Raw genomic sequence first — 43656 nt, 5'->3', positions numbered from 1 at the left:
ATGAATTCCGCCCACGCCGTGAAGATGGTTTCCGGCCACGCCGTGAGGACGGGTTCCGGAACCGCGAGGACCGCCCCCGTTCCGCAGGGAGCGAACGCCCGGCACGGGATGAATTCCGCCCACGCCGCGAGGAAGGTTTCCGGCCACGCCGTGAGGACGGGTTCCGGAACCGCGAGGACCGCCCCCGTTCCGCAGGGAGCGAACGCCCGGCACGGGATGAATTCCGCCCACGTCGTGAAGACGGGTTCCGGAACCGCGAGGACCGCCCCCGTTCCGCAGGGAGCGAACGCCCGGCACGGGATGAATTCCGCCCACGCCGTGAAGATGGTTTCCGGCCACGCCGTGAGGACGGGTTCCGGAACCGCGAGGACCGCCCCCGTTCCGCCGCTGGTGCTCCGCGCAAACGCTACGACGCATCCTGAACGTACGACAGGATAGCATGCAAATCATTGGCGGTCGCTTTCGTGGCAAGAAGCTCGTAGCTCCTGAAGGGACGGACGTTGTCCGTCCCACCGCCGCCCGTGCCCGTGAAGCTGTTTTCAACATCCTTCTCCATGGTCTGCACAGAGAAGGGTTTACGCTGGCTGGTGCCACCGTCGCCGATCTGTTTTGTGGAACAGGTGCCTTGGGACTGGAGGCACTCTCACGCGGTGCACAAAGTGCAACATTCGTTGACAGGGCACCGACCGCTCTTGCTGCGCTGAAACGTAATATACGGGCCCTGCCCCTTGATCAGCAAACACAGGTCATTGCTGGCGATGTTCTGAACCTGCCAAGGGCTATGGCGCCTTTTTCCTTGATTTTTATGGACCCGCCTTATGCAGAAGCCGTTGCTGGAACAGTCCTGCAAAATCTGGCAACAAACGGGTGGGTCAAGACCGGAAGCATCGTCGTCGTAGAAACCGCAACAAGCGCACACCATGCGTATGTGCCGGATTTCCAGATCCTTAAAGAGCGCCGTTACGGCAAGGCCATGACCCGATTTCTCCTGTACAGACCAGACTGAATAAAGTCATCTCACGCGATAATAGCGGAACCATGCACACTGGAACGGAGCAAATCAAGGAGCGTATCCGCAAGGCCGCCATAAAGGAAGGCTTTGACTGTATTGGTTTTGCGCGCGCTGAGCTGGATGAGAAAACACGCCGCAGACTGTCTTCATGGCTGGCCCAAGGGTGCCACGGCACAATGGGCTGGATGGCTGAAACGCAGTCACGCCGTGCGGATCCACGGACCATGTGGCCAGAAGCCGCAACGGTTATCTCCCTTGGAACCAACTATGCACCGGGCCACGATCCTCTTCGCGGCCTTATGCATTCCCGTCGGGGGTATATCAGTGTCTATGCCCGCAATCGCGACTATCACGATCTGATCAAGGGACGCCTGAAGCAGCTCGGAGCACGGATACAGCACATATGCGGCCAGGACATAAAGGTTTTTGTAGATACGGCACCCTTGATGGAAAAGCCATTGGCAGCCGCTGCGGGTCTAGGGTGGCAAGGCAAGCACACCAATATTGTATCACGTCGCTTTGGATCTTGGATGTTCCTGGGGGAAATCCTGACGACTCTGGATCTGCCGCCTGATCCCCCTGCATCGGAACACTGTGGGCGATGTACGCGGTGCCTGGATATTTGCCCGACATCTGCTTTTGATTCAGCAGGAAAAATTGATGCCCGCAAGTGCATATCGTATCTGACAATCGAACACAAAGGCCCCATTCCCTATGCCTTGAGGTCGCGCTTTGGCAATCGCATCTATGGCTGTGATGACTGTACGGCGGTATGCCCTTGGAACCGCTTCGCCCCGCCAACACCCCATGATGCCTTCAAGCCGCGCGTCGAACTGACAGCTCCCCGCCTGGCTGACCTGCTTGAACTGGATGACGCTGCTTTCCGCACGTTATTCTCGGCATCCCCCGTCAAACGAATCAGCCGATCACGCTTCATACGCAACGTCCTGATAGCAGCTGGAAACAGCGGTGATGCTTCTATAACAAAGAAAATCACGCCGCACCTGAATGATCCGAACCCTGTTATTCGCGGCGCAGCCATTTGGGCACTGTCACGCCTTCTGGACACGCGGGATTTTCACGACCTGGCAAAAACATACGGGAAGGATGAAAGCAATCCTTGCGTCAGGGAAGAATGGATGCTGGGGGAAAAACCATCCAGCATCCAGCCCTGAAAACAAAAACCGGGAAGGTCCTGTTATGACCGCCCCGGCTTTTGTCGTTATATGTGTAAATCAAGCCCCGGAAGCCAAAGCACGTGCCAGATTGCACAGAGCTTCCTGATGACGCTCATTGTTTATAAGAGCGAAATTGCGAGCCAGCTCCAGACACATACGCTGACGCGGGTGGACTTCCTTGGACGTGGCCTGCCCCAGTTCCTCGTAGAAGTAACCCACTTCCACATCCAGAACCAAAGCAATCTCACGCAGGCGACCAGCCGATATACGGTTGATGCCGCGTTCATACTTGTGAGCCTGCTGATAGGTCACACCAATCATGTCAGCCATCTGTTGCTGGGAAAGTCCTAACTTGATCCTGCGGTCGCGAATACGGGCACCAACGTGCCGGTCCGTATCTGTGGCACGGTTCGCAGGCTGATCACCACGGTCAGGAGAAGCGCTATAGTTCATTATTCCAGTTCCTTTCCACTCAACATGCGCTGCCGCCCGGGTTGTGGCCCCTCCAGACAGGGAAACCGGGCAGACCGGAGCAAGAACAGGTCGTCTCATGCGACCATTGCCTCTTTGCTCATCAACTTCAGGGATACGCGGTTTCCCCAATAGTCGCAAGCAATACTAGGGGATCCCCGATACCAAAACGTATAATTGCACCCACCCGATCAACGGGACGGCGAAATATCATTAGTACACATATGTACAGAATCGTCAACCTACAGGAAAGAAACGGCCTGTTTGCATGAAAAGATGCAGAACAATGCCCGGGCGCATACGGCAACAGAAAAACGATCGCCCATTACGGTCCAACGGTGGTTGTCTCGACAGACACAGTTCATGGTAGCGGCGAGCGGAAAGAGAGAGGGGGAGGAAGAGAGTTTCATCCCCCCCCCCACAGCACATACAATCTATTTCTTTAAGAAGGAATCAAGCTGGCTCTGCATCGCATTAAGCTTGGCTTTCAGGTCCTCAATTGCCGTATCGGGACCACTGCCTTCTCCCGATTGATTCCGGTTTGCTTCTTCACCATAGAAGCGTCCGAACATTTTCAAGGCATTCTCAAACAAGGTCATATTCTGTTTGTTCAGCTCCTCGAACTGCTCCATCGGGAACATGCCACCGAACGTATTCTTCATAATATCCCGCATGTTTTCACCATTACGGGTAAAGGACTGCATGCTCTGCTCCAGATAACGCGGCAGAATGCCTCCCAGACTGTCCCCATAGAAGCCGATGAGCTGACGCAGAAAACTGATCGGCAACAAGCTTTGTCCGCTCTTGCTTTCTTCTTCCACGATGATCTGGGTCAGAACAGAGCGGGTAATATCGTCACCACTTTTCGCATCATAGACGACGAAATCGGTTCCTTCCTTGACCATACGCGACAGGTAATCCAGCGTAACGTAACTTGACGTCGCCGTATTATAGAGCCTTCTGTTGGCATATTTCTTGATCGTTACGGGATCTTTCTGAGGTTCGGCCATCATACTTTCCTTGCTTGCACAGTCCTGTCATTCTGATCATCCAGACTGCCCCCCGGACTGCTTTGCAGCAAGTAAAATGCTGCGCAGCATAATCTGGAATGATGTGCAGCAAACCAGATAGTGTGGTGGCACAAAACAGCGTACATGTTATGGTTGTCGCCATGAAAAAAGAACCGCCTCCAAACAACTCCGCACCAAGCTTGGCTGAATTGGCCAGCCAGACTCTTGACCTATGGCAGGAGCAAATTTTCAGAACCAGCATGGATCCCGAAATGCTCGTCCTGACAGAACGTTTCCTCTCCGTTCTGGCTGGCCTGACGCCCGAAAGACCGGACCCGGACAAACATGCCCCCACACCGCAGCATCCCGAACCAACAACCGGACCAAACGCTGCCGCGTCCACCAGAACCCCGCCAGGGACCACGCCCCCTGCTGCTGCATCTGATGACAGAAGCCATGATCCTGGGTGGATGTTGCAGCGTATCGCAAGTCTTGAGGAACGGGTCTCCCTATTGGAACGATCGGCTGCCCCCCGCAGCAAGACTGGATCAAAACGGATTCGCCCTGGCTCTTGAAGAAGAAGCCAGACAGCGTTACGCCACATTTCTGCAAGGTATCACACGCTACCGTCAGTATCGTCTACCCAGACGACTGGCTCCTCCACCCCTGTTCTGGCAGGCCGGAACATCACGCCTGCACCAATTCTCGGAACATGGTATTCCGGTCCTCCTGATTCCCTCGCTTGTCAACCGGGCTGTCATTCTTGATCTGACAGGCAGTCGCAGCTTGGTTCGCTATATGGCGCGCCGCGGTATCAGACCATTCCTGATGGACTGGGATACCCCTGGACCGGAAGAAATCCATTTCAGTCTTGCCGATTATATTCAGCGCCGTCTGATACCCGCCGCTCAGGCAATCCACACAGAAAGCGGACAACCTCCCATCATTCTGGGCTATTGCATGGGGGGCCTGCTGGCACTGGCACTGGCACTGTGCAGGCCGGATCTTTGTGCCGGCTACATCGGTCTGGCTACGCCATGGGACTTTCATGCCGGACTTGACAATGGAAGAGCTGCGTTGCGCACGGTAGCTCCCCATCTTTCTACCTTGATTCACAAGACTGGTTTTATGGCAACAGACCTGATCCAGGCGCTGTTCTCCATGCTGGACCCCAGTACGGTTGGCAAGAAGTTCCGGGCATTTGCGAACATGCAACCACGATCCACACGGGCCAACATGTTTGTTGCTGTCGAAGACTGGCTCAACGATGGCGTACCCTTGGCAGGCCCGGTTGCACAGGAATGTCTGATCGACTGGTACGTTCACAACAAACCGGCACGGAAACAATGGACCGTAGGGGGCACCCGTATTGCACCTGATATGTTGAAAGCTCCTTCGCTGCTCGTCATTCCGACGCAGGACCAAATTGTCCCACCAGACTGCGCCCACGCACTGGCCAAAGCCCTTCCAAACCCACAAACCCAGGAAGTGCACTTGGGACATATCGGTATGGTAACTGGTCACACGGCACCTTATGCCATGTATCGCCCCCTTGTGCAGTGGATTCATGACGCAGCATCGCAAGACAGACGATAGACAGGAAATGCCCCTTAAAATAGAATAACGCCATCAATAACGCCTAAAGATGGCATACATAGTTCCTGCGAGACGATAAACACATACACAAGGAAGCGTTCAATGCCCGATGTTGTGATTGTCAGCGCCACGCGTACGGCCATTGGTGCCTTTAACGGCAGCTTGTCCCCTCTGCAAGCACCAGAACTTGGCTCTCTTGTTATTCGTGAAACGCTGAAGCGGGCCAATCTTGGAGCCGACACGGTATCAGAAGTCATCATGGGACAGGTGCTGACAGGAGGATCCGGGCAGAACCCGGCCCGGCAAGCATCCATAAAAGCCGGCATACCCGAACATGTTCCATCTTGGACACTGAACATGGTGTGCGGGTCTGGACTGAGAGCAATTATACAGGGTGCCATGGCGATTATGGCAGATACTGCCGATATTGTGGTCGCCGGCGGTCAGGAAAGCATGAGCAACGCCCCTCATTGCGCATGGCTGAGATCGGGCATCAAGATGGGATCCACCGAGCTGGTGGACACCATGATTCGTGACGGCTTGTGGTGCGCTTTCAATAACTACCATATGGGTAATACAGCGGAGAATATTGCCAGCCGCTGGGGCTTTACGCGTCAGGAGCAAGATGCGTTTGCCGTACATTCCCAACAAAAGGCCGAAGCCGCCCTGCGCAACGGGCGCTTCAAGGATGAAATTGTCCCCGTCAAAATCACAGGCAAGAAAGAAGAAAGTATTTTTGATCAGGATGAATATCCACGTGCCGGTACCACGATCGAGACACTGGCACGCCTGCGTCCTGCCTTCACAAAAGATGGGACTGTAACAGCAGGAAATGCCTCCGGCCTCAACGATGGCGCAGCTGCCGTTGTTCTTATGTCTGCGGACACCGCACACAAAAGGGGCCTGAAACCACTGGTGCGCATCAAATCATTTGCCTCGGCTGGTGTTGATCCAGCCATCATGGGAACAGGCCCGATCCCGGCAACACGCAAAGCCTTGGAAAAGGCAGGATGGACACCGGATGACCTGGATCTGATAGAAGCCAATGAGGCATTTGCCGCCCAAGCTATGAGTGTAAACCGGGAACTGGGCTGGAATACCGAAAAGGTCAACGTAAATGGCGGTGCCATCGCTCTTGGGCATCCCATTGGTGCATCCGGCGCTCGTGTCTTTGTCACCCTTGTGCACGAAATGCAAAAACGGGAAGCCAGAAAAGGCTTGGCAACACTCTGCATTGGCGGCGGCATGGGCGTTGCCTTGGCGGTAGAGAAAGCATGAGCTGATCCCATGCTCCACCTTCGCAGGAACCACCGGGTCTATTCGACTGCCGGAGAGGGTGGCTCGTGTTGACGGAAGATGCCGTCATTTTGGACCTGAAAAGATAAAAATACAGGGAGGAAATATGCCATGTCCAAAAGCCGTGTCGCTGTTGTTACAGGGGGAACCCGCGGCATAGGGAGGGCCATTACGGTGGCCCTGAAAGAGGCCGGCTACACAGTAGCGGCAACATATGCCGGTAATGATACGGCGGCGCATGAACTTGCCGCAGAAACAGGCATTCATGTCTACAAGTTTGACGTCGCCAACTTCCCTCTATGCGAGCAAACTGTAAGCACGATTGTCGCAGAGCTGGGACCTATTGATATTCTGGTCAACAATGCGGGCATTACACGCGATGCCACGCTGCATCGCATGACATTCGAACAATGGAACGAAGTTATACAGGCCGACCTTGCATCATGTTTCAATATGTGCCGGTGCGTTATAGAGGGCATGCGGGAACGCAACTTTGGCCGCATCGTGAATATCGGCTCGATTAACGGACAAGCCGGTCAGTACGGACAAGTTAACTATGCAGCGGCAAAATCAGGGATACATGGCTTCACAAAAGCTTTGGCCCAAGAAGGTGCGGCAAAAGGAATTACTGTTAACGCTATTGCCCCAGGCTATGTGGACACCGATATGGTCCGCGCCGTACCCCCGGATGTTCTGAAGAAAATCATTGCCCGCATCCCGATTGGGCGCCTGGGACGAGCAGAAGACATCGCCCGGGGCGTTTTGTTTCTTGTCGCCGACAACGCAGACTTTATTACCGGGTCAACCTTGTCCATCAATGGTGGCCAGCACATGTACTGAGCCGGGCTGCCACCTCCAGGACACAAATGATCAGGAGGCTGTCTTCGAGGCAGCCTCGATCCATGCATTGAATTCCTTCTCGTGGGTGCGTATCCAGTGCTGGACATGCCGATCGATATCCTCGGAAGACGATTCACCACTGCGCATCCGCATGTTCTGGGAAGAAATTTCGGCGGCATCAATAGCAACCTGACTGAAGAACCTCTCTGCAGCCGGGTTCTGTTCCAGCCAACGTTTATTAGCCAGAATCATCTGTGTATTCACGGCAAACCCGGTGTCAATTGCCCCGGGAGCAGGAGAAGGAGTCTGCTCGGTCGATCCACCACCAACTGTCAACCAGCGTGAGTCCTTCCCAGGCACAAGAACCGCTGAAACCCACAAAGGTGTCCACGCATAGTACAGAATGGGCTTTCCTGCATTGTATCGGGCAACAACATCCATCATCATCGTGAAGTAATCACCCTGTTTCTGGGAAATGGCGGCACCAAGACCCTGTTCCGCTATATGGCGCTTGATTTCCAAGGCACATCCCCAGCCAACATTGCACCCGGTCAGATCGGATTTCCCATCACCATCGACATCAAACAGGGCGGCAATCCGTGGATCCCTGAGCTGAGACAAATCCGTAATATTGTACTCTTCAGCGGTTTTGCGATCGATCAGATAACCCTGCATGGAATGCTTGACCAAATTGCCGGCACGCACAACGCTGCGCTCACCCCCGACGGCCTCAAAGAAAGGCTGATGCAACGGATCCCAGTGATTGGCTGACCAGTGTGCATGACCATCGGCAACAGCCTTGTGCGCCTGCGGGTAGTTTGCCTCTGACACCGCAGGGACATGATACCCCAAGCGACGCAGCCCTTCGGCAACAATACGAACCTGGAATTGCTCTTCAATCGTGGCAACACCCGCCGGAATGGCCTCAAGTTCATGCCCCTCGGGATCAGCAGCAAAAGCCATCTGATGAACAAAGATACCCAGGACAGCAACAGCAGAACCCGACAAGCAGAACAAAGCCTTCAACATCTTTCGCCCCCCGAAAGGCACTCTGCCAAGCCAGACACCAGGCAGACACATGAACCAGCTGCACACAAAAACCTGGCCGAATCACCCCTGGCAGGAACGGGCAGCTTATACACGTCCCCGTAGAATTCCGAATAATCCATCCAAAAACCAAACCCTGCAAGATGTTCCTTTCCACTCCCAGAGGAGGATGGAGGCACAGAAACAAATCAATCGGAAGATCATGCTATCGGGCAAGGAAATCGGGATGCCATGCTGTATAATGATAACGCGCATGAACAGATCGACGCCAAAAAAGAGACACAAGCCATGCTTTAGCTTGACAAGCTCCCCTATTATAAAAATAAGTGACATCTTATAAAGCTGTTCAAACGCAGGAATTGAGACATGGGCCGCCCAGCCCTCACAGGCACAGCACCGAAGCAAGCAGGTACGGATTTCAGATCCGCTCCTATCTTCTCGGCTGTAGTGTCGTCCTGTGGCCTTGGGGTCAGGATGCCCGAACAGGAAGCCTTCGCTGCCCTGCTGCACCTGCATTGCCCTGTTCATCGACACCCGTAGTCAACACGGGGGCCGCCCGATTGATGCGGCCATGAACAAACAGCCTGAACCCCAAAATGGAACTCTGTACAATGCGCAAACTGGCACGTCGTGCCTTGGCTGGCCTTTCATGGGTCAACCTGGCGGTGATCTCCGGAATTGTTTCCTCACTGTTCTTTCCAGCTGCAACCCGGGCTGACCGCTTGTCCGAAATAAGGGCTGCGGGCACGATCACAGTCGCAACCGAAATGCATTATGCCCCCTTTGACATGTTGGTTGACGGCCAGTACCAAGGCCTGTGCAAAGATCTTTTCGACGAAGTGGCCAAGGATCTTGGCGTTTCGGTACGCTATGTCGACCTCCCTTGGTCCAGCATTCTGCCCGGTCTGGATGCCGGAAAATTCGATTTTGTGAATGCCCCGGTCACAATAACGCCAGAGCGTGCGAAGCGTTATGCCTTCACCCTACCTGTAGGGGATGCAACTGTGGCTCTTCTGAAACAGGCAGGCAATGAAGCCATAAGGACACCCAACGATATTGTCGGCCTGACAGTCGGCGCCCAGAAAGGATCTGCCGAACTGACACAGCTGAAAGCCTTGGGCACCAGCTTGGGTGGCGTCAGGATCCGGGAATATGTCAATATTGATGAAGCCTTGGCTGATCTTGGAACAGGCCGCATTCAGGCTGTTGCCAATGCCCTCCCGCTACAGGCTTATGCCGCCAGACAACGACCCGATCGCTTCGAAATGGTTCTGCCCCCCTTTGGCAAACCTGGGCACTTCGCATGGCTGGGACGCCAGGACGCTGATTCAGAAAGCCTGATTGAGGCGGTCAATGCCGCGCTGCTGCGCATGCACGAAGATGGACGCCTGGATGCCATTAACACGCGCTGGCTGGGAACGGCTCCCCGGCTGCCCCGTGTCATGCCCCAGTCCTAGCGGCATAGACAGATCTGCGATGGATACCGCTCTTCAGGTTATAGGCCGGAACATACCTTTTCTCCTCGATGCAGCTGGATACACGGCCACAGTATCAGGGGTGGGCATGATCATAGGCCTGGTGCTTGGCACGGTCCTCTGCATTGCCAAGGTTTCCGGCACCACCACCTTGCAACGCACCGCTGGTCTTTATATCAGCCTGTTCCGGGGCATCCCTCTTCTGGTCCAGATTCTGGCCTTGTTCTATCTTCTGCCCCATATTGGCATAGATCTTCCGGCATTGGCCTGCGCCATCCTGAGCGTCGGGCTGTGTGCCGCCGCCTATAATGCCGAGATTCTGCGCAGTGCCGTCCAGTCCATACCGCATGGCCAAGTTGAAGCAGCCTATGCAACGGGCATGACACGCATCACCCTCTGGCGACGCATCCTGTTGCCACAGGCTGTTCGCATCGGGTTGCCATCCCTGGTGAATGAGCTGGTTCTCCTGATCAAGGCATCATCCCTGGCATCGGTTATCGGCATCGCGGAGCTGACGCGCACAGCACAGAACATTGCCGGCCAAACATACCGCCACTTCGAGATCTATGTAACGGCAGGTGCCCTGTACCTGCTTCTCAGCCTGATCATTGCAACAGCCGGACGCCTAGCAGAAAAGCGATTGCTGGCCCCATACACCGGAAGAGGCTCCCGTGGACGCTGAACTGTTCCTTGCTTACGCCCCGGCTTTGGCATCTGGTCTTGGCGTCACGGCCCTGTGCTGGGTAACGGGATCAACCGGTGCCCTGCTCCTGGGCCTGGCCGTTGCCTGTTCCGTTCAATGGGGAGGCGTCATGACCAGACGTCTCCTTGCCAGCCTGACGGAAACAATCCGCGGCATCCCACTGCTGATCCAGCTGTTCCTGCTATACTACGGCCTGCCTGAACTCGGACTTGTTCTGGAGCCTCTGGAGGCTGGCGTGCTTGGCTTTGCCCTCTACGGCTCACCGTACTACGCCGAAGTCTTCCGTGCCGGGTTCCAGTCTGTACCCCGCGGACATATTGAAGCCGGCCGCTGCATCGCACTTTCCGAGGCAACAATCCTGCGGCGGATTATCCTGCCACACATGCTGGTCTCGATTACTGCCCCGCTGACCAACGTCACCATTATCCTGATCAAGGAAACGGCTGTTCTTTCTGTCATCACGGTGCCGGAACTCCTGTATGAAACCCAGAGCATGGCATCCGAGACCTTTCACTATGCAGAACCATTCCTGGCCTTGGCCTTGTGCTATTGGGGGCTGGTGGAATTAACAGCCTGGCTGGGTCGGTGCCTCGAGAAACGTATGACCCGGCACATGGTCCGACCAGGAGCAACAACACGCGCATAGCACTTCCGGCGCTGTGATTGCAGATTTGTACCAAGATCCTTATCCCCTCTCACAAGCACATTACGCCTTGGGCAGTAAGGTAAAAAACTGACCGCCTCGTGCCGAAACAGCCGATAAAATCTGGTTGCACTGCCATGGATAAATTTCAAAAAACCTTCAATTTCAGGTGACGCTCTCTTTCCACCAGCATTCTCACCGTCGTGCTCAAACATCTTATGGCACGTTCACACCTTTGCTCCGGTCGCACACACCCTCCTGAAGATCTTGGCGCCGATGACCGGATTTCCAATACATCAACAGCTCCCTCATTCCTGGATGTCTTGTCAGAATGCGCCGGCCAACCTGATGCGATCAGCACGGATCCAGCATCCTGAAAATGAACCCGGAAGCACCTATGACACATCGTCAACACGCTGGCCGGATTTCCATGAATTCATGCCACCAAGAGCATCCATACAGTGATCTGCAAAATTGGCGGCGGCCCCATCGGTTAACCCTGATACCAAGATCATCCAAAGACAAAATCCAGTGCAGCTACAGCCGCACACAGGGATACAGGTAAAGGCCACTCTCAATGGCATAGAGATGATTCCGGATTGCTCTCTCTCTGCAAAAAATCGAACCACATGGAAAATATATCAACCCTTGATGACGATCATGCTTCCATAAATAGAAGATTGAGATACAATCCTCTTGGCACGTTTTGGTAATTGCGTGCCCAGCCTGCTTTCTATTGTGTTACCGGCACCACTGCCAAAACCGTTTTAGTCCTGCTGTCCCGGAATGTCATGACCCTGACGCGTGAATCCTTCCTGCAACGCCCCCGATGCCCGAAGTTCTCCTTCGCGGCAGGCTTTGCTGTCAGGGTCCGGGATTTATAAAGCGTTCTTCCTGACGATTTGACCCCAACATTGAACCTCCGTCTGAAGGCTTGGAAAAGCGGCCAGACCGGGGCTGGGCGCATGTCTGAAAAGGTTGATCCACATGACCACACAAAATATCCAGATTGATAAAATCGCTTCTGTCACAAAAAATCTCGGACTAAGACATCAAGAGGAACTGACAAACCAACTTTCCTGCTGCATGGGTACAGTGCTGGCAGCCGAAGTTCTGGAAGACAAAAAGCTCTACAACACGCTTGAACTGCCCTCTGGCCGCATGTCCCTTTTGAAGAAAGGAGACATTATTGCCTGCGCACTGGGGCAACGCATGGCCCTCAAGGGATTTGCCGGCCACCTGCCTGCTTCGCTCAAGGTCAATGATACCATTCACCTGCTCAACGCAGGCGGTGTAGCCGGGATCTGCACATCAGCCAATGTACAGGAAGTAGGCGAGCCCCTGAGAATCCGGGTTCTGGGCGGTATCATGCGACACAACGCGCTGCTCAACATATCCGACGGAACCGTGTTTACCCCCCTTGATATCATGAAATCGGATACGCCCCTGATCATCACCACCGGCACATCTATGGACAGTGGAAAAACAACGGTCGCAGCGGAAATCATCAAAACCCTTACCCGTATCGGCATGAATCTGGCAGGAACAAAGGTAACCGGAGTGGGGTTACAACGTGATACCTACAAAATGCAGGACCATGGCGTAAAAGAGACGGTATCGTTCGTCGATTGCGGCATAACATCCACTGCCAATCTGGACGATACAACAGTCATCCGCATTGCCAAGGGTGCCATCGAACATCTAAGCCTCGGCAAACCCGATGCCATTGTTGTGGAATTCGGCGATGGTCTTCTGGGGCGTTATGGTGTGGCAGCAATCCTGAAAGACGCACAGATTCAGACGAACATCCGCTTGCATATCGGCTGTGCCCGTGATCCTGCCGGGGCCATTATGCTGGCGCGTGAATGTGCCGCCATGGGTGTCCCCCTTGATATCATCAGCGGCCCGGTAACAGACAACCAGGTCGGTCAGGATCTGGTCCGTGAACATCTACCCGGCATTCTGACCTACAACGCCTTTCATCCCCACAATGACTGGCTTGACCTTGTCATCAACCGCTGGTCAACAGCAGCCTAAAAACCAGCCATGACAGCTTGGGATTTCCGGTTATGAGCATCACAAAAATCAGGGCTTCCATTGTTGGTATTACCGGCTATACCGGCGTGGAGCTTTTGCGGATCTTGCTGGCACACCCTAATGTCAGGATTGCCCAGCTTGCCGCACGCGTGGAACAAGAGACCCGTATTGGTGAGATCTTCCCTCACCTTGCCCATCTGCCCCACATCATCACGCCTTGCCCAACCGATATACTGATTGCAGACAGCGACGTGGTCTTCATCTGCCTGCCACACAAGGCAGCGCAGGACATCGTGGCCGAACTGCACAGAAAGGTAAAAGTCATCGATCTTTCAGCCGATTACCGCCTGGATGATGCGGAACAGTACGAGAAATACTATGGCCCGCACAGGCATGCCCATCTGCTGAAAGAAGTCGTCTATGGCGCCCCCGAGATCAGCGGACACACGACAATAGCCGGTGCATCCACCGTATCCAACCCAGGCTGCTTCGCTCTCCTGATGCAGCTTATGCTTCTGCCGTTCAAGGGACACATTGCACACGCAAACCTTTTTGCCATAACCGGATCCAGTGGTGCCGGGAAAACAGCGTCAGATACAACACATCACCCTGTCCGCAGTCATAACCTGAAGTCCTACAGCATCAACACACACCGCCATATTGCGGAAATCGCCCGCGGGGCAGGCATAACGGAAGCACAGATGAACTTCGTGCCAAGCTCCGGCCCCTTTGTACGCGGTATTTTCGCACAAGGCTTCGTGACGCTGAACAGCCGATCTACAACCCCTGCCTCCCTCCTGCCAAACAAAGAAAAGCCAGGCCCCTATGCCAAAACATCGTTTGTCCGCCTGCAAGAGACGGTAGAGGCCGCACATGTTGTGGGATCAAACTACTGTGACCTCAGCTATCAGTTTGGCAACAATGGACAGATTCTGATTCAGGGTGCGCTGGACAACGTCGTGAAGGGCGCTGGTGGAAACGCTGTGCAGAACATGAACATCATGTTCGGACTGAGTGAAACAACGGGGCTGGATACGCTTACGCCCATGTACCCGTAGCCACGACACACCAGCCGCACAGGACATCAGGCAACGGCATGAAAAGGATGACAACGGTGACAACACTCAAGACAGAGACCGGGGACACGACAACAGACAGGGCATCTGGCGCCGGGGCCGGGACCGATCTGCTTCCCGATGTGTCAGACATCCGGAAATCAAATAAAACGAGGATGCCCCAGTTTTGTATCAATGCCTTCTACGAACGTAAATTCCGCGACACCCTGTTCGTTATAAAAGCCGGCGGCAAGGTCATAGAAAATGATACTGCACGGCAGAACCTTCTGGAAAATATACGGGACCTGACCCTGCATGGCGTCAGGGTTCTGCTGGTTTACGGTGGCGGCGCCGCCATGGATGCAGAGGCAGAAGAACGCGGCATCACCATAAACAAGCACCAAGGACGCCGCATCACAACGCCGGATGACCTGAAAATCATGATCGATGTTCTGGGGGGACGCCTCTCGCTTGCAGTCTATCAGGCAATGGCACGGGCCAGTCTGGAAGGCATAAGCCTGAATGCGGTGCCGCCAGACTGGATGAATGTGGAACTCCGCCCAAAGGTACCGGTTGATTTTGGTCTGGTGGGCGATATCAACACTGTATCTGCCCGTCCGCTGCAACGCCTGTTCAAGGTGACACGCTTTGTCGCCTGCCCCTGCCTGGCCATGACAGAAGATCATCACCTTGTGAATATCAATGCCGACACAGTTGCCACAGCACTGGCGATTGGGACACAGGCGCAGAAACTGATCTTCCTCTCTGATGTTGACGGCGTGCAGGTTCAGGGAGAAACCGCGCTGATGATTATGGCAGAGGATATTCCGGGGCTGATTGCCAACGGCACCGCAACCGGTGGCATGAAAGTCAAGCTGGAGAACTGCCTGAAAGCCCTGCATGGCGGGGTTCGCCGCATTCACCTGATTTCCGGACTGCGAAGAGACGCCCTGAAAAAGGAAATCTACGAACCTGTCAGCCCCGGCACCATGCTGATCAGGGAATCCGAACGCATGCATTACCTGAATGAAATCGAGGCCCAAGCGGCCTTGGGTGGAGAGCTGGCAGGGTAATAATGGCAGACACAACACACGATATCATTGATCGCACCTTTGATCTCCTGGTCAGAACCTATGAACCCCAGCCCGTGGTGATGGATTACGGATGTGGCATCTATGTCCATGATACCGAGGGAAAGAGGTATATCGACTGTGCTGCCGGCATAGCGGTCGCCTCCCTTGGGCATGCGCATCCCGCTGTACTCAACGCCTTGCAAACGCAAGGTAAGCGGCTGATGGCTGTCCAGAATTCCTACGCAACACCGGAAAGGCTAAAAGCCGCAGAATTGATCGTCACAACATCCTGCATTGATCGCGTATACTTCTGCAATTCCGGGACCGAAAGTGTGGAAGCGGCCCTGAAATGCGCCCGCAAATGGGCCAGCGAAACCAAGGGCACCGCCTGCAACGAAATCATCACATTCCGGAATTCGTTCCACGGACGAACCTATGGCGCTGCAAGCGTAACAGAGAAATGCCACGCCCAACCGTTCTTTGGCCCCTATCTCCCCAGCATCAAATGGGCCACGTTCAATAATCTTGAGAGTGTAACTGCCCTGATATCGGACAGGACAGCCGCGATCCTTGTCGAACCCGTGCAGGGCGAAGGGGGGCTGACAGTGGCGGAGCCGGCATTCCTGCACGGACTGCGAATGCTGTGTAATGCGCATGACATCTGTCTGATCTTTGACGAGGTGCAGTCCGGCTTCGGAAGGCTTGGCTTTCTGCATGCACATCAAGCCTTTTCCGATGAGAATGGCGCTATACCCGAACCGGATATCATCACCTGGGCCAAGGGCATGGGCGGGGGCTTCCCTGTCGGGGCCATGGGAGCAAGGGAACGGTTCGGACAAGCCCTTGTTCCCGGCACACATGGTTCCACTTATGGCGGAAATCCTCTCGCATGCGCGGTGGCCCATGCCGTCATTTCGGAAATACAAAAACCCGGCTTCCTGGAACAGGTCAGGAATGTTGGAGAAATTCTGCAGAACGGCCTGCGCAGGCTGCAAAGAAAAAGCGCCCTGATTAGCGATGTTCGGGGAAAAGGGCTGATGCTCGGATTGGAAACATCCATGGATGTGAAGACCTTGATCCATGCCCTGCAATCCAACGGACTGATGACCACCCAAGCCGGAAAGAACACGGTACGCATAACACCACCACTGATCATGACCAACGACCAGGCACAGGATGTTCTGGAGATCATTGAGAAAACACTGGGGGACCTTCAATGACGCCAAACACACCACGGCACTTCATAAACCTGCCAGAGATTCCGCCCGGCACACTGCGCGGTCTTATCCGGCATGCACGCCAGCTGAAAGCTCTCAAACACCAGCCGCCACAAATGTTTTCTGGCCTTTCTCTTGCCATGTTGTTTGACAAGCGATCAACACGCACACGTGTGTCCTTTGAAGTGGCGATGAAACAGCTGGGGGGCCACAGCGTCGTGATGAGCAAGGAGGAATCCCAGATAGGCGGCGCCGAGAGCATTGAAAGCACCGCCAAGGTCCTGTCCCGGTTTGTTGATGCCATCATGGTGCGCATGAGCAACCACCGCGCACTGGAAGAGCTGGCCCACCATGCCACCATCCCGGTGATCAACGGCATGACGGATCGCTCACATCCCTGCCAGATTATCGCCTCTCTGATGACGATCGAAGAACACCTGGGCAGCATCAACGGGCGTAAACTGGCCTGGTTCGGGGATTACAACAACGTTGCCAGAACATATGTACTGGCAGCGCCCTTGTTCGGATATGAGATGGTTGTCAGCGGGCCGGAAGAGGTTATGCCTCCTTCACCCGACTTTCCTTATGAGCCGGACCCGAAGAAGGCCGCCCATCATGCCGATGTCCTGATCACCGATACGTGGGTATCCATGGGGCAGGAAGGCAAGGGCATTGAGCCGTTTTTGCCCTATCAGGTCAACAGCACCCTGATGTCACTGGCCCGGCCCCACGCTATTTTCACGCACTGCCTGCCGATCCACGAGTGGGAAGAAGTATCCGAAGAGGTCGCAAAATCATCAGCATCTGTCATATACGATGAAGCGGAAAATCGCCTGCACGCCCAAAAAGCTGTTCTGGCATGGTGCCTTAAAGACGCGGGGGTCAAGATACCCCGACCGGAACATAATAATATGGCGCACAACCCGTCATAACGGTACCAAACAGACAAAGTGTCCGCCTTCCGCCCTTCCGAAGACAGGATAGAAGGCGGAGCGACAGGGCTGGTATCGTGTGTGACATGATCGCATTCACAGCCCTGAAAAGATGCTTTTCTGTCACTGTCACGAATATTCAGGAACCAACTCATCCTGCCGGTCATACGCTGCGGTTATCTTTTCCTGATAATTGTTCACCCAGCGCCGCTTCTTGTTATCATATCGCCAGTAACGACTGCTTGTGATGCCGCATTCTGCCAAGAGCTCAAGCTTTCTCCTGCACGACTCCAGAAAATGACCATAAGGTGTATAGCGCTTGTAATAATTGTACTCTTCATCAAGACCGCAGGCTGATGCCCGTTCTTTCAGCCGTTCAAAACGCGCAACATAGCTGCACATTCTGTCGGCCATCTTCTGCTGATTACCCTTTCCAAGGATTTTAATAGCAGACTGATCAAGAGATCTCAGGCTCTGGATTGTCTTCTCAACATCCTCTTCTCCATACCCTGACAAATCGAAACGGCTGAAGGACGGATCTGCACATTCACGGATCATAAGCGCGTGCCGTTGCAATTGCCGATCAAGACTTGCCAGATGCCCCCTGAAGTCACTCCTTTCCATATTTCTGGGTTCCTCCTTGAAGATTTTGGTCTGCTCCTCGACCTCTCCGCGCTGCAACTCCATTTCCTTTTTTTTGCAGACTCAAGGCCCTTTGCTGGAGAATGACGGCAACAAGCGCCCATATCAGAGCCAAGGGAGAGAAAAAGCCTGAAATGAATTCCCCCCGTTCATCCAGCGACATCCCACGCCACGTCTTTATACCCGGCCCCGGTGAATATAATTAATATGCAAACACAATCATGCACAGAAGCGAAAGCGCTGCAGCCAACCAGAACACTTTGGATCGAAAATCACTGTCCGTTTTATGGATCATTTTGCAATCCCCCCATATCGCATCAATCTATCCAATACATTGGATCATTCTGGCATTATTCCACCCTGGAAAACGCATAAGACACAATACATGATCTTTCCTCATAAGAAAGAATATCATGTCAAATCATGGTATTATTGTGATTGGGCAAGACATCGTGAGAAGGGGCTGCCCCCTACACCATAGGGTCGATACCTGGATTATATGGTCACATCAGCCGCACAGAGGGCATCTGCAAGCAGGCAACACCAGTTCCCATCCCACAGAAGTGGGGTCAAAGTGTGGGACAGTGCCGCTTCTCTTTTTGAAGGTGCTTATAAATCAATGCGTTGGAGAACGAAAATGGCGGAGAGGGTGGGATTCGAACCCACGGTACCCTTGCGGGTACAACGGTTTTCGAGACCGCCCCGTTCGACCGCTCCGGCACCTCTCCACCTTGATCTGCTACCTTGATTTATTGATAGCAGCTGCTCCGAAATTTCTGGTTTTTCTGCAAAAACCGCAGTCGTCGGAGGCGGCGGACCATATCGCGGGCAGCATCCTCTTGCAACCCCTGTTTTTATCAAGAATGACCTGAGAAGGCAGCGGCAAGACCTCAAAAACTCATAACAAGAGCCCGAATCGCAGTAGAATAAGGGATCCCAGCCCCCGGAAAGACAAGTACCCGCACCTGAAGAAGCCCAAAATACGCAATCCAAAACCCGACGACTCCCACCTTCCAAGCCATAATTACGGAGATATTTCAGGACCTGGCAGAAAAGTCAGGGCAAACCGGGGGGTTTTTCAGCCTCCCCCATTGACAGTTGGGGTCGCGTGCGTATTATTGCGCCCTCTTTCAGCGGGTTGCCTGATGGTTTCCCGCCCCATGATTATAAAAAAAGGTTGCAGCACCATGTTCGCAGTCATCAAGACCGGCGGCAAGCAGTACAAGGTCGCCAAGGATGACATCATCGCAGTTGAGAAAATCACTGCCGATACGGGTTCATCCGTGAAGTTTGACCAGGTCCTGCTGGTCGGCGACAAGGTCGGCGCCCCCGTGGTGGACGGTGCCTCCGTCACCGCCGAGGTGCTGGAACAGTTCCGCGACGAGAAGGTGATCGTTTTCAAGAAAAAACGCCGCCAGAACTATCGCCGCAAGAATGGTCACCGCCAAGCTCTGACCTTGGTGAAGATCACCGGCATCAGCGGCTGAGAACGCTGGTTCGGTCAGATAAGGGAGCAGAGAAATGGCTCATAAAAAGGCAGGCGGCTCTTCGCGTAACGGTCGCGACACAGAGGGCAAACGCCTTGGCGTGAAGAAGTTCGGTGGCGAAGCTGTCGTTCCGGGCAATATCATCATCCGTCAGCGCGGCACAAAGTGGCACCCGGGTCAGGGTGTGGGCTTGGGTCGTGACTACACCATATTTGCCACTGTAGAAGGCAATGTGCAGTTTCGTCAGGGCTTCAAGCGTCGGACCTACGTCTCTGTCGTTCCAGCTGCGCAGGCTGCGGAATAAAACAGGAAACGGGAGAGATCCCTTTTCATTATCGGATACAGTCCTTGACAGACTGTAACGACCGACAGGGGAATGGAGTGTCCATTCCCCTTTTTGGCGTCCAAGCCGGAAGCCTGCATTGCAGGGGGTCAGCCCTCTGAAGCTTTTGTGCTTTTCCCGGCAGACAGGACGTTACACAGCATGAAAGACGGGCAGAAAGCACATGAAGTTTCTGGACCAGGCCAAGATCTATATTAAATCCGGCGCCGGCGGAAACGGCTGTGTCAGTTTCCGCCGGGAAAAATTCATCGAATATGGCGGTCCCGACGGCGGTGATGGCGGTTGCGGGGGCGACGTCATCGTAGAGGCCGTCCAGAACCTGAATACCCTGATCGATTTCCGCTATCAGCAGCACTTCAAGGCTGAACGCGGAATCGGCGGGGCCGGGCGCAATATGACAGGTCGTGATGGGCACGACTGCGTCATCAAGGTTCCGGTCGGAACACAGGTCCTGGACGCTGACCAGAAAACCGTTCTTGCCGACATGACAACGCCGGGACAACGCACAGTGCTTCTGAGGGGCGGAAACGGTGGCTGGGGCAATGCACGATTCAAGTCATCAACAAACCAGGCGCCCCGCCATGCCAACCCGGGGGAGCCCGCCAAGGAAGCTGAAGTGTGGCTGCGCCTGAAACTGATTGCCGATGTCGGGTTGGTTGGCCTTCCCAATGCCGGCAAATCTACGTTCCTGGCTGCAGTTACGCGGGCACGCCCCAAGATTGGCGACTATCCCTTTACAACCCTGCACCCCAATCTGGGCGTCGCCCAGATTGACGGGGATGAATACGTTATTGCCGATATCCCGGGCCTGATCGAGGGAGCCCACGAAGGGCATGGTCTGGGTGACCGCTTTCTGGGGCATGTTGAGCGAACAGCCGTTCTCCTGCATCTGGTTGATGGGACCCAAGATGATCCTGGCCAAGACTACCGTATCGTACGGACCGAACTGGAAGCCTATGGCGGGGGGTTGGCTGACAAGCGTGAAATCATCGTCCTGAACAAGATTGATGCCCTGTTCCCGGAACTGGTCGAAGAGCAGAAGAAACTGGTTGAAGCGGAAGCGGGTAAAAGTGTCTACACGATGTCAGGAGCCGCTGGACTCAATCTGCCTGATATCCTGCGCCTGCTGAACCGTTTTGTTCAGGAAGACCGGGCCGAACATGGGAATATTCCACGCGCAGCCCTGGACACCGGTGTCCGTCGCTATGAAAGGGGACCCATGCCACCCCTGCCCGATCGTCAGGATGAGTTTGATGAGGACGAGGGAGACTGGTACACGCCTCTTGACGAGGATGGAGAATGGCGTCCATGACGACACGATGCGACCCTGATATACAACAACGGACCTTGCAGCAGGCACGGCGTATCGTTGTCAAAATCGGGTCGGCGCTTCTGGTTGATGCGCCCAGCGAAACCATCCGCGGGGACTGGCTGGCTTCAGTTGCGCAGGACATAAAGGCTCTGCGCGCACATGGGGCAGAGGTCATCGTGGTATCGTCCGGCGCCATTGCTGTCGGACGACACCACTTGGGTCTGACAGGAACACGGTTAAGACTGGCAGAAAAACAGGCGGCAGCGGCAACAGGGCAAATCCGCCTGGCCCATGCGTGGCAGGAAGCCATGGCTGAACACGGGATTACGGTTGCACAGATCCTGCTGACCTTGGGTGATTCCGAAGATCGCCGCCGCTATCTGAATGCACGCAATACACTGGATACCCTGCTCCGGCTTGGGGCATTACCGGTTGTCAATGAAAACGACACCGTTGCCACCCAGGAAATACGCTTCGGCGACAACGACCGCCTGGCAGCCCGGGTTGCAGAAATGGTGGCGGCGGATACACTGGTTCTTCTGTCCGACATTGATGGTCTCTATACAGCCGATCCTTCAACGGACCCCTCGGCCCGTCTAATTCCCGAGGTTCGGGAACTGACACCCGATATTACAGCAGCAGCCGGGGAATCACGTACCAGCGTCGGAACAGGTGGCATGGTCACAAAGCTGATGGCAGCCCGGATTGCCATGAATGCCGGTTGTGCCATGGTGATTGCCAGCGGCCATACCCTTCACCCGCTGGCAGCCATCAATCAGCCAGGTCAGCGAACTTGGTTCCTACCCTCAGGAACCGTACCACCGGCACGCAAGAAGTGGATTTCCGGTTCTATATCTCCCATGGGATGCCTTGTTGTTGACGCCGGGGCTGCACAGGCCCTGCAGAATGGTGGGTCTCTCTTGCCCGCAGGCGTTACACATGTTGACGGAGAGTTCTCCCGCGGTGATACGGTTCGCATCATGGGCCCGGACGGGTCTGTTCTGGGCCATGGCCTGTCCAACTATACAACAACAGAAGCGCAACAGATCATGGGTCGCCACAGCGCGGATATTGCCAATATTCTGGGCTGCCAGGGACGCAAAGAGCTGATACATCGTGATGACATGGTCATTGACCCGATACAGGGGGCACAAGGTGAACGCGACAAACAGTCTTTCCCTGGATGATATTGGACAAAAAGCGCGGCAGGCACAGTCCATTCTGGCAATAGCCCCGAGTACTGCCCGTAACCTGGCATTAACAGAGGCTGCACAGGCCTTGCGGAGTGATCAGAACCTTATTCTGGATGCCAATGTGCAAGACCGTTCGGCGGCACAGGCGGCAGGTATCACGCCATCCATGCTGGATCGCCTGAGTCTTGATGCTCATCGCATCGAGGCCATGGCCCGTAGCCTGGAAGATATTGCATCTCTGCCGGATCCTCTGGGGACTGTGCTGGCCAACTGGGAACGCCCGAATGGCCTGCGGATTTCCCGTGTCCGTGTTCCCCTGGGGGTCATCGGGGTTATTTACGAAAGCCGCCCCAATGTAACAGCCGACGCCGGTGGTCTCTGCCTGAAGTCCGGCAATGCTGTCATTCTAAGGGGGGGATCGGAGAGCTTCCATTCATCACAGGCCATCCTGGGAAGTCTGCATACCGGCCTCAAGAAAGCGGGCTTGCCGAAAGAATGCCTGCAGATGGTACAAACAACGGATCGCGCTGCCGTAGGGGCGCTACTGCGCATGGATCGCTATGTCGATGTTATCATTCCACGCGGTGGACGGTCCCTGATTGAACGTATCGCTGCCGAAAGCAGGATTCCTGTTCTGAAGCACCTGGACGGGATCTGCCACACCTACCTTCATACAGCAGCTGATCCCGATATGGCCGTATCGGTGGTACTGAATGCCAAAATGCGCCGTACCGGCATCTGCGGAGCAACGGAAACGCTTCTGGTTGATCGCACGGTTGCTCCAGCGCTTCTGCCACGTGTGGCAGAAGCGCTGGCAGAACGCGGGTGCATGCTGAAGGGCGATCCTGAGTCCTGTGCCCTTGTGCCCTCCATGCAACCCGCCCATGATGATGACTGGGACACGGAATATCTGGACGCGATCCTGTCGATCCGAATTGTGGAAGGGCCAGATGAAGCCATCCAGCACATCCAGTGCCATTCCAGCCACCATACAGACGCCATCATCACCGAAGACGCCAGCGTTGCTGAACGCTTTCTCAACACAGTTGATTCCGCCATCGTCATGTGGAATGCATCAACCCAGTTTGCAGATGGCGGGGAATTTGGCATGGGGGCCGAAATTGGCATAGCGACCGGAAAACTGCATGCCCGGGGGCCGGTCGGGGCAGAGCAACTGACAACATTCAAGTACCACGTGCGCGGTAACGGGCAGTGTCGGGCATAGACCTGACATTTCCCGGCCCGGTACCCAGCCGGGGCGACCATCGCCGGCGGAAGATCGGGCTTCTGGGGGGGTCTTTCAATCCAGCCCACGACGGACACCGTCATATCAGCCTGGAAGCGATTCGCCGGCTGGGCCTTGATGAGGTCTGGTGGCTGGTCTCGCCGCAAAACCCGCTGAAACCAAGGGCAGGCATGCTCCCCCTTCCGATCCGGATCGAAAAGGCACGCCACATGGCACGCCACCCGAGAATCCGGGTCAGCGGCCTTGAGAGCCATTTGCCCTCCCGCTTTACAGCAGATACCCTGCGTGCCCTGAAAACCCGATTCCCGGCCGCCCAATTTGTCTGGTTGATGGGAGCGGACAATATGCTACAGATACCGCACTGGTATCGTTGGCCTACAATCTTTTCCCTGGTCCCCGTTGCGATTCTGGACCGGGGTGAATATGCTGGAAGAGCCATGGTTGGTACAGCCGCCCAGCGCTTCCTGCGGTTCCGTGTTGCGGCATCACAGGTCGGCGATCTGGCAGGCAAAACACCGCCGGCATGGGCTTTCCTGCGGATACGGCTCCACCCGGCCTCGTCGACGGCGATACGGAGCCAGAGAAGGGAGCCAGAGGTCCGGACCTGAATGGCCGGACCTAGATATCAGAGACAAGACGGCTATGCCAGAGGAGAGAACCATTCATACAACCCCTGCACCCCAGTCCCACAAAGATGATCTTCCGGGCCTGATCGGCAACTGCCTCGACGCCAACAAGGCCGAGCACATCACGGTTATCGATATTCGCGACAAAACATCAGCAGCCGACACCATGATCATTGCATCCGGGCGTTCCCCGCGCCATGTATCAGCCTTGGCGGGCCATGTCGTCGATATGCTCAGGGAACACGGCATCCGGGCAGCAACCGAAGGACGCGAAACCTGCGACTGGGTCCTGATCGATGCCGGTGATATTCTGGTTCATCTGTTCCGTCCCGAAGTCAGGGCATTCTATAATCTGGAAAGAATGTGGGGCGGCGGCAATGCACCTGTACCGGAAAACATGGTGCACAGAAGTGGCGGGAACTGGGAAGTAACGGCGTGACAACAGGCATCTCGCAGCCGGGAGCGCAATAATGCCTTTTGTGATTGCAGCGGTGGGTCGGTCCCGCCCGGGGCCGGAACGGGCGCTGTATGAACACTATCTGTCACGCCTGCGCGAACCTGTACTTTTAAGAGAAGTCGAAGAGAAGAAACCCCTCCCGGTGCCAGACCGCATGGCCCGGGAGGGGAAGCTCCTCTTGTCCTGCGTCCCAACGGGATCAAAAGTCGTTGTTCTGGACGAACGTGGGCGCATGCAGAGCAGCAGGGACTTTGCCTCTGCATTGGAACGGTGGCTGGGTGAAGGGACCTCAACCATTTCCTTCCTCATCGGAGGCGCTGATGGGCACGATCCTGCTGTCAGGGACCGCGCCGACCTGTTGCTGGGATTCGGCAGCATGACATGGCCGCACATGCTGGTACGCGGTATGCTGGCCGAACAGCTGTACCGGGCAAGGTGCATCATGGATGGCCACCCCTATCACCGGGACTGACCTCCCCTATTTCTCCTCGCGATGGTCGCAAACACGGGGCTGTTCCGCATTGTTACGCAGGACAGAGGCAATCTCATCCCGACTGATGCGGCCATCGTGATCAAGGTCAAAAGCCTCGAGTCCATCGTCATAGGACATAAACTCATCCAACGCGAGCAGGCCATCCTGGTTCAGGTCTATAGCCCGATACATCCAGACATGGTGCTTCTCACGCGCGATCTCATTCTTGGGATGGACCCACAGATGATCCAGGCTGCTCCGATATCCCTGCATCCACTCAGCCCGGTCAAGAAACCCGCTCTGATCTCCATCAAGCTGATGAAATCTTGAGTTACGCACCGCCGATCGCTCATCGCGCGCAATCACCCCATCACGATTTTGGTCAAAGACTTGCAGGATAGCCTCCGTCCGGTCCTCATATGGAGAGGACAGCACCTGGGAAGAAAGTAATGAAAAGCAAGATACAAATGATCCAATAAAAAAGGCCAGATTCCGTACCCTCATCATGGAAGCTCCTTTACATGGATTAACCACATGAAATAGAACGTTGTCATACAAATATGATGTCCGTATAATGGAATAATATTCGTAGACACTCCGTTATGCATAAATTATATTTCATGTGGCCATGTACAAGACATCGAAAATAATAGCGTCAGCCATATGCGCTGTTCTCTTGGCTGCGCCTCCTGTTCACTCACGGTCCTATAGCCACGAGCAAGCCCGGAATGCTCTGGAGGCTGGAGAAATTGCCTCTCTCCGTGATGTTGTGACAACGTGCGAAGCTGATTTTTCCGGCCGTATCGTACAGGCCGATCTTTCAAGGGATTTTAAGGGGTGGGTATACAATCTTAAAATGCTGACCCCAAACGGAAGCATCTTGAAGGTGCGCTACGATGCCCTTACCAAAGAACTGGTCAGCGCGCGCGGTCACGATCTTGTCCGCTGGTATCGGGGGGAACCTGCTGCACTTGCAGAAGTGGCATCTCCCGGATCCATGCGATCACGCGTGAGAGAGGAGCCGCCCTCACCCCCCACAGCAATGGGGCATATACCACGTACGTTGCCATGGTATCATAACCTGCTGCAATGGCTGGAACCCGATATAGACGAACCACCACCACCGTCTTCACTGGAACCAGACCTGCCTCTTCCACCAGAGGACAGGACAAACCGGTAGCACCGCATCAAAGAACGCCACAATATCCAGAAAGAGCTCGTTTATGCGTCTTCTTGTTATCGAAGATGAACCAGCATTGCAATCTCAGCTGTTCCAGACCCTGCGGAGCTATGGCTATGCCGTGGATGTATCTGCGGACGGAGAAGATGGCCACTTTCTGGGTGAAAGCATACCCTTTGATGCCATCGTCCTAGACTTGGGACTACCCGGTATTGACGGACTGAGCATCCTGAAAAAATGGCGCGAATCAGGAATCAATACACCTGTGCTGATTCTGACCGCCCGCTCCAGCTGGCAGGAAAAGGTTGATGGCATTGACGCCGGGGCCGACGACTATCTCGCAAAGCCGTTTCGCATGGAAGAGCTCTTGGCCCGTATCCGCGCATTGATCCGTCGCTCCAACGGCCATTCCTCCAATGAGCTGGTCTGTCAGCCTGTTCAACTGGACACCCGAACCGGTCGCGTTATGGTCCGTGACAAGCTTGTCCCCCTGACAAGCCACGAATATCGGGTTTTAAGTTACCTGATGCATCATCAGGGCCGAATCATTTCGCGTAGCGAATTGACGGAGCATCTTTATGCGCAGGACTTTGACCGTGACTCCAACACAATAGAAGTGTTCATCGGGCGACTGAGGCGCAAACTGGGTTGCGACATCATCCAGACTGTCCGCGGCCTTGGCTACCAAGCCTTGCCAGAAAATACAATCCAGAGAACAGGATCCTGACCTCTGTGACCAAAACACCTGCACAGAATCGAAACCCATCATTACGGGTACGTCTTCTCGTCGGAGCCGCACTCTGGGTCAGCATGGCCTTGGCCATTGCAGGCTTCGGCCTGCAAGCCCTGTTCGAGAATTTTGTGCAGGGCCAGATGGTCAGCCGCCTGTCTGTCATCCTTGACCATATTGCTGCCAACATCGATATCGGTGCCGACGGTCAGATTACCCTGCTGTCCCGACCGGCAAACCCGCTGTTTCAACGCCCTCTTTCCGGCCTTTACTGGCAAGTGGAATACGGAAACAAGGTCATTTTGCGATCCCGTTCACTCTGGGATGAGCAAATGGAGCTTCCCTACGCAGCAAGTCCCCTCGATGGATCAATACAGGTCGAGTATGCCGGTGGACCAGGACAATCCAAGATCCTGGCCGTCACGCGGTTTATTACCCTGCCGGAAACACATCGCCTGTTTCGCATTGTTGCAGGAACAGATGAACGCAGCCTGGAGCGGCTCTTTACCAGATTCTGCCGCATTATCACGATTGCCCTTGGTCTTCTTGCCATTGGAATTACAGCTGCCGTCTGGGGACAGATAACATTCGGTCTGGCACCCTTCAGGCACCTACGGCAATCCTTGGCCGATATCCGCAGCGGAAAAAACAATACTCTGGAAGGCCGCTGGCCGATTGAAGTTGTGCCCTTGGTCGAAGATCTTAATGCACTTCTCCTTCACCATGACAAAATGGTAAAAAACGCACGGACACACGCCGGCAATCTGGCCCATGCCCTGAAGACACCCTTGGCCGTCATCATGAATGAATCGGATCAACTGGACAAACGGGGACAGCATCAGGCTGCACGTCTTCTGAAGCAACAAACAGAAACCATGCAACGCCATATTGAGCACCATCTGGCACGGGCACGGGCCCAAACATCCACAAAGACACGGGGCCTGCGTACGGCGCCAGAACCATCTATTGAGCGTCTGTGCCGGACCATGCGTCACCTTCACAAGACAGACATCAAGGTTAACCTTGACGAACACTGCCCCTCTTTTTGCGGCAACCAGGAAACACTGGAGGAAATCATTGGCAACCTTCTTGACAATGCCTGCAAGTGGTCAAGGGGCCAAGTCGTTGTACAGGCGGGATCAAACGTTGACGGTGAGTTATGGATAAGCGTGGATGATGATGGACCCGGCATACCGGACTCACATATCGACGCAGCCCTGCACCGGGGGCATCGCCTTGATGAAAGCAAACCAGGCAGTGGTCTTGGGTTATCGATTGCAGACGACCTTGCCCGAACAGCGGGAGGATCGCTGCACCTTGGGCGCTCCGCAATCCTTGGGGGCCTTATGGCACATGTAACCCTCCCCGCATCAAATACGACGTGTCGGCAACAGACTGAACGGGTCTACAGCGCTGCTGAACCGGTAGAGGCCGCCTCTTCTCTCTCCGGAATCAGATAACTGGACGGGCTGTACTTGTTACTGGCACCGGAAGCAGCATCAATCACCACACCAGTACCACCACCAAGAATAATGTTGCCGAATGTCATGGCTGCAACATCAGACTCTACCGTAATCTCAGCCGTACAATATCCCTCTTTCTCGCAACACACCAAGATATCGAGCTTTGTTTTCTCAACCTTCACAGCCCATGGCGTTGTCACCTGCACGATGATACGATTTCACTGGGTGAAAAGAACGGCCTGTGGGGGTATTCCTTCAATGATGGATAAACAGATTGAAGTCATCATGACAGGCACAGACGCAACAACAAAACACCTCACACCCCCCAATAAGGCCCCAAGAACGCATTGAGCAAGATAACCAATAGAAATAACAACTTGCTGATATTCTATTTGAAATTAATACAGGCAGGGCTTGGTTGATTCTTCCCGAGCCGCTATGATGGCACGGCCAGCGCCACGCCCTTGCAAACCCGGGAGAGTTTCTGACGTGAGTTCACATACCCAAGACACAACCGTTGCCGACGGGCTTTCCGCGACAGCCTCGTCCCTGCGTGCTGCCCTGAACTACGTATCGGCGCGCGATGAGTTGACCTGCCCGGACAGCGTGATCAACAACGCCCGCAACGACGAACCTGTTTTTGTGCTGCGTGCCCGCGACATGGTTTCAACGACGACGATAGAGTGGTGGATCTGGTGTGCACGCAATCGTGGGGTGCCTGCAGACAAGCTGGAACGTGCCGAACGCCAGCGCCGGGCAGCTGACCTCTGGATTGAAAAAAGACTACCCGTACAATCCGCATCAGATGGACGGGTCTGTGTGCGCACCGCACGCTCCGAACGGGAAGATCATGCATCGGTCCTGAACTCGGCTCACCCTGATGAGCCCGTGTTTGTGATCGTTGCCTCGGATGCCGTTGCTGCAGAAGTTGTTGAGTTCTGGGCCTTTATGGCTGAACGCCACGGCGCTCCCGCCAGAAAGATTGAAGGGGCCATGGAAGTGGCAAAAGCCATGGCACGCTGGGCTGAAAAAAGGGTTGTTGGCTTCACCCCCAGGCGTATATCCTCCTCGGCGTCAGTTCAGGAGATACCAAGACCACGCCACAGAACCAGCATGCAGCTCGTCTGTATGGAATGCGGCCACAGGGAAACCGTGGGGACTCCGCCTTATGACGAGGAAATGCTGACAACTGTCCGCGAAATGTGCGAGGGGGCCTGTCCATCCTGTGGGGCCGAACCCAAGCAGGACAGCGTCGGTCGCACGACACGCGTTCTAACCACCGAAATGGCTGAAACACCCTGAAACGTGTTGTTTCGTCCTTTCTCCGCTCAACCCCGCTGTAAGGATACCTGCGGGCATGTTGCATTTGTTTCGCTCTCTTGCCAATCTTTTGGGTGGTCTGGCCTTGCTGGCCACTGCCTACGGTTTTCTTGGCACCCTGCTGTCCGTCCGGCTGTCGATGGAAGGCTACTCCGAGACCGTCTCCGGTAATGTTCTCGCCTGCTTTTATGTCGGGCTGATTGCGGGATCCTTCCTAGCCAAAGGCTTTATCGCGTCGATCGGACATATCCGCTACCTGTATGTCATGATTATCGGGTTCGCCTTGGCGGCACTGGCCCACAGCCTTGTTGTAGACCCCATTGTATGGGGAGCGCTGCGTATTGTGTCGGGCTTCTGCATGGCGGGATCCTTCGTCGCGCTTGAAAGCTGGTTGAATGCCAAAGCCAACAACCAACAACGGGGAACCTTCCTGGCTATCTATATGCTGACCGCCTATCTGTCTGTTGGCGGCGGACAGAAGCTGATCACAGTGGCCGACATCGGCGATGATATCCTGTTCTTCCTGGCAGGGGGCATTGCAACGCTGGCCCTTGTGCCGGTCATGCTGACCCGAAAAGCAGAACGCCCCGCACGTCCGGAACCCGAGAAGATCGGTCTCTCCGCTCTTATGTCCACATCGCGCCTTGGCATGATTGGCGCTACCGTATCGGGGATCCTGCTCGGGTCCTTTTACAGCATGATGCCCCGCTATGGGGTCGAAGTTGGTCTGGACGCAGAGGGCGTATCAACCCTGATGCTGTGCGGCTTCTTTGGTGCCATGGTTTTCCAGATACCTGTCGGTAAATTGTCGGATCGCATCAACAGGCGCCACGTCATCTTGGCTGTCAGCCTGCTTCTGACTGGTCTTTCCATTGTTCTGACAGCCATAACCGCCACCAGTCCGGACTCCTCCACCTTCTCCGGCTTGACATTCCTGTCGGTGGTGTTCGTGTTCAGTGGCATGCTGTTCGTGGCATTTCCGCTTTCGATATCCTATTCGAATGACCGGGCAGCCCCAAGCAAGCTGGCCGCAACGGCCGGTGCCATGAATCTCTTCAATGCCATTGGCTGCATGGCTGGCACGCTGTTGGTGGCAAAGGCCATGGAGATAACAGGTCCCTTGGGCTTCTTCATCTTCATCGCAGCATGTGGCGTCTTCATGTCTGTTGTTTGCCTTGTGCAGAAAGATGATTGCCACAGGGCAGCAGAAGATGGGGATACAATGGCAGCCGAGCCAATTGCCCTTCACCGCACCGTTCCGTCCGGGCTGCGAGAAGCCGGACAAAGACGGCGCAATGTCGGGTGACATAGCCCGTCATCTGTCGGGCCATGCTCCAAGGACATGGCAAAGGATGGTTTCGGGTCGTCGACTGAACCTCGTCGACCCGTCACCTCTGGATGTGGAAATAACCGATATTGCCCTTGGCCTATCCCGCAACAGCCGCTGGAACGGGCAGACCATTGGGCCGCATGCATGGTCTGTTGCACAGCACAGCGTCTTTGTCGTGGACATTATGAAACGGTTCAGGCCACGCCCGGAACCAAGCCTTTTGCTTGCCGGACTTCTCCATGACGCACCGGAATATGTCACGCATGACCTGGTTACCCCCCTGAAAGCCGTTGTAGGGGATGTCTTCCGCGAGGTTGAGGACCGACTGATGTGTGCAATCCACGTACGATTTGGCTTGCCGCCCCGCCTTTCCAGCCCGGACAAGACCCGGATCAAGAAAGCAGACCTGATAGCGGCAGCAACCGAAGCCGTTCAACTTGCAGGATTCTCTTTGCACGAGATTCGCCCTGTCCTGTCGATCAAGGCCAAACCAGCAGCATGGGCCCGTCTATTGCCTCTCCCGGCGACAGAGGCAGCCCGTCTCTTCCTGGACACATTTTCCGAACTTCACAAGGCCTTATAGGCCTCCTGAGCGCCCCTGGTTCCTATGGACCGGGTGTACACCGTCAGGATACCAGGGTTATCTGTATGCATTGCAATACCTGCGCTGTGCACAGCACAACGCCGCCGTTGCTTGTGCGCAAGTTCCAGACGGATGTCTCTGGAGAAGGACGCCCCCGATGTCGCTCTCGCTGCTGCTTTTCATGGATACAGCTGCAATACATGGCAGCCTCGGCCTCGCCGCCTTTGGGGTTCTCTTTCTTGCCATCTGCACGATGATGTCCTTCCACCTTCTGGCAACACGATCAGAACAAACTGGAATACGGCGCAAGATTGACACGCTGGGGCCCGTTGTCCTGTTCAGCTTTGGGGTACTGGGTGGCTACACAACAACCTTCTTGGCCTTGCCAACAGCGCTGGAGCCAGGCTTTCATCCCCTCATTCTATCGCTGGGGCTTGTTATCGGGGTCCTCGCCGCCTATGCCGGCATGAGCCTCATCGACACAACAGAAGCCAACCTGCCACGCAGTGCGCTAGCTGGCGGAACCGTTGCCTTGGGGCTGTGGGCAACATTCTACTGTATCCTGGAGTCAATGCTGATCATACCGGATCTGGAATATGACCCCGTCCTGTCTGTCAGCGCATTGTGCATCACAGCTTTGATCTGTAGCGCCGCTTTTGTAACCTTCCCCCGAACGCACGGCCCGGAAAAGACAGTCCTGATTGCAGGGCTTCTGATGATCGGTGGCATTGTAACCCTGTATGCCATGGCATTACCGTCTGTTACCGTGCTGCCCCGGTCACGGTCGCTTGTATACATCCACAAGCTTGATCGTGAAACCATGGGCATCCTGATCGCCATTACGGCATCCGTAATCGGTATTGCCCTGTACAGCATATGTGTACTGCTGCGATGGCTGACCCATAGCAGTGCCCCCCACTCTTCTCCAGAACAATCCGGACAGAAGACCGAAGAAGAACAGCAGCCAACGTCTTTAGGAGGACGGGCTTCCTTTGAAAGCCGACTGGAACGGGCTATTACACGTGCGCACCGCTCAGGACGCCAGACAGCCGTTCTCCTTCTCAGAATTGATGGCCCGGCCTTACCGGAGAGCGGTAAAAACCAGACACTGCGGCCATGCCTTCCGGATATTCTGGCAGCTAACTTGACCTTGTGCCTGCGAACCCGTGACTCCTTGTCCGATTTCGGTAACAACCGTTTTGGTATCTTGGCCGAAGACTTGGTCGATGCTGCCGAAGCCGGAGCCTTGGCGGGACGTGTCCTTGACTGCCTGAATGACGCCGCAACCGCAAACAGTAATGACTGCGGTATGACCGGGGCGATCGGTATTGCCGTATGTCCCGATGACGGCAGCACGGCACAGGAGCTATTAAGCCGGGCTGAAACAGCCATGCTGTCCATTACAGAAACCGGGGCACAAAGCTATGCGTTCTTTACCCCGGAAATGAATGCTGGCAACCCGGATATGCTGTCGCTCCCCCATCTGCTGCGCCTTGCCGTGCGCCATCGCCAGTTCAGGCTTCTGCTTCAACCTAAATACCGTTCTGAAGACAACAGCATCGTGGGGGCCGAGGCTCTTCTGCGCTGGAATCACCCCAGCCGTGGCATGCTGGCACCCGTGCATTTTATAGGCTTGGCAGAACACCTTGGCATCATGCCCGAGATTGACAGCTGGGTCGCCCGTGAAGCCTGCCGAATCCTCAAACGCTGGCAATCCATGGGCGCCCCTTTTGATACGCTGGACCTTTCCATTAACGCCAGACCGCACCTCTTCAATGAAGAAACATACGCGGCAATGCTGGAAAAGACCCTGAAGGAAACAGATATCAACCCTGCACGGCTGTTGATCGAGATAGCGGCCATGCACAGGGAAGACAATACACAGTCCCCCGAAGAAACTGCCGCCGCCCTCCGCTCTCTTGGCGTTGGGGTTGCCCTTGAGCATTTCGGGACGGGGTGGTCGTCCTTGGCTTATCTGTGCACGGTCGCTGCGCGTGAGGTCAAGGTGGACCGGGCCTTGCTGCAAAACTTGAGCCCGGGATCAAATGCAGAGAAGGTCATGCAGTCGATCCTGTCCCTGATTCACACCCTCAACATGAAGGCGGTTGTCGAGGGTGTGGAAACGCTGGGCATAGCAGAACACCTCCGCAGCTTGGGCGTTAACGCACTTCAGGGCTATGCGTTTGGACAACCGTGCCCACCGAATGTTTTTGAGACAACCGTGTTCGAAACAGCACGGCGTCTGAAGCAAGGAAAACCATCCGAGGACAACACGTCCTCATCCGGTCCACGGTAACAACCTGTATCAAACAGCCAACGCCTTCTTGAGGTTGATACCCCGTGCCTTCAGGCCCTTGGCAAGCTGGTCCGTATAGGTCTCAAGCACCTTGACCCGGGCATAGCGTTTTGAATTGGCTTCGACCAAGGTCCAGGGCGCGTTGCGCGTCGATGTCCGCTCGATCATGTCGTTGACCGCATCCTGATACTGGTCCCATTTCTCACGGTTCCGCCAGTCCTCGTCCGTCAGCTTCCACGCCTTCCATGGCGTATTCTGGCGCGCCGTAAAACGGGCCATCTGCTCTTCAGGGGTAATGTGCAGCCAATATTTGCACAATACGGTTCCGAACTCGGACAGTTGCTCCTCAAAGGCGTTGATCTCGGCATAAGCCCTCATCCACTCGTCCGTGCGGGCGAACCCTTCTACCCTCTCGACCAGAACCCGCCCGTACCATGACCGGTCATAAATGGTTACTCGACCGGCACGGCTGATATGACGCCAGAAACGCCATAAATAATGACGGGCCTTCTCTTCATCCGTAGGCGCTGCTGTCGGTATGACCTTGTACTCGCGAGCATCCAGCGCTGATACCACGCGGCGGATCGCACCACCCTTGCCACCGGCATCCCATCCCTCAAACACCAGGACGCTGGAAACACCATAAGCACGTGCCAAACGCGACAACCCGGCAAGGCGGCTGCGACCGGCACGAATGCGCTCGGCATATTCAGCAGGCTCCAGGTCCAGACTCATGTCCAAGGCATCCAGAATGGTCGGCTGCTGGGGCAATGACACAGACAAAAGGCCGGCGTCCGCCTGTGCTCCGGCACGCTTGCGTGTTTTGGCCGCAGCCGGAACAGAACGGCCGGCACGCACAGCATTCTCATCCTTTTTCACAGTCTCCAGCAGCTTGCGGCGCAGATCCCGTGCCTCAAGGTGCCGGACCAGAGCATCACGCAATGTCATCAGCAAGGTCAGGGAACGATACCGGACATCTTCGCCTTCAATAATCGTCCACGGGGCATGGCCATCGCTGGTCATACGAATGGTACGCTCTGCGGCAGCGATGAAGTTGTCGTACATCTCCCAGTGCTTCCAGTCGCGCTTGGTCACCCGCCAAGCCTCATGGGGCTTTTTCTCCAGCTTTCTGAGGCGACGCCGCTGGGCATCACGACCAAGATGCATCCAGAACTTCAGGATCAGGGCCCCGTCATCAGCCAGCATTTTTTCAAAATGAGCAATCCGCGCCAGTTGCTCGTCCATCTCGGCCAGAGAAATACGCTCCCAGGCCCGATCCATCACCGGGGCAGAGTACCAGGACCCCATGAACATGCCGATACAGCCGCGTGGTGGCAGATCCCGCCAGTACCGCCAGGCAGATGGCCTCTCCCGCTCCTCATCCGAAGGGTCTCCGTAAGCGGACGTCGACATCCAGCGCGGATCAAGCCACTCGCTGAGAAGGTTTATGCTCTCACCTTTTCCTGCCCCATCCACACCGGCAAACACCAAGACAACCGGGAAATCAGCATGACGCAGTGTCTGCTGGAGGGTAATCAGCTCAGTGCGCAACGCCGGTGTTACGGCGTCAAACTCTTTCCTGGAAATCTTGCGCCCCAGTTCAGCGGTTCGAAACATCGATTCTACCCCCGGTGAGAAATCCAGCATTCGGACAGCTGTGACAACAGCCCCTCCTCTGCCCTCATATTGCCGGTTTCGGGGGCTTTTATCCACATCAAGGATGAGGTTTTTTCCATTACGTTGGCTTGGGTCTGGATTTACACAATCTTCCGTGACATACGTAGCCACCGCCAACATGAATACAGACAGAGAATCTGTCTGGGAAATTCCCGTTGTGTGCGCCCTGTTTTTCGGCCTGCCCCTGTGTCTGGCAGACTGTGTTTGAATGGAGGATCTTTATGGCTGTTCGCGTTGCAATTAACGGTTTTGGCCGCATCGGCCGCCTGGTTCTGCGCGCCTTGGTCGAATCCGGCCGCAAGGATATCGAGGTCGTGGCCATCAACGACCTGGGACCGGTTGCCACCAATGCCCATCTTCTGAAGTATGATTCTGTTCATGGCATCCTGCCCGCCGATGTCCGTGCAGCCGATGACAGCCTGATGATCAACGGAACGACCATCCGCTGCTTTGCCGAACGCGATCCGAAGGCCCTGAAGTGGGGTGACCTTGGCATTGATATCGTTGCAGAATGCACCGGCATCTTTTCAGACCGCGACAAGGCTGCTGTCCACTTGGACAATGGCGCAAAGCGGGTTCTGGTTTCCGCCCCGTCAAAGGGTGCAGACCTGACTGTTGTGTATGGCGTCAACCACAACAAGATTACGGCTGATCACAAGGTCATCTCGAACGCATCCTGCACCACGAACTGCTTGGCCCCGGTGGCTCACATCCTGCATCGTGACTTCGGGATCGTGAAAGGGTTCATGACCACCGTGCATGCTTACACCGGCGACCAGAACACCGTGGATACCCTCCACAAGGATCTGTACCGTGCACGCGCTGCAGCCATGTCAATGATCCCGACGTCAACGGGGGCTGCCAAGGCTGTTGGCGAGGTGCTGCCGGAACTGAAGGGCAAGCTGGATGGCGTGGCCGTGCGCGTCCCGACAGCCAACGTTTCCTTGGTGGATCTGAAGGTCATGCTGGGCAAGGCAGCCACTGTCGAAGCTGTCAATACCGCCATGCAGACCGCAGCAGAGGGTGAGCTGAAGGGGATCCTCGGCTATTACGACCTGCCACTTGTCTCGATTGATTTCAATCACAACCCGAACTCATCATCCTTTGCTGCCGGTGGCACAAAGGTCATGGACGGGGACTTCCTGCGTGTCATGTCGTGGTATGACAACGAGTGGGGCTTCTCCAACCGGATGCTGGATACAGCTGTCGCCATCGGCAAGACACTGTGACCTGACACTCTGAAAAGCCCTGCCCGACGTGTGCAGGGCTTTTTCTTCCTTTTTGTACCGGCCTTTTGCGGACTGCACCATGCCAACTTTCAAGACAATCGATGACCTTGATGTACAGGGAAAATACGTTCTGGTTCGTTCAGACCTGAATGTGCCCATGAAAGACGGACAGATTACGGACTCAACCCGAATCCAACGCTCTGCCCAGACCCTTACCGAACTGGCCCACAAGGGCGCCAAGGTCATTGTCATGTCACACTTCGGGCGCCCGAAGGGAGAGCGCGTCCCGGCCATGAGCCTGCGCCCGGTTGCCCGTGCCTTGTCCACGGCAACAGGCATCCCGGTTGCCTTTGCCGAAGACTGTATCGGCGTGCCCGCCAGAACGGTTGTCAACGGCATGGGACAGGGTGACATCGTCCTGCTGGAGAATCTTCGTTACCATAGCCAGGAAGAGAAGAACGACCCTGACTTCGCAAGAGCACTTGCCGAACTGGGTGAGCTTTATATCAATGACGCGTTCTCAACCTCGCACCGTGCCCACGCTTCAACCGAGGGACTGGCCCACTTGCTGCCGGCAGCCGCCGGACGCTTGATGCAGGCTGAGCTGGAAGCACTGGGACGGGCACTGGAACGCCCCGAGCATCCGGTTGCCGCAATTGTGGGTGGGGCCAAGATCTCAACCAAGCTGGACCTGCTTGGCAACTTGGTACAACGGGTTGACCTGCTGGTTATTGGTGGCGGCATGGCCAATACCTTCCTGCATGCACAGGGCATCCAGATTGGCAAATCCCTGTGCGAGAAAGAGATGGCAGAAACAGCACGGGCTATCCTGGACAAGGCAGAAAAATCCAGATGCACCGTTGTTCTGCCTACTGATGTTGTTGTTGCTGACAGCCTGAGTGAAACAGCAGGACGGCAAGTTGTTCCGGTACAATCTGTCCCGGAAGACCAGATGATTCTGGATATCGGGCCGGATTCAGCCTGCGCCCTGTCGGATCGTCTGGCATCCTTCCGAACCTTGGTCTGGAATGGCCCCCTGGGCGCTTTTGAGATCAAGCCTTTTGATGCTGCAACCAACTTGGTGGCCCGGGCTGCGGCAGACCTGACGCGCAAAGGAAACCTTCTGACCGTTGCCGGTGGCGGAGATACGGTCGGTGCATTGGCCAATGCCGGGGTTCAGGACCAGTTTTCCTACATCTCCACAGCGGGGGGCGCATTCCTGGAATGGCTGGAAGGACGCGACCTGCCAGGTGTCAAAGCCCTGGAAGCCTGAAGGTGGGAACGTGCGTCGCGGTGGCCGTCAGGTCGGGCGGGGGAGGGAATGACCCGACGGCCACCGGAAGCACGCGGCATTCCGGGCGGGAGGGATAGCCGGCTTCCCGAGCGCGGAAGGAAAACCGACATTCGCCCTTTTCAGCCACGCCTGAGCGGCACAGCTGGCTGCCTGCACGCTGCGCGGGGTAGTCCCCTCGCACAACAGGGGACAGCAGGTTCCATGCCAACAAGCCCAAGGCCCGATAAAATCGGCCGCAGGGGCGGTTGGGAAGGGAAAATACCACCCGGAAAGCAGCGATTCCCGCACTTTGCAATGCATCCTGCAACGCAGGGAGAGATCACCCGTTAAACCTGCTCGTCCAGACGATCCACCAGCGCCAGAATATCAACAGCGTTTGTGGCTTCCTGACGCAGGGCATCAGCAACACACCAGAAAGAGAGCCCGTTTTCAACGCTGATATCCCCGCGCAGGCGGGATACAAAGACAGGTTCCTCGCCAGAAGTCTCAGCAGGAGTGACGTATCCCTCCTCCACCCGGTGATCGACAACCGATACGCTGTCGCTCTCACGCAGGAGCTCCCTGACCGCCTGCTCGGAAACAGGGGATTCGCACTGGATATTGATGTAAGCCGCAGCACCCACAAAAGCAGCCACACGGGCGCAGTTCACGTGAATAGCTGTACCCGGCAACATCCGGGCCAAGCCGGCTGCAGCTTCATCTTCGGCCTCGGTTGCTCCCATGTCAGAGAAAGACCCGACCTGGGGGATCACATTGAATGCGATCTGTTTGGGGAAAACCTCCCGGCTCGAGGCTGGCGGCTCGTTGACATAAATACCCCGGGTCTGGCGAAACAACTCGTCCATCCCTTCGCGTCCAGCTCCGGAGGTGGATTCGTAGGTTGAGGCCACAACCCGCACAAGACCAAAGCGGTCATGCAACGGGGCAAGCACTTTTGACACCATCAGGGCCATAGGTGATGGAACCGCAAGGACACCCTTCTTTTCCGCACGGTCAACATTGGCAGGATTCACCCCGGCCACCACCAGCGGGACAGACGGATCACGACGGAAGTGCCCGCTGAGATCAATGACCAAGGCACCAACCCGCATGGCGCGGGATGCAACGGCAGACGCATCACGTGGCTCCGTTGCCAGAACAACACGGTCCGAGGCCCGGAAATCAAAGGTCTCGTGACCGGATACCTTCAGGACATCATCATCACCATAAGAGACTTCACGCCCGATACGGGCCTGACTGTCCAAGGCTACCAAGCGGACGGCAGGCACATCCCGCTCGGCAAGGGTATCCAGGATTTCACGGGCCAGATGGCCAGATGCGCCAACCAGAACAATACGGGCAGCAGCAGGGGTATGGGAACTCATCAGACTATCCTTCTCTGACAGCAGTCCTTGATCCGGGTACGGGACAGGCCCGGCAGACTCGCCTGGGTCCGCAAGGTATGTCTGTACGGACAACGGATCAAGCCTTGCCGTACAAGGGTCCCGGACGTACCTTGTAAGTATCTGGGCAAGAGGGGATCAACAGGCGTGCGTAGTGGTGAACAGGATCCGTCGCGGGCATTTCTGGACCGGCTTCTGGGATCCATCCGGCACGGCCACAAGCTTGACGACCCCCGCAGCCCGGAGGTTTTGCAACGTTGGGCCATCATATGCCGTGACCTGCCTGATACGGCCCTTCCCCTGATTATCCCGGCCACCCTGCGGGGCCTGCTGCGTCAGGCTGATATAGGCGAGCGCCTGCGCGACGTGTGCGGTATATCCGAACGATACCATCTTCAGCATGAAACCATTGCTCCATACCTGATCAGTTATCGCCGCTACATGGCAGCGCGGGTCAAGAACAAGGAGCCCGGCAGCGATGAAGCCCGACTGACGATTGCCAAGCTTCGCGGCGAACTCAATGCCCTGAGGGAGGAGTTCAATTCAGTCTTTGACCAGGCTGCTTCTGCCGAGATGGAGCGGGAACGCCTGGCCGGGGAGCACGACAGCCTCCAGCAGCAGCTTCTGGCCGAACAAGTCCGGCGGGAAGAAGCAGAGCGGCGCCTGGAAGGCGTACGGGATCAGGCCTTCCGCCAGTTCCGCCTGTACCTCTTTTTGCTCAAGGAAGAACGAGACCGTCTGTCCAACGATCCGGACCGGGAACGCCTTCTGGCGGCCGAAATGGCGGTTGAAACCCATGCCCTGACCCTGGAGGCGCTGGGTGCACGCGAGGAGGCCGATATCCAGGCCCGGGAGATTCTGGGAGAAACCCTGTTTGCCGACTATTTCCAGAACCCGAACCGGGAGTCAGTTCTTCCAACCACGCCAAATACACCACAGGCCCCTGATCATGATCAGGTAACACCCGATAACCCGGATGATACAGCCCTGAATACAGACCAGGAACAAACCGGGACCTGATACAAACAACCCCGCCAAACACCGAAAAAGACCCCCGGAAACGGTATCCGGGGGCAAGAGACGGAAGTTTCACCGGGATTGGTGCGCAGGGGGACAAGAAAAACCCGATGCCGGTTTGCGACAGGCGCAAGACCTCTTCCGGTTACGGAGTGCTGGGCGCCATCTACCGGCGCTATCACACATGCGGCCAGATCGTGGTACAGCAACACTGCCTTATCAAGAGAGTACCGGACTTATTTCACCAACGAGCCACATTCGACATAAGGAAAGCGGAACGGGACTCAGGCTTCTCGGGTTAATGCTTCATGATGCTCGGAAACCACCGCTGCTGGCACGTCCCCGCTGACAAGGGCAGGCAGCCGGATCTGAACCCGTGTTCCACGGTCAGAAACAGAGAAGACAGATAACCTGCCCCCATTACGACGGATACCACTTCTTGCAAGAGACAGAATGGCAGAGCAAATATCATGACCGGGCACAGCCCCATCATCCGAAACAGTTACCGTCAACCCTGGCAAAACCGCACCAGACAGGGAGACAACCGGCTCGTCATGCACCTCAAGACAAATGATGCCTCGATTATAAGTTACGGCAAGTGCAGAGGCAAACACCAGGACAAGACTCTGGCGCAAGGAAGAACCATCGGCAGAAACCCTGTCACAGGACGCATCATAGCGATAGTCAAAGACTACATCCCGATGAGTTGCAGCAGCCTGGACATCAGCCAGAACAACAGACATCAGGTCACGCAAGTTCACGGTCCCGGATAAAGGGGCCTCTGACTGCGCCCGCGACCAGTCCAGATCAAGAACAGCATCGTTGATAACGGACAGAAAATGCAGAAGCGCCATCACGCGCCCGGCATACTCCTGCCGGGACGGATCCAGCCCTCCCATGTGGCCGGTAAACAAGACTTCACACAGACTGCCAACCGTTCCAAGAGGAGCCCTTATCAGTTCAGCCAGCGATGACAATACATAAGCAGGATTGGCCGTTATGGGCAGGGATGCTCCCTCTGCAACATCCGGCTGAACAAGGAGAACGCAACCATCAGGCAGGGCCACAACCATAACCCCTGCTGACAACGATCCGGAAAGGGAAGGAAACGCACCACGATCACCGGGAGGTGCGGACAGGAATGTCTGGACAGCCGTCCAGATCGGATCAGCCTGAATAATATCTGGCTGTCGGGCCAGAATCATCGCGAATGCAGGGTGCCGCTCCAGAGTTTCCGCATCTACTTTCCACAAGGTCCGAAAAGCTGCATTTGCCTGGCACAGATGCCCGTCAGCATCAAAAACAGCAACGGCCTGGGGCAATGCATCCATAATCTGGTCCTGGACCGCCAGAACCTGCCGCAAGCGTGCCTCCAGGGTCAGCCGGTCAGTCACATCTTCGTATGTCGCCAGAAGCCCCCCCAAAGGATGAGGGGCCAGAACTCGCCGCAACGTCTTCCCATCCGGAAGATGAAGGAGATCCTCCATCGGTTCGAGCAATGCCTTGAAACGCGCCAGTTCACGCTGCCGGAAAGCCGGGTAATCCGCAACCTCGGGAAGAAGGCGATTCAACCGCTGTTGTTCCAGAACTTCGGCATAGTCCGGGTTTGATATAGCCAACCACAATGGATCAAGCTTCCATAACCGGGCAAAGGCAGGATTATGAAAACGCAGTCGCGTATCAGAACCAAAAATGGCAACAGCCGTGCCCAAACGCTCCAGGACAGCGACATGACTGCCCATTTGCTGCTCTGTCGCCTGACGCAACACCTCAAGACGGGTAATATCCTGGGCAACCCCCACGGTGTGGAGGCCATCATCCGAACCTTGGCCAGGAATAACAGGACTCTCTGTAATTTCCATCAATCGGCGGCTGCCACCAACAACCGTATGCCACGTTCCAGAGCGAGCCCGGCCAGAAGCCCGGACTGCCGACGCCATAGACCGCAAATCGCGGACAGCAGACCCGGCAACAAGCTCCTGCACGCTGGATCCACTCTGCCCGGGCGAAGAATCAACCGCATCCAGGAACACCCGGTTTGCCAGAATAATATCCAGACCATCATCACGAACCCAGACCGGAATCGGAATGGTATCCAGAACGCGCTGCAAACGGGATGCTTCGCTGGCAGCACAGTGAAAACGTGCCAACAGCTCGCGACGGTCTTCCTCACCGGACGATACATCACGGGCCCAGAGCACATCGGCAAGACAGCGACCATCATCAGCCAAGGCCCGTACCCCCGACACCTCGACACGACGCAATACGTCTTCCTGCCCCTCCGCAGGCTGTAGACCAAGAATAACCGAGAATCCCTCTCCTTCACTGCGCAAGCGATGCACAAGGGAGGACAGACGTGCACCATCACCTGGCAGAAAGACGGAAACAACATCACCAAAAGAAGCCGAATGACCGGAAAACAACGACAGCATGACAGCAAGCCGCCGCGAGCACTGCCCTCCCCCCAGCAGATCTCCATCCTTGGCAGAGTCATCCGATGCGGACCACAGATACCACCCATCCGGACTGACCGCCATGACATGGGACAGCATCTCGGACTTTATTCCCGCGATCTGCCAAGATGTACGGTCACGGTACCAACGCCACCAGAACCACCATAGAGCCAGCAGCAGTGGCGGGAAAAGAGCTGTTGGCTCTATTCCGTAGTGAGAAAGAAAAGTGATGATCTGCTGAAGGTACCCCATACACGCAACAGTGCCGGGTAGAGAGAAAAAACTCAAGCAACCACAGAAGAAGAGCGTGATATATTTGACGCTCGTTCCGGGATTCTG

40 protein-coding genes, 1 tRNA gene and 1 pseudogene are annotated in these 43656 nt (G+C 55.6%); 32 read left to right on the top strand and 10 right to left on the bottom strand.

The genetic code is table 11. The features are described 5' to 3' along the window. The 3 genes and pseudogenes from HEQ72_RS05310 to queG all read left to right on the top strand — a co-directional run. Positions 1–422 (top strand): annotated as a pseudogene (locus tag HEQ72_RS05310) (hypothetical protein); the annotation flags it as partial. A gap of 17 nt (positions 423–439) precedes the next feature. Continuing rightward, positions 440–1006, top strand: a complete 567-nt coding sequence (gene rsmD / locus HEQ72_RS05305; protein ID WP_168022763.1) for a 16S rRNA (guanine(966)-N(2))-methyltransferase RsmD — start codon at positions 440–442, stop codon at positions 1004–1006. A 32-nt stretch (positions 1007–1038) separates the two neighbouring features. Beyond that, complete coding sequence (gene queG / locus HEQ72_RS05300) at positions 1039–2187, top strand: tRNA epoxyqueuosine(34) reductase QueG (protein ID WP_168022762.1); 1149 nt, start codon at positions 1039–1041, stop codon at positions 2185–2187. A gap of 60 nt (positions 2188–2247) precedes the next feature. On the opposite strand, the gene HEQ72_RS05295 is transcribed toward queG, so the two are convergent. Both HEQ72_RS05295 and phaR read right to left on the bottom strand, forming a co-directional pair. Beyond that, complete coding sequence (locus tag HEQ72_RS05295) at positions 2248–2643, bottom strand: helix-turn-helix domain-containing protein (protein WP_168019543.1); 396 nt, start codon at positions 2641–2643, stop codon at positions 2248–2250. A 452-nt stretch (positions 2644–3095) separates the two neighbouring features. Further along, positions 3096–3671 carry a polyhydroxyalkanoate synthesis repressor PhaR gene (gene phaR, locus HEQ72_RS05290; protein WP_168019545.1) on the bottom strand — a complete coding sequence of 192 codons (576 nt, stop codon included), beginning with the start codon at positions 3669–3671 and terminating at the stop codon, positions 3096–3098. A 345-nt stretch (positions 3672–4016) separates the two neighbouring features. On the opposite strand from phaR, the gene HEQ72_RS05285 reads away from it, so the two are divergent. The 3 genes from HEQ72_RS05285 (at position 4017) to phbB (ending at position 7403) form a co-directional block, all read left to right on the top strand. Then, positions 4017–5267, top strand: coding sequence for an alpha/beta fold hydrolase (locus tag HEQ72_RS05285; protein ID WP_168022761.1), 1251 nt, complete (start codon positions 4017–4019; stop codon positions 5265–5267). Positions 5268–5369: 102 nt separating this feature from the next. Continuing rightward, entirely contained in the window at positions 5370–6545 is a 1176-nt protein-coding gene (locus HEQ72_RS05280; protein WP_168019433.1) for an acetyl-CoA C-acetyltransferase, read from the top strand. Between the two features lie 129 nt (positions 6546–6674). Continuing rightward, positions 6675–7403: an acetoacetyl-CoA reductase gene (phbB, locus tag HEQ72_RS05275; RefSeq protein WP_168019435.1), complete on the top strand. Its 729-nt coding sequence runs from the start codon at positions 6675–6677 to the stop codon at positions 7401–7403. 30 nt (positions 7404–7433) lie between these two features. On the opposite strand, the gene proX is transcribed toward phbB, so the two are convergent. Then, a complete protein-coding gene (gene proX / locus HEQ72_RS05270; RefSeq protein ID WP_168022760.1) occupies positions 7434–8432 on the bottom strand; it encodes a glycine betaine/L-proline ABC transporter substrate-binding protein ProX in 999 nt (332 codons plus the stop codon). A gap of 629 nt (positions 8433–9061) precedes the next feature. Between proX and HEQ72_RS05265 the strand changes: the two genes are divergently transcribed. The 8 genes from HEQ72_RS05265 to argF all read left to right on the top strand — a co-directional run bounded on the left by HEQ72_RS05265 (position 9062) and on the right by argF (position 17585). After that, positions 9062–9907: a transporter substrate-binding domain-containing protein gene (locus tag HEQ72_RS05265; RefSeq protein ID WP_168019437.1), complete on the top strand. Its 846-nt coding sequence runs from the start codon at positions 9062–9064 to the stop codon at positions 9905–9907. Between the two features lie 19 nt (positions 9908–9926). Then, complete coding sequence (locus HEQ72_RS05260; RefSeq protein ID WP_168019438.1) at positions 9927–10607, top strand: amino acid ABC transporter permease; 681 nt, start codon at positions 9927–9929, stop codon at positions 10605–10607. Next, entirely contained in the window at positions 10597–11274 is a 678-nt protein-coding gene (locus HEQ72_RS05255) for an amino acid ABC transporter permease (protein WP_168019439.1), read from the top strand. The genes HEQ72_RS05260 and HEQ72_RS05255 overlap by 11 nt, the downstream gene beginning before the upstream one ends. A gap of 984 nt (positions 11275–12258) precedes the next feature. Continuing rightward, complete coding sequence (locus HEQ72_RS05250) at positions 12259–13308, top strand: hypothetical protein (protein ID WP_168022759.1); 1050 nt, start codon at positions 12259–12261, stop codon at positions 13306–13308. Between the two features lie 32 nt (positions 13309–13340). Then, complete coding sequence (argC, locus tag HEQ72_RS05245) at positions 13341–14366, top strand: N-acetyl-gamma-glutamyl-phosphate reductase (RefSeq protein WP_168019442.1); 1026 nt, start codon at positions 13341–13343, stop codon at positions 14364–14366. Positions 14367–14422: 56 nt separating this feature from the next. Beyond that, complete coding sequence (locus tag HEQ72_RS05240; protein ID WP_168022758.1) at positions 14423–15436, top strand: acetylglutamate kinase; 1014 nt, start codon at positions 14423–14425, stop codon at positions 15434–15436. Between the two features lie 2 nt (positions 15437–15438). Then, complete coding sequence (locus tag HEQ72_RS05235; RefSeq protein WP_167805198.1) at positions 15439–16656, top strand: aspartate aminotransferase family protein; 1218 nt, start codon at positions 15439–15441, stop codon at positions 16654–16656. After that, positions 16653–17585, top strand: coding sequence for an ornithine carbamoyltransferase (argF, locus tag HEQ72_RS05230; protein ID WP_168022757.1), 933 nt, complete (start codon positions 16653–16655; stop codon positions 17583–17585). The genes HEQ72_RS05235 and argF overlap by 4 nt, the downstream gene beginning before the upstream one ends. Before the next feature lie 129 nt (positions 17586–17714). Here the strand turns inward: argF and HEQ72_RS05225 are convergent, their stop codons facing one another. Continuing rightward, positions 17715–18266: a hypothetical protein gene (locus tag HEQ72_RS05225; RefSeq protein WP_209316192.1), complete on the bottom strand. Its 552-nt coding sequence runs from the start codon at positions 18264–18266 to the stop codon at positions 17715–17717. A 599-nt stretch (positions 18267–18865) separates the two neighbouring features. Then, positions 18866–18955: transfer RNA gene (locus HEQ72_RS05220), tRNA-Ser, on the bottom strand. 459 nt (positions 18956–19414) lie between these two features. On the opposite strand from HEQ72_RS05220, the gene rplU reads away from it, so the two are divergent. The 8 genes from rplU (at position 19415) to rlmH (ending at position 25363) form a co-directional block, all read left to right on the top strand. Next, positions 19415–19714 carry a 50S ribosomal protein L21 gene (gene rplU / locus HEQ72_RS05215; RefSeq protein WP_168019446.1) on the top strand — a complete coding sequence of 100 codons (300 nt, stop codon included), beginning with the start codon at positions 19415–19417 and terminating at the stop codon, positions 19712–19714. Between the two features lie 34 nt (positions 19715–19748). Continuing rightward, the gene (gene rpmA, locus HEQ72_RS05210) at positions 19749–20018 is read left to right on the top strand and encodes a 50S ribosomal protein L27 (protein WP_168019447.1); all 270 of its coding nucleotides are present in this window, start codon (positions 19749–19751) and stop codon (positions 20016–20018) included. A 202-nt stretch (positions 20019–20220) separates the two neighbouring features. Next, positions 20221–21369 (top strand): GTPase ObgE, encoded by a 1149-nt coding sequence (gene obgE, locus HEQ72_RS05205; protein ID WP_168019448.1) that lies wholly within the window; start codon positions 20221–20223, stop codon positions 21367–21369. Beyond that, positions 21357–22556 (top strand): glutamate 5-kinase, encoded by a 1200-nt coding sequence (proB, locus tag HEQ72_RS05200; protein WP_168022755.1) that lies wholly within the window; start codon positions 21357–21359, stop codon positions 22554–22556. The genes obgE and proB overlap by 13 nt, the downstream gene beginning before the upstream one ends. Next, the gene (locus HEQ72_RS05195) at positions 22525–23787 is read left to right on the top strand and encodes a glutamate-5-semialdehyde dehydrogenase (protein ID WP_322099481.1); all 1263 of its coding nucleotides are present in this window, start codon (positions 22525–22527) and stop codon (positions 23785–23787) included. Before proB ends, HEQ72_RS05195 begins: the two co-directional genes overlap by 32 nt. Further along, the gene (locus HEQ72_RS05190; RefSeq protein WP_322099480.1) at positions 23775–24416 is read left to right on the top strand and encodes a nicotinate-nucleotide adenylyltransferase; all 642 of its coding nucleotides are present in this window, start codon (positions 23775–23777) and stop codon (positions 24414–24416) included. The genes HEQ72_RS05195 and HEQ72_RS05190 overlap by 13 nt, the downstream gene beginning before the upstream one ends. A gap of 34 nt (positions 24417–24450) precedes the next feature. Further along, positions 24451–24873: a ribosome silencing factor gene (gene rsfS / locus HEQ72_RS05185; RefSeq protein ID WP_168022754.1), complete on the top strand. Its 423-nt coding sequence runs from the start codon at positions 24451–24453 to the stop codon at positions 24871–24873. Positions 24874–24904: 31 nt separating this feature from the next. Further along, the gene (gene rlmH, locus HEQ72_RS05180; RefSeq protein ID WP_168022753.1) at positions 24905–25363 is read left to right on the top strand and encodes a 23S rRNA (pseudouridine(1915)-N(3))-methyltransferase RlmH; all 459 of its coding nucleotides are present in this window, start codon (positions 24905–24907) and stop codon (positions 25361–25363) included. Between the two features lie 6 nt (positions 25364–25369). Here the strand turns inward: rlmH and HEQ72_RS05175 are convergent, their stop codons facing one another. Then, a complete protein-coding gene (locus HEQ72_RS05175; RefSeq protein ID WP_168022768.1) occupies positions 25370–25870 on the bottom strand; it encodes an EF-hand domain-containing protein in 501 nt (166 codons plus the stop codon). Between the two features lie 121 nt (positions 25871–25991). Here HEQ72_RS05175 and HEQ72_RS05170 point away from each other — a divergent pair, with 121 nt between their 5' ends. From HEQ72_RS05170 to HEQ72_RS11710, 3 genes are read left to right on the top strand one after another with little or no spacing between them, the layout of a single operon-like run. Next, positions 25992–26543: a PepSY domain-containing protein gene (locus HEQ72_RS05170; protein ID WP_168019453.1), complete on the top strand. Its 552-nt coding sequence runs from the start codon at positions 25992–25994 to the stop codon at positions 26541–26543. Positions 26544–26586: 43 nt separating this feature from the next. Then, the gene (locus HEQ72_RS05165) at positions 26587–27270 is read left to right on the top strand and encodes a response regulator transcription factor (protein WP_168019454.1); all 684 of its coding nucleotides are present in this window, start codon (positions 26587–26589) and stop codon (positions 27268–27270) included. Between the two features lie 5 nt (positions 27271–27275). Then, positions 27276–28733 carry a sensor histidine kinase gene (locus HEQ72_RS11710; protein WP_168022752.1) on the top strand — a complete coding sequence of 486 codons (1458 nt, stop codon included), beginning with the start codon at positions 27276–27278 and terminating at the stop codon, positions 28731–28733. On the opposite strand, the gene HEQ72_RS05155 is transcribed toward HEQ72_RS11710, so the two are convergent. Further along, positions 28679–28942, bottom strand: coding sequence for a hypothetical protein (locus HEQ72_RS05155; protein ID WP_168019458.1), 264 nt, complete (start codon positions 28940–28942; stop codon positions 28679–28681). The genes HEQ72_RS11710 and HEQ72_RS05155 overlap by 55 nt on opposite strands. Before the next feature lie 283 nt (positions 28943–29225). Here HEQ72_RS05155 and HEQ72_RS05150 point away from each other — a divergent pair, with 283 nt between their 5' ends. The 4 genes from HEQ72_RS05150 (at position 29226) to HEQ72_RS05135 (ending at position 34265) form a co-directional block, all read left to right on the top strand. Next, the gene (locus HEQ72_RS05150) at positions 29226–30038 is read left to right on the top strand and encodes a hypothetical protein (protein WP_168019460.1); all 813 of its coding nucleotides are present in this window, start codon (positions 29226–29228) and stop codon (positions 30036–30038) included. Positions 30039–30093: 55 nt separating this feature from the next. Beyond that, positions 30094–31362: an MFS transporter gene (locus tag HEQ72_RS05145; protein WP_168022751.1), complete on the top strand. Its 1269-nt coding sequence runs from the start codon at positions 30094–30096 to the stop codon at positions 31360–31362. Between the two features lie 46 nt (positions 31363–31408). Then, entirely contained in the window at positions 31409–31969 is a 561-nt protein-coding gene (locus tag HEQ72_RS05140; RefSeq protein WP_245183112.1) for an HD family hydrolase, read from the top strand. 157 nt (positions 31970–32126) lie between these two features. Next, the gene (locus HEQ72_RS05135; RefSeq protein WP_168022750.1) at positions 32127–34265 is read left to right on the top strand and encodes an EAL domain-containing protein; all 2139 of its coding nucleotides are present in this window, start codon (positions 32127–32129) and stop codon (positions 34263–34265) included. A 9-nt stretch (positions 34266–34274) separates the two neighbouring features. Here the strand turns inward: HEQ72_RS05135 and HEQ72_RS05130 are convergent, their stop codons facing one another. After that, complete coding sequence (locus HEQ72_RS05130) at positions 34275–35882, bottom strand: polyphosphate kinase (protein WP_168019468.1); 1608 nt, start codon at positions 35880–35882, stop codon at positions 34275–34277. A 281-nt stretch (positions 35883–36163) separates the two neighbouring features. Between HEQ72_RS05130 and gap the strand changes: the two genes are divergently transcribed. Both gap and HEQ72_RS05120 read left to right on the top strand, forming a co-directional pair. Further along, the gene (gap, locus tag HEQ72_RS05125) at positions 36164–37171 is read left to right on the top strand and encodes a type I glyceraldehyde-3-phosphate dehydrogenase (RefSeq protein ID WP_168019470.1); all 1008 of its coding nucleotides are present in this window, start codon (positions 36164–36166) and stop codon (positions 37169–37171) included. A gap of 79 nt (positions 37172–37250) precedes the next feature. Continuing rightward, positions 37251–38444: a phosphoglycerate kinase gene (locus tag HEQ72_RS05120; RefSeq protein ID WP_168022749.1), complete on the top strand. Its 1194-nt coding sequence runs from the start codon at positions 37251–37253 to the stop codon at positions 38442–38444. A gap of 347 nt (positions 38445–38791) precedes the next feature. Here HEQ72_RS05120 and HEQ72_RS05115 read toward each other — a convergent pair whose 3' ends face one another. Continuing rightward, entirely contained in the window at positions 38792–39829 is a 1038-nt protein-coding gene (locus HEQ72_RS05115; protein WP_168022748.1) for an aspartate-semialdehyde dehydrogenase, read from the bottom strand. Positions 39830–39994: 165 nt separating this feature from the next. Here HEQ72_RS05115 and HEQ72_RS05110 point away from each other — a divergent pair, with 165 nt between their 5' ends. Continuing rightward, positions 39995–40867 carry a hypothetical protein gene (locus HEQ72_RS05110; protein ID WP_168019476.1) on the top strand — a complete coding sequence of 291 codons (873 nt, stop codon included), beginning with the start codon at positions 39995–39997 and terminating at the stop codon, positions 40865–40867. A gap of 281 nt (positions 40868–41148) precedes the next feature. On the opposite strand, the gene HEQ72_RS05105 is transcribed toward HEQ72_RS05110, so the two are convergent. After that, positions 41149–43569: a PAS domain-containing protein gene (locus HEQ72_RS05105; RefSeq protein ID WP_168022747.1), complete on the bottom strand. Its 2421-nt coding sequence runs from the start codon at positions 43567–43569 to the stop codon at positions 41149–41151. Positions 43570–43656: the final 87 nt, after the last annotated feature.

This window comes from Haematospirillum sp. 15-248, assembly GCF_012102665.1.
GTDB lineage: Bacteria > Pseudomonadota > Alphaproteobacteria > Rhodospirillales > Rhodospirillaceae > Haematospirillum.
This window is presented reverse-complemented; position numbering and strand designations above follow the sequence as displayed.

Coding starts and splice junctions, on each gene's coding strand:
- HEQ72_RS05135 (WP_168022750.1), top strand. CDS start 32,127: ATGTCGCTCTCGCTGCTGCTTTTCATGGATACAGCTGCAATACATGGC.
- phbB (WP_168019435.1), top strand. CDS start 6,675: ATGTCCAAAAGCCGTGTCGCTGTTGTTACAGGGGGAACCCGCGGCATA.
- argC (WP_168019442.1), top strand. CDS start 13,341: ATGAGCATCACAAAAATCAGGGCTTCCATTGTTGGTATTACCGGCTAT.
- HEQ72_RS05250 (WP_168022759.1), top strand. CDS start 12,259: ATGACCACACAAAATATCCAGATTGATAAAATCGCTTCTGTCACAAAA.
- phaR (WP_168019545.1), bottom strand. CDS start 3,671: ATGGCCGAACCTCAGAAAGATCCCGTAACGATCAAGAAATATGCCAAC.
- HEQ72_RS05115 (WP_168022748.1), bottom strand. CDS start 39,829: ATGAGTTCCCATACCCCTGCTGCTGCCCGTATTGTTCTGGTTGGCGCA.
- rlmH (WP_168022753.1), top strand. CDS start 24,905: ATGCCTTTTGTGATTGCAGCGGTGGGTCGGTCCCGCCCGGGGCCGGAA.
- HEQ72_RS05280 (WP_168019433.1), top strand. CDS start 5,370: ATGCCCGATGTTGTGATTGTCAGCGCCACGCGTACGGCCATTGGTGCC.
- HEQ72_RS05130 (WP_168019468.1), bottom strand. CDS start 35,882: ATGTTTCGAACCGCTGAACTGGGGCGCAAGATTTCCAGGAAAGAGTTT.
- HEQ72_RS05120 (WP_168022749.1), top strand. CDS start 37,251: ATGCCAACTTTCAAGACAATCGATGACCTTGATGTACAGGGAAAATAC.
- HEQ72_RS05260 (WP_168019438.1), top strand. CDS start 9,927: ATGGATACCGCTCTTCAGGTTATAGGCCGGAACATACCTTTTCTCCTC.
- gap (WP_168019470.1), top strand. CDS start 36,164: ATGGCTGTTCGCGTTGCAATTAACGGTTTTGGCCGCATCGGCCGCCTG.
- HEQ72_RS05265 (WP_168019437.1), top strand. CDS start 9,062: ATGCGCAAACTGGCACGTCGTGCCTTGGCTGGCCTTTCATGGGTCAAC.
- HEQ72_RS05295 (WP_168019543.1), bottom strand. CDS start 2,643: ATGAACTATAGCGCTTCTCCTGACCGTGGTGATCAGCCTGCGAACCGT.
- HEQ72_RS05285 (WP_168022761.1), top strand. CDS start 4,017: ATGCCCCCACACCGCAGCATCCCGAACCAACAACCGGACCAAACGCTG.
- proX (WP_168022760.1), bottom strand. CDS start 8,432: ATGTTGAAGGCTTTGTTCTGCTTGTCGGGTTCTGCTGTTGCTGTCCTG.
- HEQ72_RS05105 (WP_168022747.1), bottom strand. CDS start 43,569: ATGGGGTACCTTCAGCAGATCATCACTTTTCTTTCTCACTACGGAATA.
- HEQ72_RS05165 (WP_168019454.1), top strand. CDS start 26,587: ATGCGTCTTCTTGTTATCGAAGATGAACCAGCATTGCAATCTCAGCTG.
- rplU (WP_168019446.1), top strand. CDS start 19,415: ATGTTCGCAGTCATCAAGACCGGCGGCAAGCAGTACAAGGTCGCCAAG.
- HEQ72_RS05170 (WP_168019453.1), top strand. CDS start 25,992: ATGTACAAGACATCGAAAATAATAGCGTCAGCCATATGCGCTGTTCTC.
- rsmD (WP_168022763.1), top strand. CDS start 440: ATGCAAATCATTGGCGGTCGCTTTCGTGGCAAGAAGCTCGTAGCTCCT.
- HEQ72_RS05235 (WP_167805198.1), top strand. CDS start 15,439: ATGGCAGACACAACACACGATATCATTGATCGCACCTTTGATCTCCTG.
- rpmA (WP_168019447.1), top strand. CDS start 19,749: ATGGCTCATAAAAAGGCAGGCGGCTCTTCGCGTAACGGTCGCGACACA.
- HEQ72_RS05140 (WP_245183112.1), top strand. CDS start 31,409: ATGGTTTCGGGTCGTCGACTGAACCTCGTCGACCCGTCACCTCTGGAT.
- queG (WP_168022762.1), top strand. CDS start 1,039: ATGCACACTGGAACGGAGCAAATCAAGGAGCGTATCCGCAAGGCCGCC.
- proB (WP_168022755.1), top strand. CDS start 21,357: ATGGCGTCCATGACGACACGATGCGACCCTGATATACAACAACGGACC.
- argF (WP_168022757.1), top strand. CDS start 16,653: ATGACGCCAAACACACCACGGCACTTCATAAACCTGCCAGAGATTCCG.
- HEQ72_RS05145 (WP_168022751.1), top strand. CDS start 30,094: ATGTTGCATTTGTTTCGCTCTCTTGCCAATCTTTTGGGTGGTCTGGCC.
- HEQ72_RS05175 (WP_168022768.1), bottom strand. CDS start 25,870: ATGATGAGGGTACGGAATCTGGCCTTTTTTATTGGATCATTTGTATCT.
- obgE (WP_168019448.1), top strand. CDS start 20,221: ATGAAGTTTCTGGACCAGGCCAAGATCTATATTAAATCCGGCGCCGGC.
- rsfS (WP_168022754.1), top strand. CDS start 24,451: ATGCCAGAGGAGAGAACCATTCATACAACCCCTGCACCCCAGTCCCAC.